The sequence below is a fragment of the uncultured Devosia sp. genome (genome assembly GCF_964244875.1).
GTDB lineage: Bacteria > Pseudomonadota > Alphaproteobacteria > Rhizobiales > Devosiaceae > Devosia.
This window is the reverse complement of sequence record NZ_CAXTKA010000009.1, coordinates 112,008-158,440: the sequence shown is the minus strand read 5'-3', so window position 1 is coordinate 158,440 and position 46,433 is coordinate 112,008. Positions and strand designations below refer to the sequence as shown.

Genomic DNA, 46,433 nt, shown 5'->3' with positions numbered 1-46,433 from the left:
CTGCTCGATGCGCACGTGTAAAATCCCGTCGCATGCGGCGAGCCGCTGTCTCGCATACTAAACCAAACCCATGAGGCACGTCTCGCCGCATGCCGTTTGACTGTCATCCAACCGCCCGGTGACCCCGCGCGGCGCATCTTCACGCCCCGATCGAGCAAACGATTTCCCCCCGTTCGCGATCTGCGCACAGTTACACCGCTGTGTCTTCTTGCAGGCGCCAATCGCCTGTCTTATCTTGCCCGTGCAGGATACATGCCTGCAACGTTCTCAGGGCGGGGTGCAATTCCCCACCGGCGGTAACGGGGCGACCCGAAGCCCGCGAGCGCCCCACGGGGAACGCTGTTTGAAATTCGCTGTGGCGAGTCAAATGGCGGTGGCTTTCGAGAACCGGAGCGGAGCGTACATTGGTACGTGAGCACCGGAAGCGCAGAAAAACGCCGTCAGTTGGCCGCCGCAGTAGAATTGCAAATGGGTTCCAGGTGGGGGTCAGCAGATCCGGTGTAACTCCGGGGCCGACGGTATAGTCCGGATGATAGAGAACGGGTCTGGATCTGGCCTTGGGCTGTGACGGATTGTCCGTCATCGCCGCACTGCTTTGTCTGTTCCCGTAACCCTGAGGAAGCTGGTTACGGAAAGGACTTCAGATGAACCAGGTTTCCTCCTCCAATGGCGCCGTGCTTGGCGCCGCCTTCGTCACCATTGCCGCCCTCGCCTTTGCCGGCACCAACGTTTTGCAATCGGTGCTGCCGTGGCAGTTCGGCATGAGCTCGACCGGCATGGCGTTCTGGCAATATCTGCTGGCGACGCTGTTCGCGCTGCCGCTGATCCTGCGCATCGGCCTTGGCAAGCTGCGCACCCGGCGCCCTCTCGTCCACGAAATCCGGGCTTTCGCCTCGGCCTTGGGCGTCCACGTCTTCGTCTATGGCTTCGCCTCGGGCGTACCGGTCTGGCAGATGGTGACCCTCCTGGCCACCGGCCCCCTGTTCATCATCCTCGGCTCGACGCTGTTCCTGGGCGAGCGCGCCTCCCCCGCCCGCCTGATCGCTGCCTTTGTCGGCTTTGCCGGCGCGCTCATCGTTTCGGGTATCGGCGTCGACGGCTTCAGCCTGACTACGCTGGTGCCGATCGCCGCGGCCGCCCTATGGGCGACGACGGACGTTCTGACCAAATATCTGTCGCGCGAAGAATCGCCCGAAACATTGACGCTGTCCTTGCTGGTGCTGGTCACGCCCAATCACCTGCTGATCCTGTTGATTGCCACTATCGCCGCCTGGTTGATCCCCGGCCTGGTTCCGGCGGGCCTTGCCACCGGCTTTCCGTTCCAGTTGCCGACCGGGGCGGGCCTGGGTCTGCTGGTGCTGCTAGGCCTGCTGACCGCAGCCGCGCAATATCTGTTGAGTCTCGCCTACAAGGTGGCCGACGCCACCTATTTGCAGCCATTCGGCGACCTCAAGGTGCCGCTGACGGCCTTGCTGGGCTGGGCATTGCTCGGCCAGATCCCGAGCCCGTGGTTCTGGCTCGGCGCTGCCATGATCATCGGCGCGTCGGCCTTCATCTTCCACCAGGAAGCGCAAAAGGACCAACCCGGCCCGGCAGCGCAGGCCGCCTAGAGACTGACCCAAGCCTGCTCGTGGTGCGATTGCGCCATGGCATGCACGGTGCGTTCGATCACGAGGCCCGCGTCGAAATCCACGATGCGGGCCGCCTTGCCCTCGATGGCATTGAGCAGTTCGTGGCATTCGATGATCTTGAGGTCGTTGAAGCCCAGCCCGTGCCCCGGCGCCGGAATGAACCGATCGTAAGGCGGGTGATGCGGCGCACTCAGGATGGTGCGAAATCCCTGCTCGGTCGGGCGGTCGCCGGCGCAATAGAGCCGGAGTTCGTTCATCCGCTCCTGATCGAAAACGATCGTGCCCTTGCTGCCGAAGATCTGCAGCGCGATCCGACCCTTGCGGCCCCAGGCGGAGCGATCCAGCGCCATCACGCCAGATATCCCCGTACCGATTTTAAAGAGTATGCTGGCGATATCGAAAGTCTCCACCGCCCTGCGGTTCCCGGATTGAGTCCGCCGATCGGCGTATGGCTTTGACAAGTTTGCCAAAACCCGGGACACCGGGCCAAACAGGTGGTGCAGCAGGCTCAGGGGGTGAACGCCGAAATCGTCCAGCGCGCCATAGCCGGAACTGGCCTCGCTTTTCCAATAGAACAGTGCCTCCGGATCGGCCATGAAGTCCTCGTCCATCTCGACACGGACATGGTTGACCGTCCCGATGGCACCTTCCGCCAGCAGCGTCTCGATGTGGCGCACCAGGGGATTCTGGATGTAGTTGTAGCCTAGCACCGCCACCTTGCCGGACTTTTGCGCCGCTGCCGCCATGCGCTCTGCGTCCGCCAAGGCGACCGCCATCGGCTTTTCGCACCAGACATGCTTGCCGGCCTCAAGCGCGGTGATCGCCATCTCGGCATGGAAAGCATTGGGCGTGGTGATGGAGACGACGTCGACCTCAGGATCGGCGATCAGGTCCCGCCAAATGCCGGTGGCCTTGGCGAAACCGAATTCGGCGGCTTTCTTGTCCGCCAAGGCTTGGTCGACCTCTGCCAGATGCACGAGACGTGGCGTGGGGCCGGTACCGAATACGGCATGCACCTCGGTCCAGGCCAGTGCGTGGCATTTGCCCATATAGCCGGTCCCGATCAGGCCGATGCCCAGACTTTGCGCCATATTGTTCTCCCCTTTGGGCAAACATTTATGCACAATCGGTGGGGAACGGAATATGGCTCGTGCTGGCTCTTGATCGGGGCGCGGAACCCATGTCTCATGGGCAAAAACCAGCATGCCAGATTTCTGGAAATGCCGGGCAGCGACCGGGAGAGACTTGAGTGCGCAGCGACCAAACCAAAGTGCTCGATGTCATTACCATCGGGCGGGCGTCGGTCGATCTCTACGGCCAGCAGATCGGTACCCGGCTGGAGGATGTGACGAGCTTTGCCAAGTCGGTCGGAGGCTGCGCCACCAATATCGCCGTGGGCACGGCGCGGCTGGGGCTCAAATCTGCGCAGATCACCCGGGTCGGCAAGGAGCAGATGGGGCGGTTCATCCTCGAACAGTTGCAGCGCGAAGGCGTTGAAACCCGCGGCATCGTCACCGATCCCGAGCGTCTGACCGCTCTGGCGATCCTGTCGGTGGAAAACGAACATTCGTTCCCTCTGCTGTTCTATCGCGACAATTGCGCCGACAACGCGCTGGATCCCGACGATATCGACCCCGTATTCATCGCCACTGCGGGCGCCGTGCTGGTGACCGGCACGCACTTTTCCAAGCCCCACACCGAGGCGGCGCAGCGCAAGGCGATGACGCTGGCGCGAGAAAACGGCGCCAAGGTCATCCTCGATATCGATTACCGCCCCAACCTGTGGGGCCTGGCGGGACATGACGCGGGCGACAATCGCTACATCGCCTCCGCCGCCGTGTCGGCCAAGATGCAGACCGTCCTGGCCGCGTGCGACCTGATCGTGGGCACCGAGGAAGAGGTGCTCATCGCCTCCGGCGCGTCCGATCTGCTGACCGCGCTCAAGACGATCCGCAGCCTTTCCACCGCTACCATCGTGCTGAAACGCGGCCCCATGGGCTGCATCGTCTATGACGGGGCCATTTCCGACGATCTGGAAGACGGCATCGTTGGCAGGGGATTTCCCATCGAGGTTTACAATGTCTTGGGCGCCGGCGACGCCTTCATGAGCGGGTTCCTGCGCGGCTGGTTGCGCGGCGAACCCCATGCGACCAGTGCCACTTGGGCCAACGCCTGCGGCGCCTTCGCGGTCTCGCGCCTGCTCTGCGCGCCGGAAATCCCGACCTGGGTCGAGCTGCAATATTTTCTCGAGCATGGCAGCCCGGAACGGGCCCTGCGCAAGGATGAGGCGGTCAATCACATCCATTGGGCAACGACCCGGCGGCGCGAAATTCCGAGCCTGATGGCGCTGGCCTGCGATCACCGCAGCCAATTGGAAGAGCTGGCCGGCGGAGATACGGCGATGCTGGCCAGAATTCCGGCATTCAAGACGCTGGCGATACGGGCTGCGACACAGGTAGCCGCAGGGCGGCCAGGCTTTGGCATGCTGCTGGATGACAAATATGGCCGCGATGCGCTTTTTGCGGCAGGAGCACACAAGGACTTCTGGATCGCCAAGCCGATCGAATTGCCCGGCTCACGGCCGCTCCAATTTGAATTTTCGCAAGACCTGGGCAGCCGGCTGATCGATTGGCCGGTTGAGCATTGTATTAAGGTGCTGTGTTTCTATCATCCGGACGACGCGCCGGAGCTGAAAGCGCAGCAGATCGAAAAGCTGCGCGCGGCCTATGATGCAGCGCGCAAGATCGGGCGGGAACTGCTGATCGAGATCATTGCGAGCAAGCACGGCGCGCTGGGCGATGATGTCGTGGCGCGGGCGTTGACGGAAATTTATGATGCCGGGCTGAAGCCCGATTGGTGGAAACTGGAGCCGCAACCCAGCGTCGCGGCGTGGGCGGCGATCGACACGGTCATCGAAACGCACGATCCATTCTGCCGCGGCGTGGTGCTGCTCGGGCTCGAAGCCTCCCAAGCGGCGCTGGAGGCGGGCTTTGTCACCGCGCAGCAATCGCGGACGGTCAAGGGCTTCGCCGTCGGCCGCACGATTTTTGCCGATGCGGCAAGGGGATGGCTGGACGGGACGGTGAGCGACGATGATGCAGTCGCCGACATGGCCGCCCGATTTGGCGCGCTGGTGCAAATCTGGGAGCGGCTGAGGGGGATCACCCCGCAAATTGGGATTGAGGGTAGATGACCCAAACGACAATTCGACTAACCATGGCGCAGGCCGTTGCGCGCTTTCTGACCATGCAGAAAACCATGATCGATGGTGAGACGGTGCCGATTTTCGGCGGCGTGTTTGCCATTTTCGGGCATGGCAATGTCGCCGGGGTCGGCGAAGCACTTTATGGCATCAAGGACACCCTGCCGACCTATCGCGCCCAAAACGAACAGGGCATGGCCCATGCGGCCATCGCGTTTGCCAAAGCCAGTTTCCGCCAGCGGTTCATGGCCTGCACCACCTCGATCGGACCGGGCGCACTCAATATGGTGACGGCCGCCGCGCTGGCCCATGTCAATCGGTTGCCGGTCTTGCTGCTGCCGGGCGACGTATTCGCCAACCGCCTGCCCGACCCCGTCTTGCAACAGATGGAGGATTTCGGCGACGGGACAGCCACGGTCAATGACTGCTTCAAACCGGTCAGCCGCTACTTCGACCGTATCACCCGGCCGGAGCAGATTATCCCGGCATTGCGGCGCGCCATGCAGGTGTTGACCGATCCGGCCGATTGCGGGCCGGTGACGCTGTCGCTGTGCCAGGACGTGCAGGCTGAGGCCTATGATTATCCCGAAAGCTTTTTTGCCGAGAAAGTGTGGGCCGTGCGGCGGATCATGCCGGATGCCGACGAATTCGCCGATGCGGCTGCCGCCTTGCTCCAGGCAGAAAAGCCGGTGATCATCGCCGGCGGCGGCGTGTTGTATTCGCAAGCCACTGGCGCGTTGGCCGCTTTTGCCGAGGCGCATGGTATTCCCGTGCTGGAGACGCAGGCGGGCAAGAGTGCCCTGCCCCACGACCATCGCCTCAACATGGGCTCGGTCGGGGTCACCGGAACGTCCGCCTCGAACACCTTGGCAGAGGAAGCCGATGTCATCCTTGCCATCGGCACGCGGCTGCAGGATTTTACCACCGGTTCCTGGGCCCTGTTCAAGAACGACAGGCTCAAGATCATCGGGCTGAACGTGCAGCCGTTCGATGCGCACAAACACCAGGCCTTGCCGCTGGTCGGGGATGCGCGGGTGGGCCTTGCGGCGCTGGATGCGGCGCTGACGGGCTGGGAAGCCGATGCGAGCTGGACCGCCAGGGCCATCGCCGGCAAGACCGAATGGCTCGAGGCGGCCGAGCGGGCGACCGCCACCACCAATGCCGAACTGCCCTCCGATGCGCAGGTGATCGGCGCGGTCCAGCGGGCACGGGGCAGCGACGGCATTTTGGTGTGCGCCGCCGGTGGCTTACCGGGGGAGTTGCACAAGCTTTGGCGGCAGGGTTCGCCGGGCAGCTACCATATGGAATATGGCTTTTCCACCATGGGCTACGAGATTGCCGGCGGGCTTGGGGTCAAGCTGGCGCGGCCGAACAAGGACGTGATCGTCATGGTCGGCGATGGCAGCTACATGATGCTGAATTCGGAAATCGCCTCCTCGATCATGCTGGGCGCCAAGCTGACCATCGTGGTGCTCGATAATGCGGGCTACGGCTGCATTAACCGGTTGCAGATGGCCACGGGCGGCGCCAACTTCAACAATCTGTTGAAGGACAGCCACCATGTGGTCCTCCCCGGAATCGATTTTGCCGCGCATGCGGCAGCCATGGGAGCCATGTCGCGAAAGGTCGCCTCGATTGCCGAGCTGGAAACGGCGCTGCGGGACACGGAGGAAACCGAAAGGACCACAGTTATCGTCATCGACACCGATCCGCTGATCACCACCGATGACGGAGGTCACTGGTGGGACGTCGCGGTGCCGGAAGTCAGTGATCGGCCGCAGGTGAATGCGGCGCGGGAGGCGTATGTGACTGCGCTGAAGGGGCGGCGGGCGGGGTAATAAGAAGACGCCTTACCTGCCCGTCAGGCACTTTCTCAAAGAGAAGGGTGGTACTGCGTTTGGCGAGGCCCTGGGCCAACCCTCGCCCCTTTAGGGAGATGGTGGATCGGCCAAAGGCCGAGACGGGTGAGGGGTCGCCTCCACAAGTCTGATACAAGAACGCGCAATAGCCAAACTGACCTGGAGCCTAAATGAAAGCCAAACTTGGCATGTCGCCCATCGCGTGGTGGAACGATGATCTGGTGGAATTGAGCGATGATGTGTCGCTGGAAGAATGCCTGCGGCAGTCGCGCTCGGCGGGGTTCACCGGCATGGAAAAGGGCCGGCGTTTTCCCGACGATCCGGCTGTCATGCTGCCAATTCTGCGAGCGGCCGATGTAACCCTTTGCGGTGGCTGGTTCTCGGGAACGCTGGTCGATGAGGACATTGCGATCAACAAGGCGCGGATTGCGCCGATGATCGAATTGTTCAAGGCCGTCGGCGCGCCGTGTATCGTCTATGGCGAAGTGGGCCGCTCCATACAGGGGGATCGCGCCAGGCCGCTCGCCACCAAGCCGAAGCTTTCCGAGGACGAGATGAAGGCATATGCCCGCACGGTCACGGATTTCGGCGAATGGTGCGCCGAGCAGGGCATGCCCCTGGCCTATCACCACCATATGGCCGCCGTGGTGGAGACCGAGCCGGAGCTCGACGCGTTCATGAACGCTTCCGGCGCGGGCATTCCACTGCTGCTCGATGCGGGCCATCTGGCCTTTGCCGGCGGCGACGTGCTGCGGGCCATCGACAATCACCATGGGCGCATTAGCCATGTTCACGTCAAGGATGTGCGCATGGCGGTAATCGATGCGCTCGATCGCACCAGACAGTCGTTTCTCGACGCCGTGGCGCTGGGCGCTTTCACTGTGCCAGGCGACGGTTCGCTGGATTTCCGTGCCATCGTGCAGAAATTTGCCGATCATGGCTATGAAGGCTGGTTCGTAGTGGAGGCCGAACAGGACCCGCGCAAGAACCCGCCACTCAGGATGGCACAGGTGGGGCATAAGGAGCTGATGGCTGTCATGACCGCTGCCGGCTACACCGTGGAAACGCAAGGCTATCCCCAATAGCGCGCATGCTGGTGGGGATGTGCTAAACTGGGCTGGCAGGTCGGAGAAGTGGTTTGAAGGCAAATGATGTAAACTGGTTTCGCCCGCTGTGGCGGCGTGTCACCGTTACAGGGTTCCTTATGGTGTGGTGCGCCTGGGAATGGTTGTGGAACAAAGACGAGCTCTGGGGCTCGCTGATCAGCGCGGCGCTGGCCTATTCGATATACAGTTTCTTTTATGCCTTTCCCAAGGATGAGCCTGATAATGGCAACGACACCCAACCTCCGAGTGCGCCCTAGCGGCACCAGCGGGCGCGTGCACAGCATCACGCCCAACAGCGCGCGCTGGAGCTATGTCGGTTTTGCCCTGCACCGCCTTGACGCGGGCGGCGCCGTCGGCGGAGAAGCCGGCAGCGACGAAGTTTGCCTGGTGCTGGTCAGCGGCAAGGCCAGGATTTCGGTTGATGGCAAGGATCTCGGCGAACTCGGGCAGCGGATGACGCCGTTTGAGGGCGAGCCCTATTCGGTTTACGTCCCGGCCGGCAGCAATTGGGCCGTGGCCGCCACCACCGCGCTGGAGCTTGCGGTCTGCTCGGCCCCGGGTGAGCGCGGGACGTATCAGCCCCGCATCATTGCGCCGGGTACTCATCCGCCGCTAGTGCGCGGCAAGGGCGCCAATGTGCGCCACGTCACCAACATCATGCCCGAGACCGATCCTGCTCATGCCCTGCTGGTGGTGGAAGTGATCACGCCGGGCGGCAATACCTCGTCCTATCCGCCGCACAAGCACGACACCGACAACCTGCCCGAGGAAAGCTTTCTCGAGGAGACCTATTATCACCGGCTCAACCCGCCACAGGGCTTTGCCGTGCAGCGCGTCTATACGGATGATCGGAGCCTTGATGAAGCGCTCGTGATCGAGGACGGTGACGTGACGCTGGTGCCGCGGGGCTATCATCCGGTGGCGACGACCGCCGGATATGACCTGTACTACCTCAATGTCATGGCCGGGCCGAAGCGCATCTGGAAGTTCCATAATGCCGAAGAGCACGCGTGGCTGCTGGCCTAGCCGGTTTATCCCCGGCCGGGCCGACAGGCATAATATCCCAATCAAAACGACGCGCCCTAGCGACCCTGGAAAATCGACTTGTCGGCCAGGATGCCTGTGACTTCGCTGACCTTGACGGCACGCTGTTCGGCCATGGACTTCAGCGCCGCATCCGCCAGCGCCAAGGCGATCAGGCCATCCAGGCCACTCGGGCTGGGAACCGATCGGGATTCAATGGCGTCGATGAAGGTGCTGATTTCATTGGCATAGGCCTGGGTGTAGCGGGTCATGAAGAAGTCATGAAGCGGCGGGCGGGTGTAACCGGACGCGGTGGCGACTTCGATGGCGACCGGTCGCTGGTTTTCGGCGGACACGGCGCCCTTGGACCCATGCACCTCGATGCGCTGGTCATAGCCATAAGTGGCCCGGCGGGAGTTGGAGATCGTGGCATGCTTGCCGGAAGCGGTGGTCAGGATAATGCTGACGCTGTCATAATCGCCGGCGGCGCCGATAGCTTCGTCGACGAGATTGGAGGCGTAGGCGGTGACGCTGTCCACCTCCTCGCCCAACAGGAACCGCGCCATGTCGAAGTCATGGATGGTCATGTCGCGGAAGATGCCGCCCGAGCGCTTGATGTAGTCCACCGGCGGGGCGCCCGGATCGCGTGACGTGATCTGCACCATCTCGACCGTGCCGATCTCGCCCTTGTCGATCACCGCCTTGACGGCCAGGAAGTGGGGATCGAAGCGACGATTGAAGCCGACCATCAGCGTGCCGCCAGTGGCATCCACAATTTTGAGGCACGCCTTGACGCGCTCGACGTCGAGGTCGATCGGCTTTTCGCAGAAGATGGCTTTACCGGCCTTGGCAAACTGCTCGATCAGGTCGGCATGGGTATCGGTCGGCGTGCAGATCACCACGGCGTCGATATCGGTCGCGGCCAGGATTTGCGCGATGCTGCGCACTTCGCAACCATACTGGGCCGCAATGTCCTTGGCGGCCTGTTCCATGGCATCGGCGACGGCGACGAGACGGGCATTGGGATTGGCCGAAACGGCCTTGGCATGGACTTTGCCGATGCGGCCGGCGCCGAGAAGGCCGAAACGAACGGTCATAGGGGGTCTCCAGTGGTCGTGGCGCGGATGCGCGGTAAGCGGTCTTGGGGCCAGCATATCTCCGATGATTTTGCGATCATATGGCGGCATGGGCCGGAACGAAGCTTGCTGCGATCTTGTGCCCAGAATAATGCCGTGGATTGGGGGTTTGCCGGCGCCCTGCCGGAGGTTAAGAGGACAAGGCCGCCGCCAAGTTCGGCAGATCGACATGGGAACGATGCGATGACGAATGTTGCCGAAGCACAGGCTGCCAATAGCGAGCACAGCCTGGAGCAGCCGGGCTATGTGCTGACGCTGAGTTGTGCCGATCGGCCGGGCATCGTTGCAGCCGTCACCACGGAGCTGGCGGCGCTAGGCGGCAATATCGCGGAAAGCAACCAGTTCTGGGACCGCCAGACCGGCATTTTCTTTATGCGCATTGCCTTCACCGCGCCGGCGGGAAGCGATCGCGACGAGATCGAGCGCGCCCTGCGCCCGGCATTCGAGCGCTTCGGCATGAAGACGGCGATCAGTCCGCTGTCACGCCGGCCCAAAGTGGTGATCATGGTGTCTAGGTTCGACCATGCGATGCTGCATCTACTCTATCAAATTCGTGTCGGCTGGCTGGATGCGGAAGTGGTGGGCATCGTGTCCAACCACCCCGATGCCGGCCGAATCGCCGAAAGCGAAGGCATCCCGTTTCATCTCTGGCCGGTCAGCCGGGACACCAAGGCGGAACAGGAAGCCAAGGTTATCGCGCTGGTGCAGGAGAGCGGGGCGGATCTGGTGGTTCTCGCACGCTATATGCAGGTGCTGAGCAACACCATGTCGACGCGGTTGTTCGGCAAGATCATCAATATCCATCACTCGTTCCTGCCCAGCTTCAAGGGCGCCAAGCCCTATCACCAGGCCCATGAGCGCGGCGTCAAGCTCATCGGGGCTACCGCGCATTACGTGACGCCGGATCTGGATGAGGGCCCAATCATCGAACAGGAAACTGCGCGCGTCACCCATTCCATGAGCGCCGAGGACCTGGTGGCAGCGGGTCGCGACGTGGAAAGTCGCGTCCTGGCCCGCGCCGTCAAGCTGCATCTGGAGAACCGGGTCATGCTCAATGGTCACAAGACCGTGGTGTTCGGCTAGGGGTGAGCTTTAAAGTGGCTCAGGTTTCCCGGGCCCGTTCCAGGAGGCGCTTGCATTCAAGCAGTTCGCGCAACACGTCGGACAGCTTATCGCGGCTGTCCTGATCCAGATTGGGGCTGGACAGCATTACGGCCTCCTCGATTTCGGCCTCGTCGCTGGCCGCCTCAGCGGCTTCCAGGATGGGCAGGATTTCCTCGATCGATTTGCCCTCGCCGACGGCGATGACATAGCGGCTGCCCTGGTCCTTGAGGATGCGCTGCACGCCCTTGATGGTGAACCCTTGATCGTAAAGCAGGTGACGGATGCCGCGCAGCAGCAACACATCTTCGGGACGATAATAGCGCCGGCCGCCGCCGCGCTTGAGGGGCTTGATGGTGGCAAACCGGGTTTCCCAGAAGCGCAGCACGTGCTGCGGCAATTCCAGTTCGTCGGCGGCTTCAGAGATGGTCCGGAAGGCGTCGGGTGATTTTTCCACCACGGTCCCCAGCTAGAGCCTCGTGCATTGGGGAAAGCAAAGCGCCGGAGCGGTCGGCGCAATCGTCATAAAAGCCCAGAACGCTTTATTTTCCAGCATGAACCATAGATTTGTTGATCTTGGATTTCAACACGTTGCTGGGTTTGAACACAAGAACCTGTCGGGGGAGGATCGGAACCTCCTCGCCGGTCTTGGGATTGCGGCCGATCCGCTCGTTTTTGGAGCGCACCTGGAAGGAGCCGAACGATGACAGCTTGACGTTGCTACCCTCGATCAGGGCATCGCCGATCAGCTCGAGCACCCGCTCGACCAGCTCGGCCGACTCGGTTCGCGACAGGCCGACAGACCCATAGACCGCCTCGGCCAGATCAGCCCGCGTCACCGTTTTCTGCGTCATCGACACCCCCAAATGTGCTAAGGGTTTGAAATCCCGTCACAGGGCGACCCTTCGCACCTCCGACACCCTGAATTCGGCAGCCAGTTCCCCCAGGAACCGTGCCGAGAGCAAAGGGAATTTTCCCTCGTTATCTGTGTCCGACCACAATGAAAACGCCGCGAGGCGAGCCACTGCGATCGGGTTCCTCCACTTGAAAACGACACTAACGCCTTGAAACACCACAGGTCAATTGGCCGTGGCGGACTTTACCAGCGGATCAGGGATGCGCCCCAGGTGAAGCCGCCGCCCATGGCCTCCAGCATCACCAGATCGCCGGGCTTGATGCGACCATCGCTGAACGCCTCGTTGAGCGCCAGCGGCACGGAAGCCGCCGAAGTGTTGGCATGACTATCCACCGTGATGACGATTTTCTCGGCCGGGATGCCCAGCTTGTTGCCGGCGCCGTCGATGATGCGCTTATTGGCCTGGTGCGGCACGAACCAATCCAGATCGTTGATGCCATAGCCGGTGGTTTCGAACACGGAACGCACCACGTCGGTAATCATGCCGACGGCGTGGCGGAAGACTTCTTTGCCTTCCATGTGGACGAACCCCATGCCCAGGGTCGTCGACGGGCCGCCCTTGGTATAGAGCTTGTCCCAATAATGGCCGTCGCTGCGCAGGCTGGAGGCCAGCACGCCGCGTTCGGGAGCATCGTCCAGCACGTGTTCGACCTCCATCACTACGGCGCCGGCACCATCGCCAAACAGCACGCAGGTGGTGCGGTCGTTCCAGTCGAGCAGGCGCGAGAAGGTTTCGGCGCCGATGACCAGTGCGCGCTTGGCGAGGCCATTCTTGAGATAGCTATCGGCCGTGGCAACCGCAAAGACGAAGCCGGAGCACACCGCCTGCAGGTCGAACGCCATGCCGTGATGCATGCCGAGCTTGCGCTGCACGATCGTAGCTGTGGAGGGAAAAGTGTAGTCGGGCGTGGTGGTGGCAACGATGATCAGATCGATATCGCCGGGAGTAAGCTTCGCACGATCGAGCGCCTGGAGTGCCGCATTGAGAGCAAGGTCCGACGTGAACTCGCCATCGGCGGCCAGATGACGCTGCTTGATCCCGGTCCGCTGCTGAATCCATTCGTCGGACGTGTCGACGCGCTTGGCCAGTTCGTCATTGGTGACGCGGTTGGCCGGCAGGTAACCGCCAACGCCGCGGATGATGGAACGCGTTTGAGTCACGCCGGTCTGGCCTCGGGTTCAGAAGCAGGCAAATCCGTTACGGCGCTCAGAGGGAAACGGAGCATGCCCTCGCCGATCTTGTCGATCAGCCGACTGCGGGCCATCTCATAGCCCAGGCCCAAAGCGCTTTTGAAGCCAATTTCGTCAGTGCCGCCATGGGATTTGATGACGATGCCGTTGAGCCCCATGAACACGCCGCCATTGACGGTACGGGGATCCATTTTGCGGCGCAGTGCCGTGAGCGCCGAACTGGCAAACAGAGCGCCGATCCGGCTCATCCAATTGGCGTTCAGTGCGCTGCGCAAATAGGAGCCGACCTGGCGCGCCGTGCCCTCGGCAGTCTTGAGCGCGATGTTGCCGACAAAACCTTCGGTGACGATGACATCGACCGTTCCCTTGCCCAGGTCGTCGCCTTCAACGAAGCCATGATAGGCGAACCCCGCGCCGCTGGCGGCAGCCAGGATGCGGCCAGCTTCCTTGATGGACTCGAGACCCTTGACCTCTTCGGTGCCGACATTGAGCAAGCCCACGCTAGGCTGTTCCTGATCGAACAGGGCCCGCGCCAGTGCCGAACCGAGAATGGCATAATCCACCAGTTGGCGCGCGTCGGCGCCGATGGTGGCGCCCATGTCGAGCACGACGATATCGCTGCGCAGCGTCGGCCAGATGGCGGCGATACCGGGGCGCGATATGCCTTCCATGGGCCGCAAGCAGAATGTGGCCATGGCCATCAACGCGCCGGTATTACCGCCTGAAACGGCGACATCGGCGTCGCCATCCTTGACGGCCTGGATCGACTGCCACATCGAGGAAACATTCTTGCCCTTGCGAAGCGCCTGGCTGGGTTTCTCATCGGAGGCAATGACCATATCGCAATGGCGCACGATGGAGCGCGCTTTGAGAGCAGGAAATTCCTCGAGCAGAGGTGCAATCTGCTCCTGTCGGCCGTGAAAGATAAACGCCGTGTTCTTGCGTTCCTTGAGCGCCAGGTGGGCACCGTGGATAACCGCTCGCGGGGCGTTGTCGCCGCCCATGGCATCCACTGAAATTCGAATTGTATCGGTCATTTCCGCCCGTAGTCCAGCCCGCTCGGAGCTTGTCGCAACATATCCCATCACCCTTGCGGCGCAACCCCCGCTCGGTAAGGAACGATCAAGTCTCGTCGGTGTCGGTCCGGGTTTTAAACGCTTTCAAACCCGAAAACGGGCCGTCGTCCTTGTCGGCCGATTCGATCCCGAGGGCTGCAAGACTTTCATCGGCCAGGCGCGGGTAAGGATCGATGGCCAAGGCCAGCGTCTCCATCAAGAGCGCGGACAGATCAACCTCGTTGCCTTCGACGTGATCGGGAAAATCTTCGTCCTCCAGATCAACGAAGATCTCGGCGCCAAGCGTCGGATTGTGAGGACGGTCAGAGCCTTGAACGAACAGGCGATCGACCGGCTCATCAATATCCTGGATCACCGGCTCGAAGGTAACAACGGACGGCTGAACGATCTGCGCGTTGAGGCGGCCCTGAACGCGAATGCCGCCGCGCAATTTGACCGCTGTCAATTTGGCCCTGAAGCTACTGACAGCCGTGACCTTGAGGATGTCAGCGATGGCGACAAGCGCCTCGGCGTCCGGCGCGACATCGAGTTCGCGCCCTGCGCTTGGCAGGCGGTCGAAGCGGATGGTGGCTTCAAAAATGGGAGGTTGCGAGGCGCTCAAGCGGCAACCTCGAAGGCAAGAGAGCCTGACATGATGGCACTGGTCGACTGCAGGGCGAGTTTGGCATCCTCGTCCATGAGATACCGCGCCAGCATGCCGGTGCGCGGGCTCTGGGTACCCTCAAAGACATTGCGCGACAGCACGGCTTCAATTGCCGAGGTGTCCTTGGCGTCCATGGCCTGGTTCATGGCTGCCAGTAGTCCAAAAAAGATGTTGCCCATCTTCTGGATTTTCTTGGGTACAGCGAGATCTCCCGCCCCCATTTCCCGCAGGGAGCGATCCATGTCCTGAAAGAACAGATCGAACACGGCCTGGCTGAATTGCTTTTGCGTTTCATCGCCGGAACGGAGCCGTCGAAACAGCAGCGCCAGATGCAGGCTGATCATGTCGAAGCGGCCGGTAACGGTGTCCGGAACACCCCAGTCGGCATAGAATATCGGTTGCCGGGATTGCGCCACAATGGCGCTATAGACGGCGTAAACCGGTTCAACGGCAGTGGTCTTGCGGAACAGGGACAGGATCATGAAGTGCGCTCGGCGTCTTGGTCGGTCACCACGGGGGCAAGCCCATTGCCAGCTTGCCAGAGCGGTGGATTGGCAGCTAAACATTTCAGCGGCTGCCGTTTGCCGCAACGCCTATAGTCGAGAGCCATCGGGAAAGTCAAATTCATGCCTTTGCGTATCCTTGCCGGTCGAATTGCTCCACTGGCCGCCGCCGCCCTGCTCGCAGCTGCCTTGGCTGGATGCACAAGCAATATGAGCCTGGTGACGCAGCGGACCCAGGGTTATGAGATCCCCGACACCGCTTTGCAGCAAATCCGGCCCGGCCAAAGCCAGGCACTAGTGACGACGGTCTTGGGATCGCCGCAAACCACCAATTCGTTCGGCGAGCAGACAGCATTCTATTATGTCGAGACCAAGGTACAAGAAACCTCCTTCGGTATTAATTCGATCAAGTCGCGGACAGTCCTGGCGGTTTACTTCGACAAGAACAAGAAGGTCATCGACACTGCGGTCTATTCGCTGGCCGACGGCAAGACGGTTACCATCGAAAGCCGCCGCACCCCGTCGTTTGGCGCAGACCGGACGTTCGTAGATCAGATTTTGCAGAGCTTCTGACGGTCAAGTACAAGGAGAGCTTCGGGAAACCGGGGTCGATTTGGACGGCACTACAGCGTTTCGCCGATGTCAGAACCTGCCTCGCGAGCGATGGCGTCAAGCGCCGCGTTGACGAGGCCGGAGGCGTCGTCCTCATAGAAGGCCTTGGCGACATCCACATATTCACTGATGACAACGCGGGGCGGAATGTCTTTGCGGCGCAGCAATTCGAACGCGGCAGCGCGCAGGATGGCGCGTAAAGTGGCATCGACGCGCTCAACGGGCCACCCCTCGGACAAGGCCCGGTCAACAGCCGGATCGATCAGCAATTGGTGCTTGGCGACGCCGGATACAATCTGGCGGAAGAAATCTGCATCGGCGGGGAGGTATTGCTCGCCCTCTACTTCGCGGCCCAGGTGAAAGGCACCAAATTGGGCGAGCGTATCCTCCAGCGTGGCGCGACCCACATCCATTTGATAGAGCGCCTGCACCGCGGCCAGACGGGCGGCGCCGCGCTGGTTGGCGGGCCGATCGGCCTGCGGATCACGTTTGGGGGCCTCGGCCATCAGTTTGGTCCTGACGCGAAAAGGCGCGAAGGTCGGTGGGCGTGGTTCATGCTCATGCGTTCAACTTGATCTTGAGAGCGGCCATAGCGAGAGCACAACGCGCCGCGGCGCCGCCGACATTGTTGCCGGTTAGCGCAGTCTGGCCGTGTGCTTCACCTTCGGTTTGGGTCGAAACCAGGGCAATGCCGAGGGGCAAGGCATCCACTACGGAGAGTTCAAGCAAGACGCGGGTGACTTCAGGCACGATATGGCTGACATGGACAGGCTGGTTGTCGACCATTGTGCCCAACGCGATAAAGCCATCATATTCGCCGGCTTCGATGGCCATGGCGATGGCGGCGGGAATGGCAAGGACGCTGGGCACGGAGATGAGGTCGAAACTGGCTTGAGCCGCTTCGAGCGCGTCCGTCACGCCTTGCAGGAGTTCATCGGCCCGGTCGGCGTCATAGCGCGACTCAACGACCAGAAAATGCAAATCCTCGCCGGACGCGATATCAATGGGAAATTTGGCGCCTGCCGAGGCCATATTGTCAATCCTTGCTGCAGAGATCGCTCAGGCGTGGGAGGTGGCGGTTCGGATCGGGGATTGCCCTGCACCCTGCCACCCCATAATCGCCCGCAGCGGTAACATCAACCGAATAGGCGAGTGAAAGGGTGAAGCGCTATTCATCGTCACTTGCGGCAGCGCCCGGGTCTTTCGCCAGTTCGGCGAGAAACGAGCGGAAATCATCGGCGGCAGAAAAATTCTTGTAAACCGAGGCAAAGCGAACAAAGGCGACGTCATCGAGACCCTTAAGGCCCTCCATGACGAATTCCCCGATCTGGTCGGAGCTGACTTCGACTTCCCCCTGGGACTCCAACTGGCGAACGATGCCCGAGATCATGCGCTCGCTGCGTTCAGGATCGACGGAGCGCTTGCGCAGGGCGGTGTTGACCGAGCGGGCAAGCTTTTCGCGATCAAACGGCACCTTACGGCCGGACTTCTTGACCACGGTCAAATCGCGCAACTGCACGCGCTCGAAGGTGGTAAAGCGGCCGCCGCAGCCCGAACAGATACGGCGGCGCCGAATCGCCCCGGAATCTTCGGTCGGGCGGCTGTCCTTGACCTGGGTGTCGTCGTTACCACAATAGGGACAGCGCATCCGGACCCCTTACTGGTAGATCGGGAAGCGTGCGGTGAGCGACTTCACCTTCTCGCGCACTGCCGCTTCGACCATGGTGTTGCCGTCGTCGGAATTGGCCTCGCGCAGGCCGTCAAGCACTTCGACAATCAGGTTGCCGATTTCCTGGAATTCGGCGATGCCAAAACCACGCGTCGTGCCGGCAGGAGTACCGAGGCGGATGCCGGAGGTGACAAACGGCTTCTCGGGATCGAAGGGGATGCCGTTCTTGTTGCAGGTGATGAAGGCGCGGCCAAGACCCTGCTCCGCGCGCTTGCCAGTAGCATTCTTGGGCCGCAGATCGACCAGCATCAAATGATTGTCCGTACCGCCGGAAACGACTTGCAGGCCGTGCGACTTCAACGTCTCGGCCAGCGCCTTGGCATTGGCGACAACCTGGTGCGCATAGGCCTTGAACTCAGGCTGCAACGCTTCCTTGAAAGCGACGGCCTTGGCCGCGATGACATGCATCAGGGGGCCGCCCTGCAGGCCCGGGAAAACTGCCGAGTTGATCTTTTTGGCAATGTCCTCGTCATTGGACAAGATCATGCCGCCACGCGGACCACGCAGGGATTTGTGGGTCGTAGTGGTGGTGACGTGGGCGTGCGGCACCGGCGAGGGATGCACGCCGCCGGCGACTAGGCCGGCGATGTGAGCCATGTCCACCATCAGGTAAGCGCCGATTTCATCGGCAATGGCGCGGAAGCGCGCCCAATCCCAGAACCGCGAATAAGCGGTGCCGCCGGCCAGAATCAGCTTCGGCTTGTGCTCACGGGCAAGGCGCTCGACCTCCTCCATGTCCAGCAGGTGATCGTCCTGGCGGACGCCGTAGGAGACGACGTTGAACCACTTGCCGCTCATGTTTACCGGCGAGCCATGGGTCAGATGGCCGCCCGAATTCAGGTCGAGCCCCATGAAGGTGTCGCCGGGCTGCAGGAGCGCCAGGAACACGGCTTGATTCATCTGCGAACCGGAATTGGGTTGCACATTGGCGAACCTGGCGCCGAACAATCGCTTGGCGCGCTCAATGGCCAAGGTTTCCGCCACGTCCACGAACTGACAGCCGCCATAGTAGCGCTTGCCCGGGTAACCTTCGGCATATTTGTTGGTCATGATCGAACCCTGCGCTTCCAGAACAGCGCGCGAGACGATGTTTTCCGATGCAATCAGCTCGATTTCATGCTGCTGGCGGCCGAGCTCATCCTGGATTGCACCGGCAATCTCGGGATCGGTATCAGCCAGCGAAGCGCTGAAGAACTGAGGGAACAATGGAAGTGAATTTGCAGCGCTCATGGGCGATCTCCTGGGATTTCCCGAGATGTTGTGCTGGGCTTGTGGTGTTGACGCAGCCTGTAGCACAAAGCGGAACGGCTATCCAAGCGTTGCGGTGAGGATTTGTCCGCTGGATACGCAACCGGAATGGAACCGGCGCATTGAATTGTCACAGACCGGAAACTCCGGCCGCGGGCGGGATAACCAAGAGATTTATAATGAACATATTGAGAAATGGACTGACGGCACTAGCACTGGTCGGCACGATGGCGATATCCGGCGCCGCACCGGCACAGGCTCAGGACCCCATTGCCTATGGCCAACGCGACCGCGTGATTACGAGCTACTGCAACAGCAATCGCGGCGACTCCGACTGTCGGCGTTATAATAGGGGCGGTTGGCGCGACCGGGATTACAATAATTTCTATAACAGCCGGCGCGGCAATCTGGATTCGATAGCCACTGGCCTGTTCGGTTTTGGTTTTGGCGCGATTGTCGGCGGCGCGATCGCCAATTCGAACAACAACAATTACAACGGCGACCGTCTGGTCGGGGGCGGCTCGAGCCATGTGCAGGCCTGCTTCAACCGCTATCGCTCGTATGACCAGGGAACAGATACGTTCCTGGGCTTTGATGGCGTTCGCCGTCGTTGCAACTTGTAGGCTGCCAGCCATCGCGGCATATTGGAAAAGCCCGGGTCAACCCGGGCTTTTTTTGCATAGATCTAAAAGCGTCGAGGTTCAGCGGGCAAGGGGGCTGCCGAGAGCCGCTTGCGCAGCTTGGCCAGGGCGACTTGCTGCATTTGAGTCTTGGAGGCCGCGACGGGTGTTATGACCACGACTTCGACGCCGGTGGAGACATGGATGGCAGCGACGCGCATTTGCGGGCCGACCTGCACGAACTCGAACAAGATCTCCGCATCGACCATTTTCCCTGCCCTCCGATCGGGGCAGAATAGCGGAAGTTCGGATGAAACGCGAACGCCCTCCAAAACAGAAGGCGTTCTGCCAATAGATCAGGCTTCTTCGAAGGTCACCTTGCCTTGGGCATCGAACTGGTACACGTCGTCGCGGAAGCTGACGGTGCCCTGCTTGTTGGCCCAGGCTGTGATGTAAGTGGTATGCAGCGGCACCCGAGCCTTGCACTCAACGTCCAGGCGTTCGTTGGATTCGAAGGTCGTATCGACGCGGGCTTGGTCCCAATCGCCATTGTCGCGCAATAGCCAGTTCACGAGTTGGTTGACGCCTTCGACGCGGACGCAGCCCGACGAGTGGAAACGCGCATTTTCGCCGAACAACGCCTTGGTCGGGGTATCGTGCAGATAGCAGTCGTAGGGATTGTAGAAGTTGATCTTGCAATGGCCCATGGAGTTTTCGGCACCGGGTTCCTGGCGGAACATGTAGTTCACGGCAGCGCCGATATTGGTCCAATCGATGGTGGTCGGCGAAATTTCAGCGCCGCTCCCGTCATAGATATGAATGTTCTGCTTGGTTAGATATTCGGGATCTTCCTGCATATACTTGGTCAGATCGCGCTCGATCAACGACTTGGGCACATGCCAATAGGGGTTGAAGTTGATCTGGCTGACCTTGCTGGCCATGATCGGGGTGGCGCGCTCGACGCGGCCGACGACGGCGGTGTGGCGCTGTTCGACCATGCCGCCGGCAACTGCCTCGATGGTTGCGGCCGGAATGTTGACCACGACATAGCGCTCGGACAGGTTTGCCGCCATGGTCTGGACGCGCTGGAAATTGAGATAGAGCTGGTTGAGGCGGGTCTGTGCCGGAACCGACATGGCGTACCAAGTCGGCTCGTCGACCTGGCCGTTGACGATCAAGCCGTGGCGGGCCTGGAAAGCACGGACGCCGGCGTCGGTTTGCTGGTCGAACATATCATCGACGTTTTCGACCACGGCCATGTCGCCCGACGAAATCAGGCGGCGCTTGACGGCAATATTGGCTTTGCCGCCCTTGCCGATGCTCAGATTATAGGCCTCCTGGGGAATTTCTTCCCAGCCGCCTGCCGCAACGAACGGCTCGTATTGCGAAATCGCCAGTTGCAGATTGTAGGCGGTATCAAATGAGAGAATCGGCTCGTTGGTCTCGATCAGGGCCTGGGCTGCGGCGGTGTTGCCGCCTTGATCGACTTCACGCAGCACCCGATTGCGGGCGAACATGTCAAAGACCGATTCTTCGGCGCGAACGCCTGCCGGCAAAGCAGCCGAAGCTCCGGCCAAAGCAAGTGAACGGAGCAGATTACGTCGATTAAGCCGCATCAAAAGTCACCTAATTGCAGTCAGCGCGAAACGCGTCGATTTTTACCATTGCCCCCGGTTGGTCACAATGTCGGTCAACCGACTGTGAAGCGCAGGAGTCTATAAACCAAGACTACGCGGGAAATGGTTTCGAACCACACAACGACCTCTGTTTATGCCGATTTGCGGCACAAATAAGAAGCGCCGGCACGAAGGCCGGCGTTTGCTTTTAGCTGTGGCGGAAGGGCAACAGGTGCCCTGCCCGCTGCTTTAGAGCTTGTACAGGATCTGATCGACCCAGAAGCGCTCGAGGCGAGCCAGCGCCTTGTTGAGGCCATCGAATTCGTCATCGCCAAGCCCGCCGACCTTGTCGATCGATTTGAGGTGGCGATCGTAAAGCTCGTCAATCACCTCGGCGACTTCCTCGCCCTTGGGGGTCAGCTTGATGCGAACCGAGCGGCGATCGGTGCGGGAGCGTTCCTGGAAGATATAGCCGGTCTCGACCAATTTCTTCAAATTATAGGAGACGTTGGAGCCGAGGTAATAACCGCGGGAGCGCAACTCGCCGGCGGTCAATTCGGCATCGCCAATATTGAACATCAACAGGGCCTGGACGGGATTGATGTCGTCCCAACCCATGCGGTCGAACTCGTCCTTGATCAGGTCGAGCAGGCGACGATGCAAACGCTCGACGCGGGAAACAGCCTCAAGGTAAAGGGGCTTCAGGCTTTGGGTGCGTTCTGGAACCATTGCCTCGGCGGCGTTGGATTTGATTGCCATTTGTGCCTCACTGTTATTCCGACTGTGCGACTTTTCGCATCTCATGAGGCCAAACTACGGCGGTCCAACTAAGATCAGCCTAAGCCACACGCTTAAAACTATCTTACTGGAAAGCAATGAGAATTTGCCTTTATGCTTCGTTACACCGGTGCATAAAGTTGTAACCTAAACGCGGCGTGAACAGGGGAAGCAGCGGGTCAATCCTGCGCCTGGGCGCGGCTGACGCGAATGCCGATGACAAAGATCACGAGGATGGCGACGAGCAGGAGCAGGCGCACGGCAAAACCGAACGCGCTCATGCGAATATCGGGATTGCCAATCAGGTAGAGCAGCAATTCGATGAAGGTTGCCCCCGCGAGCAGGACCGCGCCCCAACTGGCTTTGATCCACAATCCGACGGCGGCAAAGAGCCGGGTCAGCGAGAAAATTGCCAGATAAACGAAACCGGTCAGGCCCAGCGTCGTCACCGGGGAGACATTGCCCAAGCTGACGCCAAGCAGGCGGGCGGCATCGTTGAGCCCGAGCAGCAGGCTGATGATGGCCACGATGCGGATATAGATGGCGATGGTAGGAGCATTGAAATTCATTGCGGTTTTCTAGCCCCTGGGCGGTGCTGCGACAAGCTACGCCTTTATGGGGGCGGTTGGGGCTGGTAACAGGGTTGCGGCAATGGAGAGAACGACGATGGCCGAGCAGTGGAGCAAGCACGACATGGCGTTTCTCGGCGGACGCCGATTGCGCCGGACGCGGCGGACGGCGTGGAGCCGGGCCATGGTGCGCGAAACCGTGTTGACGCCGAGCGATCTGATCTGGCCGCTGTTCGTCATCGAGGGTCATAGCGAACGAACGGCAATCCGCACCATGCCGGGGGTGGAGCGGTTGAGCGTGGACCTGTGCGTGGCGGCGGCCCGGGAGGCGCGGGATGCCGGCATCCAAGCGCTGGCGCTGTTTCCCAATACGCCGGAGCACTTGCGCGGCGAAAACGGGGCCGAGGCCTATAATCCGGACAACCTGATGTGCAGGGCGCTGAGCGCGATCAAGAGCGCGGTGCCCGAAATCGGCCTGATTGCCGACGTGGCACTGGACGAATATTCCAGCGACGGCCAGGACGGGCTGGTGCGCGACGGCGAGGTGCTCAACGACGAGACCATCGCGGTGATGATTCGCTCGGCGCTGGTGCAAGCGCGGGCGGGCGCGGACATCATCGCGCCGTCGGACATGATGGACGGTCGTGTGGGCGCGATCCGAAGGGCGCTTGACGCCGAGGGGCATGAGCACACCCAGATCATGGCCTATGCGGCCAAGTATGCGTCGTTCTTTTACGGGCCGTTTCGCGAGGCCGTCGGCTCCGGCGCCCGGCTGAAGGGCGACAAGACGACCTATCAACTCGACTACGCCAATTCCGACGAAGCGCTGCGCGAGATCGCCCAGGATATCGAGGAAGGCGCCGACAGCGTGATCGTCAAGCCGGGAATGCCCTATCTGGATATCGTGCGCCAGGCGAAGGACGCGTTCAACATTCCGATCTACGCCTACCAGGTGAGCGGGGAATTCGCGATGATCGAGATGGCGGCGGCGGCGGGCGCAATCAATCGCAGGGGGGCGATGCTGGAGAGCCTTCACGCCTTCAAGCGGGCAGGCGCCAACGGGGTATTGACCTACTTTGCGCTGGAGGCGGCGCGGGAACTGGGCCGATAGGCGGCAATAATGTGCCCTGCCCTCTTGCGTGAGCGGATGGGCGTAACAATCTGATTGCGCATGGACCAGAGCTATATCGCCCAACCCGAATTGCCCGACCCCTCGAGTGCGCCCGCGCTGTTCGAAGGGCTGCTGACGCGACGCGTCGTGGCCCATGTCATCGACCTGTTCATCATGGGCGTGATGATCATGGCGTTCAGCATTATCGGGCTGATCGGGGGACTTGTGACGTTCGGGCTGGCCTGGCTGGCGCTGGTCGTGGTCGTGCCGGCCACGGTCGTGTTGTATTACGCGGCGACGCTGGGTTCGGCCAGGCGCGCGACGATCGGCATGCAGATGACGGATATCGTTTTGACGCCGACGCGCGGGCAGCCACTGGACGGTCCGATGGCGCTGGTTCATGCCGGCGTGTTCTGGATCACCATCTGGATTTCCTTGCCGATCTCGTTGGTGTTCGTGCTGTTCACGCCCCGTCGGCAGATGATCCACGACTTGATCGTGGGCACATTGATGGTGCGGCGCTCGCCGATGGAGCGCCATTGGCGGGGCAATTCCCAAGTGTATTGAACCGTTGCGGACCACGGGCAGTGGGTCTAGACTGTCGCAATGCCATGGCAATGCCAATAGATGACCGACCAGACCCCGGAAACCACGCAACTGTTTCTGACCGCGGCCATGCCATGCCCTTATCTTGCGGGCAAGCAGGAGCGGAAGCTGTTCACCCATCTGACCGGGCGACGCGCGTCGAACCTGCATCACCTGCTGAGTGAAAACGGGTTTCGGCGCAGCCAGAACCTGATCTATCGACCGGCTTGCGAAGGCTGCAATGCCTGCCAGTCGGTGCGGATCGTGGCGGATGCATTCGAGCCGTCGGGGCGGTTTCGGCGGGTGGCGGGGAAAAACGCCGACCTGCTGATCGATGTGCGGCCGCCGACGGCAACCAGCGAGCAATATGATCTGTTCAAGCGCTACCTGGAAACGCGCCATGCCGGGGGCGGCATGAACCAGATGAGCTTTGTCGACTACGAATACATGGTCGAGGATACGCCGGTGCAATCGGTGCTGGTGGAATACCGGTTGCGCGAACATCCGGATCAGCCCTTGGTCGCGGTGGCGCTGACCGACGTGATGCCCGACGGGCTGTCCATGGTCTACAGCTTTTACGATCCTGATCTCGCTCATCGCAGCCTGGGGACTTTCCTCATCCTCGACCACATCGCGCAAGTGCGATCGGCCGGGCTAGGATATGTCTATCTGGGGTACTGGGTAAAAGATTCCCCGAAAATGGCGTATAAGGCGGACTATCAGCCTTTGCAGGTGCAACGAGGTCCGCTGGGGTGGTGCGCTCTCTAGGGGCGAGGGCATTCCAACACCCTCGATGTCATTCCGGCGAAGACCGGCATCCAGCTCGATGTATGCAACGGCCGCAGGTCGCCGAGCAATTCTGCGGCGGCTACGCCATCTTGCGGCGTAGGGCGTGATCTCGGGATGGGCCCCGGCCTCCGCCGGGGTGACACCGAGTTTTTGGAGGCATCCTGCTCTAAAGCCTCACACCTCCAGATCAAAGACGATCAAACCGTCCCGGCCACCTTCGAGGGCGGCGACGAGGCGGGAGCCGGCGGCCTGGTGGGCGGGGTCGGTGAGGTAGGCATCGCGGGCGGTGGCATCGCGCAGGTCCATGATGAAGCCGTCGTGGTAGCCCTTGCCGAGGCCTTCGGGGGAGACGTTAGGGCCGAATTTGGCGGAGAGCAGGCCGGGGATAGCACCGACGAGGGCGTTGAGCTGGGCGTAGATGCCTTCGCGTTCGGATTGCGGGACATCGGGGCGGAATTTGAAGAAGACGCAGTGGCGGATCATATAACTTCCAGTTCTGGTCTTCCTTCTCCCCGCGTGGGAGAAGGTGCCCGAAGGGCGGATGAGGGGGATTTGAAGTTTCAGCAAGCCCCCCTCATCCGTCTGCTGCGCAGCCACCTTCTCCCACGAGGGGAGAAGGGGAGCCGGTGATTGGGGCAACGCTGGTGGCCGGTTTGTGCCTACCCCACGAATTTGTTGTTTCTCGGGAAGCCGTTGGGGGGCTGCCGGCCGGCCGTGGCGCGGTCGGCTAGCCAGTCGGTGAGTTCTTCCATGGGTTTGGTATAGGTGCGGCCGGAGCTGTCGGTCCAGGTCAGGCCATCGGCGGCGTAGAAGGTTTTGAGGTCGGAGACGCCGCCGTCCTTGTAGCGTTGCAGGCGGACGCCTTTTCCGCGAGTCATTTCAGCCAGTTGCACCAAAGGGAACACCAAAAGCTTGCGGTTTTGCCCGATAATGGCGACGCGGTCACCGTTAAGCGGGATCAGCAGTTTGGCTTCGTCGGGGGCGGTAACGTTGAGGATTTGCTTGCCCTTGCGGGTGTTGGCGATCATTTCGTCTTCGGCGACGATGAAGCCATAGCCGACCGATGAGGCAATGATGCGCTTGGCGCCGGGGCGATGGATGAACAGATCGAGGATGTCCTGGCCTTCCTCGATATCGACCATGATGCGCACCGGCTCGCCCTGGCCTCGACCGCCGGGCAGCTTGTCGCCGCCCAGTGTATAGACCTTGCCGCCGGTGGTCAGCAGCAGGAGCTTGTCGGTCGTCTGGGCATTGAAACGGTGCTTGAGACGATCGCCGGCCTTGAAGCCCTTGTCGTCGAGCTCGGCATTGTGGCCCTTGAGCGCGCGAATCCAGCCTTTTTCGGAAAGGACGATGGTAATCGGCTCGCGCTCGATAAAGGCCTCGGTGACCTCAGCGTGGTTGGCATCGGGCATGTCGCCGAACATGGAGCGGCGACCGCCAAGCGGGTGCAGCGCGCCATTGGCGTCGAACATCGGATAGGCTTTTTTCAGCGCCTCGACCTGCTTGGCGATTTCTCCCCATTGGCGCTTGTCGGAGGCGAGCAGAGCTTGCAGGCGACCGCGCTCGTCTTCGAGGTTATTGTGCTCCTGGCGCAGCTCGATCTCCTCCAGCTTGCGCAAGGAGCGCAGGCGCATGTTGAGGATCGCTTCGGCCTGGTTGTCGGTGAGCGAAAAGGTGCTCATCAGCATCGGCTTGACCTCATCCTCTTCGCGGATGATGCGGATCACCTCGTCGAGGTTGAGATAGGCGATGATGTAGCCTTCGAGCACTTCGAGACGGCTGGCGATCTGTTCGAGGCGATAGCTGGTGCGGCGCTGGAGCACGATCTTGCGGTGATCGAGCCAGGCGCGCAAGGCATCGCCCAGGTTCATGACGCGGGGCACGGTGCCTTTGTCGAGCACGTTGAGATTGAGCGGGAACCGGACTTCGAGATCGGTGGTGCGGAACAATTGCTCCATCAAGATGGTGGCGTCGACCGTGCCGGCGCGCGGTTCCAGCACGAGGCGGATGTCGTCGGCGCTTTCGTCGCGCACGTCCTTGAGCAGCGGCAATTTCTTGGCCAGCAGCAGCTCGGCGATCTTTTCGACCAGCCGCGATTTCTGGATGCCATAAGGGATCTGGGTGACGATAATCTGATAGACGCCGCGGGCTTTTTCTTCCTTTTCCCAGATGGCGCGCAGCCGAAACGAGCCACGTCCGGTCTGGTAGGCGTTGACGATGGCCGAGCGGGTCTCGACCAATTGCCCGCCGGTGGGGAAATCGGGGCCGCGCACCAGATCGTCGGCGCCGAGCGGAGTGGACAGGTCGTGATGGATCAGTTCATCGACGCTCGCCGCGGGATTGTGGATCAGCTTGAGCGCGGCATTGCACAGCTCGACGAGGTTGTGCGGCGGCACGGACGTGGCCATGCCGACGGCGATGCCGGTGGAGCCGTTGGCCAGGAGATTGGGGAAATTGGCGGGCAGGACGACGGGCTCTTCGTCTTCGCCGTCATAGGTGGGTTTGAAATCGATGGCGTTCTCGCCGATGCCCTCGAGCAGGCGGGTGGCCACATCGGTCATGCGCGACTCGGTGTAGCGCATGGCGGCGGCGCTATCGCCATCGATATTGCCGAAATTGCCCTGGCCATCGACCAGCGGGTAACGCAGGGCAAAATCCTGGGCGAGCCGGACCAGGGCGTCATAGATCGACTGGTCGCCATGGGGATGGAACTTGCCGATGACGTCGCCGACGATGCGGGCGGATTTCTTGTAGCCCTGGTTGGGATCGAGCTTGAGCAGGCGCATGGCGTGGATGATGCGGCGATGCACGGGCTTGAGGCCGTCACGGGCGTCGGGGAGCGCGCGCTGGGTGATCGTGGACAGGGCGTAGGACAGATACCGCTCCTCGAGCGCCGCGCGCAGATCGACGATGCGCTGATCATCGGCGGGAGGAAGGGTATCGGATGCGGCCATGGCGTCGGGTCTCGGGAGAACGAATCAGGAAGATAGTTTAACGGCTGGGACAAGCCCAACACGAATCGTGTTGCCCCCGGTTGGCGTTGTACACGGTTTATAGACGTGCCAAAGCGCCGCCTGCGCTGCGGTTATCGTGTGGGTAGACGGGCCCCGAGGCGGCTTTCGCCCCGAAGTTTTGAAAATAGTGAGACGCCAGTCGCCTCGGGGCGCCGGTTTTTGGAGCAGTTCCGGTTGCTCGCGCCCCGTGATCGCTCGCCACGGTGCGGCCGGTCCTCGAACCTGCGCGACAGGCAAAGACGCGCCCGGCTCACCCCGCCACTGTTCGCCTGCAGGCCGCCCATGCGGGGTGATGGGTGGAGTATAGGGCGGAATTTGGGTGGGGGGATAAGGGGGATAGATGGGGGCACGCCCTCGTGGTTCGAGCCCCGGGTTAAACCCGGGGTCGCACCTCACCATGAGGGCTACTCTACAATCCGTTCTCAGCCAGCGCCCCAGTAGTCCTCATGGTGAGGTGGGAGCGAAGCGACCCTCGAACCACGAGGACGTGGCAAGATGCAGCCGTCACAACCACCTTGCGGCCGTGGCGGCATCTCGGGATGGGTACCGGCCTGCGCCGGTATGACACCGAGTTTGTGGAAACTCCGAGCCACGGGGCGGGAGCACCGCGCTCAATCGTCGTGCTTCGTCAAACTCGCAATCAGCGCGTCGCGCACGGATGGTACGGGAATGCCGCGTGGCCCCCAGACGTGCAGTTCAAGGAAATGGCCGGTGAGCCGGAAGGCGTTGGCAATGTCGTCGGGGGCGGCGTTGCCGCGGTGGGTGAGGCAGGCGGCGAGGGGCAGGAGGCGATCGAGATAGGGCTGGGCGGCGGCAGCGGAGACGGCGCGGCCGGATTTGGGGGAGACGTGGGTGAGGTCGGTCGTGGCGCCGGTGGCAGCGCAGCTGGTGAGGTCGAGCCCAAAGCCGAGTTCGTCGAGGACGGCGAGTTCGAAGCGAGCGATGGCGGCGCCGTCGGGGGTGGTATCAAGCAGCGTCAGGGCCATGGCGAGGAGGCGGTCATGGGGATCGCGCTCGGGGAAGAGGTGGAGCAGTTCGCAGATCAACTGGCTGGCATAGAGGCGGGTACGGTCGGCGATGAGATCGGCGGCGCGGGCGGTGAGCAGTTCGACGGCGAAGGTGCCCAGATGCTCTTGCAGGCGGGCGCGCCAGACCAGTTGGACGGTATTGCCGGGCTGGAAGATGGCGGCGGTCCTGGGAGCACGGCCACCACGGACAAGGCCCAGCCAGCGGCCGCGGCCGGCGACCATGGCCTCGGCGATAAGGCTGGTTTCACCGTGGCGGCGGACACCGATCAGCAGGCCTTCACCGGTCCATTCCATGTCAAACTCTGTGGCACGCCCTCGTGGTTCGAGGCTCGCAAGGGCTCGCACCTCACCATGAGGGCTACTGGTTGTCTTGCCGAACGTTAGAAGACCTCATGGTGAGGTGCGCGGCGCAGCCGAGCCTCGAACCACGAGGTCTGGCGCGCCATGTTGTCACTTCTTCCCATGCGGGTATTCCAGGCCCATTTCGCGGTAGCGCTCGGGGTCGTCGCCCCATTTTTCGCGGACCTTGACGAAGAGGAAGAGGTGGATGGGCACGTCGTACATGTCCATCAGTTCCTTGCGCGATTCCTGGCCGATGGTCTTGATGGTCTGGCCGCCGGCGCCGAGGACGATCTTCTTGTGAGTGTCACGGGTGACGTAGATGACCTGGTCGATCTTGTAGGAGCCGTCTTTCTGGATCTTGAAACTCTCGGTTTCGACGGTGGAATTGTAGGGAATTTCGTCGTGGATGCGCAGGAACAGCTTCTCGCGGGTAATCTCGGCGGCGGTGATGGCCATGGTGAGATCGGTCAGGTGATCCTCGGGGAAATGCCAGGGGCCGGGCGGGATATGCTTGATGCACCAGTCCATGAAATCCGGCACGCCATCGCCCTTGAGGGCGGAAATCATGAACGTGGCTTCAAAGCGCAGCTTGGCATTGATGGTTTCGGAGAGCTTCAGCAGGTGCTCGCGCTTGACCGCATCGACCTTGTTGAGGATGAGAATCCTGGGATGGCGGACATTGTCGAGACCTTCCAGCAAAGATTCCAGGTCCGGCGTCAAACCCCTTTCCGCATCGACGATAAAGGCGACGATGTCGGCGTCCCCTGCCCCGCCCCAGGCGCTATCGACCATGGCGCGATCAAGGCGCCGCTTGGGGGAAAAAATGCCGGGCGTGTCGATGAACACCAGTTGGGCCTTGTCGAGCGTGACGACGCCACGAACCTGCGAGCGGGTGGTCTGAGCCTTGTGGGTGACGATGGAGACCTTGGTGCCGACCAGGGCGTTGAGCAGGGTGGACTTGCCGGCATTGGGCGCGCCGACGAGGGCGATGAAGCCGCAGGCGGTGTCGGAGGAAAGGTCGGTCATCGGGGGGCTTTCATGGCGGTTCCTGCCAGACCTGTTGGCGGATCAGGAACAGTTCGGCGGCCTTGTGCTCGGCGATCTTCTTGGACGGGCCGATGGCGCTGATGGTGTCATAATCTCCCAAGGCGACGGAAATGGTGAATTCGGGAGCATGATCGGGACCGGTGCGCTCGGTCTGGATATAGGCGGGCGGCTCGAGGCCGCGTGCCTGGGCCCATTCCTGCAGCGTGGTCTTGGCATCGGCCCGGTCGCCCTGCCCTTCCACAAGCTGGTCGCCGAACATGCGCTCGACGAACTCATAGGCCTTGCCAAGGCCGCCGTCGCAATAGATGGCGCCGATGACCGCTTCGGCGACGTCGCCCAGGATGGCTTCCTTGGCGGCGCCGCCGGTGCGGGCCTCGCTGGCGCCCAGGTTCATCTCAGTGCCAAGATCGAGCTGGCGGGCGATGATGGCGCAGGTTTCCTTGCGCACCAAAGTGTTGAGGGTGCGCGACAGTTCGCCCTCGTTCGCCTTGGGCAGGCGGCGATAGAGCATATCGGCGACGACCAGACCGAGGACGCGATCGCCGAGGAACTCCAGACGTTGATAGGAGCGCTCGATGCGCTTGGCGGGCGAGAGGGCGCTGGAATGGGTCAGGGCGCGGTCCAGAAGGTCGGGATCGGCGAAGCGGTAGCCCAGCCGATGCTCCAGACCTGCATGGGAGCGGGCGCGCTGTTTCACTGCGTGATTTTGGGCGTGTAATTGTAGATCGACTGGAACATGCGATCCCAACGGACATTGGCCGGCCACTGCCAGATCTGCCAGGGCGGAATATTGTCGTTGATGGAGAAGAAGCGCGCCTCGGCCTTGGCGATCAGGTTGGTGGCGGGAACATAGCCGACCGATTGCAGCACCCGGCTATCGGCGGAGCGATCGCGATTGTCGCCCATCATGAAATAATGGCCGGCGGGAACGACATATTCCTGGGTATTGTCGAGCTGGGCGTCGTCCGAAATTTCCTGAATGGTGTGGGTGGTGCCTTCGGGGAAGGTCTCGGTATAGACGGTGACTTCGCGATCATCGCCAGTGCTGTCGGTGTCGATGGTCTTGCCGACTTCCTGGCGTTCGACCATGACGTCGTTGATATAGAGGCGGCCGGCCTTCATCTGGATACGATCGCCGGGCAGGCCGACGACGCGCTTGATGTATTCGACATCCTGCGGCACCGGGCGGAACACGGCGACATCGCCGCGGTTGGGCTCGCGGCCCAGGATACGGCCCGAAATGGGCAGCTCGAAATCGAGCGCGGTGAAATTGCCGTAGCGGCCGAGCGAGAAGGAATGCTTGCCGTAGCCCCAGACCCATTTGTTGGCGACGAAGTAATCGCCAATCATCAGGGTCTGCTGCATGGAGCCGGTGGGAATGGAAAACGGCTGGTAGAGGAACGAGCGCAGCACGATGGCAATCAGCAGCGCCTCGACCACGACCACGATGGTATCCCACCATTCGTTGCTCGCGGAGGTCTTGGCTTTGTTGATGGGCTGGCTCATGAATATCCCCGGATCGGTGCAGGCAGACGGTTAGATCGCTCTGGCTTCGATTGCAATCGAAGCTGCGCGATCGGCTCTATTTTGTCGCAAGCCCTGGTTCGAAAATTGTCTTCTCGGGAGCCGGCTTATGGTTTGCTCGCCTGCGCAATGGGCAGGGCTTCAATGATGACGAAGGCCTGGGCGAGGCCAGCGTCATCGGTGATGGTCAGGTGGATGTGGGGAACGTGGCCGGCCGGCACAAGGCGCGCGAGGGCTTTGGCGGCCCCATTGGTCAGATGCATGGTCGGTTTGCCCGATGGCAGGTTTACCACGCCCATGTCGCGCCAATAAACGCCGAAACTAAGGCCGGTTCCCAAGGCTTTGGAGCAGGCCTCCTTGGCGGCAAAGCGCTTGGCATAGGAGGCGGCGCGCTGGGCGCGGCGATCGGACTTGCGGCGTTCGATCTCGGTGAAGCAGCGGTTGGTGAAGCGGGTGCCGTAACGCTCGATGGTGTTGGCGATGCGGTGGATCTGGATGAGGTCGGAGCCGAGACCGAGGATCATGGTATGGCTCCTGTGTGTGGGAGGGACCCCCACCTAGCCTCCCCCTGGGAGGGGGAGGGACAGATTTGGGCTTGTGGCTCGATGGTGCCCAGGCAGCCGGCCTGGCTCCTCCCCCTAGCAGGGGGAGGTTGGGTGGGGGTCTCTGTCACAGCGCTCACTTTACCCCCTGGATGCCGCGGCTGCCGGGCTTGACGGGGGGGATGGCGGCGAGGGCGGGGGGGAGGTCGTCGGGGGGATAGGCGGGGACTTGGTATTGGATGAGGCTGACCAGCGGGACGCCGACATCGGCCTCGCCGGCGGAGCGGTCGATCAGGCAGGCGGCGGCGGTCACGTTGGCGCCGATCGAGCGCAGTGCGGTGACGCATTCGCGGATGGAGAGGCCGGTGGACACGATGTCCTCGACGACGATGACCCTGTCATCGCGCGAGATCTCGAAGCCACGGCGCAGTTCGAACTTGCCGTCGACGCGCTCGGTATAGAGCGCAGGAACGTTCAAATGGCGCGCGGTTTCGTAGCCGGGGATGATGCCGCCAATGGCGGGGGAGACGACCTTGGTGACGTTGCCGAAGCCCTTGGCATGAATTTTGTCGGCCAGTGCCTTGCAGAGCTTTTCGGTCTGGTGGGGGTATTGAAAGACCTTGGCCTTTTGCAGGAAGACGGGTGAGCGCAGGCCCGAAGACAGGATGAAGTGGCCCTCCAGCATGGCACCGCAGTCGCGGAAGATTGCCAGCACCTCGTCCTTATTCATCAGTGTCTCTCCGTTCGATGCGGCCGTCCCATTCCAGCGTCGAAATCATGCCGGCTTCGCGCACGCCGGCGCGCTGGACGGAAGACAGGCCGGGACCGCGCTTGAGGGTTGCCAGAACATCGGTGAGTTGCGCAAGGTCGCGGACTTCGATTTCAAAGATCATCTGGTGGAAATCGGGCGAAATCATCCGCATGACGAGATTGTTGATGTTGGCCTCGCAGGCGGCGATGGCCGAGGAAATCTGCGCCAGCGAGCCGGGCTTGTTGACGCTCTCCATGGTGACGACGGTGGGATAAAGTTTGTCGTCGCCGGCGGCAAGGTTCCAACGCACATCGACCCAAGCCACGTCGTTGTCGTGCATTTCGACCAGGGCTTCGGAATGGATGGGATAGACCAGCATGGCCTTGTCGGGCTGCATGATGCCGACGAGGCGGTCGCCGGGCACCACGCCCTCGTTGGAAATCTGTACCTCGGTGTGAAAATCGAGCTGGCGCATGGCCAGCTTGGCGCGCGAGCCGGCCTTCTGGCCGCCGGGGACGCGGAAGCGGAACATGTTGTTGGAGCGCAACGCGAACCAGCCGTCGGCGGTATCGGCTACCGGCAGGTCGAGCTTGCGGCGGCGCTTGCGCAGCCCCTTGATGCGGGCCAGTTCATTGCCCAAAGGCTCGCTGCCGATCTTGCCCTCGCCGACGCCGATCAGCAGTTCGCGGCGGCTGGAGGCGCCCAGGGATTCGGCGAGCGCCTTGGCTTCGCTATCGTCCAGCGACACGCCTTCGCGCTCCAGCAGCATGGAAAGGACGTGTTCGCCCATGGCAAACGTGCGCTGGGCGGCAGCATTGCGCACGGCGCGGCGAATGGCGGCGCGAGCCTTGCCGGTGGCCGCGATGCCGATCCAGTTGGAGGGCGGCATGTGGTTCTGGTCGCGGATGATCTCGACTTCGTCGCCGCTGCGCAATTGGGTGACGAGCGGCAGGATGGCGCCGTTGATCTTGGCGCCGACGCAGGTATCGCCAATTTCAGTATGCAGGGCATAGGCGAAATCGATAGGCGTGGCGCCGCGTGGCAGGGCAATCAGCCGGCCTCTAGGAGTAAAGCAGAACACCTGGTCCTGGAACAGTTCCAGCTTGGTATATTCGAGAAAGTCCTCGCTGGAGGAGCCAGCGGTGAGGTGGCCGATGGTGGTGCGCAGCGAGCCATAGGCCTGGGACTCGTTTTCCAGGCGATTGAGATCGGCGGAGGCGCCATCCTTGTAGAGCGCGTGGGCGGCGATGCCGTATTCGGCGATCCGGTCCATTTCCTCGGTGCGCACCTGCAATTCGGCGCGTTGGCGGCCGGGGCCGACAATGGTGGTGTGGATAGAGCGGTAGTCATTGTGCTTGGGGACGGAGATGTAGTCCTTGAAGCGGTTGGGCACGACCTTCCACTTGGTGTGAACGACCCCGATGGTGCGGTAGCACTCCTCGACCGAGCCGACGATGACGCGGAAGCCGATCATATCCGAGAGCTGTTCGAGAGCGATGGATTTGCGCTCGATCTTGTTGAAGATCGAATAGGGCGATTTGACGCGCGCCTTGACCCGGGCGGAAATGCCCTCGGTGGCGAGGCGTTCGCTGAGCTCCGTGGAGATGGTGGAAATGGTCTCGCGGTATTCGGCCTGCATCTCGTCGAGGCGCGAAATGATGGCGGTGTAGTGATCGGGCTGCAGGATCTTGAAGGAAATATCCTCAAGCTCGTTGCGCATGTCCTGCATGCCCATGCGCCCGGCCAGCGGGGCATAGATATCCATGGTTTCCTGGGCAATACGGGTGCGCTTTTCGGGCGGCATGTATTGCAGGGTGCGCATGTTGTGCAGGCGATCGGCGAGCTTGACGAGCAAGACGCGAACGTCCTGGGAAATGGCGAGCAGCAGCTTGCGCAGGTTTTCGGCCTGGGCCTCCTCGCGCGACACCAGGTTGAGGCGATCGATCTTGGTCAGGCCATCGACAATGGCGCCGATTTCAGGGCCGAACAGTTGGTCGATCTCGGCGCGAGTGGCGTCGGTGTCCTCGATGGTGTCGTGCAAGAGGCCCACGACGATGGAGGCATCATCGAGCTTGAGCTCGGTCAGGATGGCGGCGACTTCGAGGGGATGGTTGAAATAGGGATCGCCTGAAGCGCGCTTTTGCGAGCCATGCTTTTGCATGGCGTACACATAGGCCTTGTTCAAAAGCTGCTCGTCGACGTCCGGGTTATAGGCCTGGACGCGCTCGACGAGTTCGTACTGTCGCATCATGGATTGGGTGCCGCTCGCTCTGCAGGCAAGCTTAGCGTTTTGAGGGGAAATGGGAAGGGCGGGATGACGATTGGTTGACGGCAAGTGGAAGGTAGATTTTACGGCTCTATCGTCTCCTCGCCCCTCAGGGGAGAGGGTAGCGGCGCCGGGAGCGAAGCGACCTGGCAGAGCTAGGGTGAGGGGTGCGGTGCTGGGCCATTTTCGATGTGGCGGCATCGCGCCCCTCACCCGGCGCTGCGCGCCGACCTCTCCCCGCAGGGGCGAGGTGAGCAAGGGCAACGACCTAGTCTGATAAAAACACCCCCGGCCGACGCCGAGGGTGAAGAATGTATCGTGCCTGCGGACCACCTGGGCCATTCGAGCGTAGCTCTCATGGCCTATCCGCCTAAAATCGCTCCACCGGAGCGATTTTGCGCAAGCGCCGGCGTCTAGTCATCGCGGCGTTCGGGGGGCGCGAGACTTTCGATGCCGCGGAGGAGTTCGTCTTCGCTCATGGTGTCGAAGCTGAGGGCATCGTCGTCATTGCCGTTTTCGATCATGGGCGCGGCATGCTGTTCGGGTTCGTCGACCTCGACATATTTCTGCAGCGAGTGGATCAGGTCCTCGTGCAGGTCATCGGGGGAAATGGCGCCGTCGCCGATTTCACGCAGGGCCACGACGGGGTTCTTGTCGTTGTCGCGCGATACGGTGATCTGGGCGCCGGACGAAATCATGCGCGCACGGTGAGCGGCCATGAGTACGAGATCGAAGCGGTTCTCGATCTTTTCAATGCAGTCTTCAACGGTGACGCGGGCCACGGACGTCTCCACACTTGGGGGAATGAACGGGTTCCTTACACGAGCAAGGCGGCGGACACAAGGTTGCGCGTCCAGCGAAGTGCGCCCTACCCTGCGGCACTGTCGACACAAAGGCCACACGAGTTAACTTGCGCAGAGCGGGGCAAATGTGCCAATACCAAGGGCAAGTTAAAGTCTTCTGCGGAATTTATTAGGCGCTGATCGGTTGCGTCGCGGTTTCAGGGCTCGCAGGCCCGCATTGGAGTTTGCATGGCGATAGATGCTCGAGAAAAAATCGTGCTGTTCATCGACGGGGCGAATCTTTACGCGACATCGAAGGCGATCGGCGTCGACATCGATTACCGGCGGCTGCTGGCCGAATTCAGTGCCAAGGCGTATCTGCTGCGCGCCAATTATTATACGGCACTGGTCGAGGACCAGGAATATTCCTCGATCCGTCCGCTGATCGACTGGCTGGATTACAACGGCTTCACGGTGGTGACCAAGCCGGCCAAGGAATTCACCGACGCCAGCGGGCGCCGCAAGATCAAGGGCAATATGGACATCGAGCTGTGCGTCGATGCGCTCGAACTGGCCCCATATTACGATCACATGGTGCTGTTTTCCGGCGACGGGGATTTTACGGCGCTGGTGGCGGCGTTGCAGCGCAAGGGCAAGCGGGTGACGGTGGTGTCGACGCTGGCGAGCTCGACGCCGATGATTTCGGACGACCTGCGGCGGCAGGCCGATTTTTTCATGGATGTGGCGGACCTGGCCAAAAGCGTCGGGCGGCCGCCCAGTACGCGGCCGGTGGCGCCGGTTATGGCGTCGGTGGTGGTTAGCGAAGAGCAGTAGGCACTATCGGGGCACGCCCTCGTGGTTCGAGGCTCGCAAGGGCTCGCACCTCACCATGAGGGATACTGGCAATTGGGCCCAGAACGTCCAGCAAATCGCGATAAAGCAGTAGCCCTCATGGTGAGACGGGAGCGTAGCGAGCCTCGAACCACGAGGGCGTGGCACGCTATCCCCGCCCGCCGTCTTTCATGATGCGGGCCTTGTCGCGGTTCCAGTCGCGGTCGCGTTCGGTTTCGCGTTTGTCGTAGTTCTTCTTGCCCTTGCCCAGGCCGATCAGGACCTTGGCGCGGCCCTGGTCGTTGAAGAACAGCTTGAGCGGCACGATGGTGTTGCCGGCGCGCGAAACTTCGCTGTCGAGATGGGCCAACTGCTTTTTGGAAACGAGCAGTTTGCGGGGGCGCTTTTCCTCGTGGTTGAAGCGGTTGGCCTGCAGGTATTCAGGGATGTGGGCGTTGATCAACCAGAGTTCGCCCTTTTCGGGAGAGGCATAGGACTCGGTGATCTGGGCCTTGCCCAGGCGCAGGGATTTGACTTCGGTACCGGTCAGGACCAGCCCGGCCTCGAAGGTTTCGCCGATGGCATAGTCATAGCGCGCGCGACGGTTTTCGGCCACGAGGCCGTGGCTGATGACGCCGTTTTTGGCTTTGTCGTTTTTGGGGCCAGCCATAAAATCCTCAGATCAGCCCGGCATGGGCCAGGGCGGTATCGATGGCCTCCTGCGTGGCGCGGGTGACCGGCACCAAAGGCAGGCGCAATTCATTGGCACACAGGTTCAACCGATTGGCGGCGTATTTGAGGCCGGTCGGATTGGGCTCGAGGAACAGGGTGCGATGGAGCGGGGCGAGTTTGTCCTGCACGGCCAAGGCCGATGCGTAATCGCCGGCGAGGCAGAAGGCCTGCATCTGGGCGCAAAGGCGCGGGGCGATGTTGGCGGTAACCGAAATACAGCCCGTGCCGCCATGGGCATTGAAGCCCAGCGCGGTAATGTCCTCGCCCGACAGCAGAATGAAATCGGCCCCCAGGGCAGCGCGTTGCAGGCTGGCGCGGCCAAGATCGGCAGTCGCGTCCTTGACGCCCACGATGTTGGCATGGGCATCGCGCAGGCGCGCAATGGTATCCACGCTCAGATCCACCACCGTGCGACCGGGAACGCTATAGAGAATGACCGGCAGGCCGATGGCGCCAGCAACGGCGGAAAAATGCTGGAACAGGCCCTCCTGGTTGGGGCGATTGTAATAGGGCACGACCGAGAGCACGGCGTCGGCGCCGGTCTGTTCGGCAAAGCGGGCCAGCGACACCGCCTCGGCGGTCGAATTGGAGCCGGCGCCGGCGATGACCGGCACGCGGCCCTTGGCGACTTCGACGCAGAGCTGGACGACTCGGCGATGTTCTTCATGCGAAACGGTAGGGTTTTCGCCCGTCGTGCCCATGGGAACGAGGCCGTCCGAGCCTTCGGTGATCTGCCAGTCGACAAAGGCCGAGAAGGCTTTCTCATCGACGGCCCCGTTGATGAAGGGGGTCATGAGCGCCGTGATGGAGCCTCTCAGCATGGTCGAAAAATCCTCGTTGGATGCCACAGTTCAGCCGTGGGGAAATGTCATGACGCGCCTTGGCCCTGCCCAGGGTGGCTGGCCGATTGACGCGGCGCACCATACTTTTTGTTCGCCGCCATCACAAGACGAGCCGGGACACAAACCGGCGCGGATCACTGGGGGAAACCAGTTGTTCACCCAGATGGGGTAACTTCGGGTTAACCGCAAGGATGGGACCGCCCTTGCTCGAAAGGTCAGCACGCAGATGAGCATGGGCGTTCGGGCAGGTCTATTCGTTCTGGTTTTGGGCGTGGCGGGCCTTGTGTCCCTGGCGCCCGCAGTGACCAACGACGCCATCGACCAGACGACGACCGGCTCCATCCATGCGGAGGGTGCCGTCAGCAATCCATTGCAGGGATCGGCGGACTTTCGCGCTGTCTTGGCTGTGTTGGATGGTGGCGACGGCGCCGAAGCCTACGGGCTGGCGCGGGCGTTGCACAGCGCCACCGAGCGCCGGGCCGTACAGTGGGCGGCGATCAATTTTCATGGCGAGGCAATCGATTACCCGAGCGTAGCGCGGTTTGCCGCCGATGCGCCGGGGTTTGCAGCGCCGGCATTTTACCAGACGCGGCTGGAGCAGTCGCTGGCCGAGGCCAAGCCGGCAGGCGCGGAGGTGATCGCACGGTTGGGCGGGACGGTGCCCAATACGGCGGATGCACGGATCATGCTGGCGCAGGCTTACCTGGCAGACGGGCAAAGCGAGCGCGCGACCGGATTGGCGCGGACCCTGTGGACCGAGGAATTCCTGAGCGTCGAGCAGGAAAAGCAGGTGCTGGACACGCTGGGGGGCCTGCTGAACCGGGAGGCGCATTGGGCGCGGGCCGTGCATCTGATGATGCATGACCGGGCGGCGGGCAGCGAGCGGTTGCTGGCGTTTCTGAATGCGGGACAACAGTCGCTGGTGGTGGCGCGCGCGGCGGTGTCGCGCAACGATGCGGACGCCAAGACCAGGCTGGATGCGGTCGATCCGGCCTATCAAAACCATCCGGTGTTCGTGTTTTCGCGGGCGCAACGGGCGCGGCAGTTCGAACTGTGGGACAGCGCCATCGACTGGCTGGCCAAGGCGCAGGGCGAGCTGCCCGATGCGGCCGAGTGGTGGTATGAGCGGCGCACGTTGATGCGGGCACTGCTCAATATCGGCAAGCCGGAGCTGGCATACAAGGCGGCAGCGGGATTTACCCAGGGGCCGGACGGCCGATTGGTCGAGGCGCAGTTCCAGGCGGGGTTCATCGCGCTGTCGTTTCTCAAGGATGCAGCGGCGGCCAAGGGGCATTTTGTCGAAATGCGCAGGCATTCGACCCTGCCCGACAGCATAACGCAGGCCAATTACTGGCTGGCGCGGGCGGAAGTGGCGCTGGGCGACAGCGCCGGGGCGAAGGCGGCTTACGCGGTGGCGGCCGAGCATGGCACGGTTTATTATGGGCTGTTGGCCCGAGCGGCGTTGGGGAAAAGCGGGGTCGACCTGCGCCCCCTGCCCGCCTGGCAAGCCAGCGAGACGCTGTTCGAGGCCAACGAGGTTATTCGGGCGGTGCGGCTGCTGGCCGCGAACGGGCATAGCGCCTGGGCGGTACCACTGTTGCGCTATCATGCGCAGGGGCTGAAAACCGGTGGCGAGTTGCTGCTGGCAGCGCGGCTGGCGCAAGCGATCGGGGCGCATCATCTGGCGATCGCCATTGCCGGGGACGCGGACAAGCTGGGGTTTGCGCTGGATGTGTTCAGTTTTCCCCAGGACGGGCTGCCTGCCGACACGCCGCTCCATGCGGATCGCGCGGCGGTCTATGCGATCACGCGGCAGGAATCGATGTTCCAGGTCGATGCGATCTCGCCGGTGGGCGCGCGCGGGCTGATGCAGCTGATGCCAGGCACCGCCGAGGACACGGCGCGCAAGATTGGCGTGGATTACTCGGCGGCGCGGCTGACCAGCGATCCGGCTTATAACGCATTGCTGGGTTCGAGCTATCTGGGCACGCAACTGGCGCGTTATGAAGGATCGCTGCTGCTGGCAGCGGCGGCCTATAATGCGGGGCCCGGCAATGCCAGCAAGTGGCTGGGTGCCTATGGCGATCCGCGCGCGGAGACAGTGGATCCGGTGGTGTGGGTGGAGCTGATCCCGTTTCAGGAGACGCGAAAATATGTGCAGCGGGTCCTGGGCAATTACCTGGTCTATCGGCAACGGCTCGGCGACGGCGACATGACCATCACCCAGGCGTTGCGCACGATCCGCTAGGGGCGCAATTTTGGGCTTGAGCGGGTCGGCCCGCTGCCCGTAAATGGGCGCGTAACCGAGTATGTCCCCATGCCGCCCAAGCGCAAGATTCCCGCCGAGCATGTTGCGTTCGCAGCCTTGCCGGTGCAGATGGTGACGCTGGGCGGTGGAGCGCTACGGGCGGCGGTTCACCTCAGCGGTACGCTGTCGAGCCGGCGCATTCCCGTGGTGTGCCTGCCCGGCTATCAGCGCAACATGGCCGATTTCACTGAGTTTGCCAGCTATTTCGGGCGCGTGGGCGGCGGCGCATGGCCGGTGGTGCTGATCGACCTGCCGGGACGAGGGCGCAGCGACAGCCGCGCGAATGCAGACGATTACGGCTCGCCCCGCGATGCGCGCGATGTGGCGGCCATATTGAGCGCGTTGGGCATCGGGCGCGCGATCCTGGTGGGCCAGGGATATGGCGGGCAGGTCAGCATGGCCCTGGCTGCGGCCCATCCGCTGCTGATCGCCGGGGCGGTGCTGCTGGATGCGGGACCGGTAACGGATTCGCGCGGCGTGGTGCGGCTGCGCAATAATTTGCGGCATGTGGAGAGCCTGCGTGGCACCAAGGCGGTCGTGGCGGGTTTTCGCAAGATGCTGCTGGGCGCTTATCCCGGCAGCAGCGAAAGCCAGCTCGACAGGCTGATGGGCCGGAGCCATGGTTTCGACAAGCGCGGGCGCGCTTGGCCGCTGCACGACCAGCGGCTGATTGCGGCGCTCGAAGCGTTCAGTTTCGACGATGTGCTGGCGGCGCAATGGCCGCTGTTCGACGCGCTGCGAGGGATACCGCTGATGCTGTTGCGCACGCAGTTGACCGACCAGGTGCGGCGCGAAACCTTTGAGGAGATGGTGCGGCGGCGGCCCGACGCGGTGGCCTTGACCATAGCGGGCCAGGGATCGCCGGCGCTGTTCGACCAGCACCAGGATATCGAGGCCGTAGCACAGTTCGTACTGGGCGTGAGCCGGCGGGCGCTCGGCAAGGCGGCCTGAGGCCGATGGCGCATCAGGCGACCTTTGAGGGCACCGTGGCATGATGGCTGGCCAGCGTGGCGGCCTGGCGCATCCATTGTTCGCGGCTGACGCGGCCTTTGAAGCCGAGCTTATTGTCCATCCAGTCCGCATCGGCCTGGGTCCAGGCGGCGATCTGGTCGTAATGGTAGATGCCGATGTCGTTGAGGATGGCCTCGATCTTGGGACCGACGCCCTTGATGGCCTGCAGATCGTCCTTGGTGCCGTCGCAGGGACTTGGCAGGGATTGGGGCCGGGGATCGGCCGCGAGCGGTTTCACCGCACGGGTGGTGGTGGCCATGGCGAGGCGGGCGGCATGTGTCGGACCGGGGCGCATGACAGGGGGCAACGTGGTCAGGGACTGATGGACGCGCAGGCTTGACCAGGCGCGGTGCAACCGATGACCCAGAACGCAACCGGCGACATAGGCCAGCAGCAGCAATGTCGCAAGCTCGGCAATGTTGGCGACATTGAACATGCCGGGCAATCCCTAGCGTTCCGGGGCCACGAAATTCAGCCAGCCGGTGACCAGGCCGATGGCGCCGGCACCAGCCAGATAGGGCCAATACATTTCCAGCAGATAGGTGAGGCTGTCCCAGCTCACGGCGGTGTTGGCTCCTCCGAATGGTGTTCGATCACCTTGACAACGATGCGCCGATTGAGGCGCTTGCCGGCGCTGGTGTCGTTATCGGCAATGGGCTGGGAGGCGCCGTAGCCGATGGCATAGAGCCGCTCGGGCGCGACATCGCGGGTGATCAGCGCATCGACCACGGCTTCGGCACGCGCGACCGACAGGGCCAGGTTCAAGGCGTCATCGCCGTCGGCGTCGGTGTGACCTTCGATATCGACATCGGCCTGGGGACAGAGGGCGAGATAGCGGGCCAGTTCATCGAGCGCCGGCTCGGATTCCGCGGCAATGATCGCGGCGCCCGATTGGAACAGGATGGCATTGCGCGCCGAAAAAGCCGCGATGTCGGCGCGACAGGCGTCAAGCGGCGGCGGAGCCGGTGGTTCTGCGGCAGCTGGCGGCTCTGGTGTGGATGGCGGATCGGTGGCGGGCGGCGGTTCGGGTGCAGGTGGGGGCTCGGGTGCGGGCAGCGGTTCGATGGGCGGTGGCGACGCAACGGGCGGTACGGCAGGTTGGGCGGCGGCGATGTCGAGGGTCCATTGGGCGAGATTGACGGCGGCGCCGAGCGTCGCGAGGACGGCGTCGCGGGTGGCAGGTGATGAGGCCTGGCCGGTCAGGGTCCAGGTCTTGCCATCGAAGCCGGCTTCGGCGGTGTCGAGCGCCAGGACGGCATCGAGGGCGGCGCGGGCCTGCCCGACAAAGCCCTTGGGGGCGCCGGGTGCGACAACAGTGGTATCGGTGACGGTGCCGCCGGCACGGATGGCGAGGAATTTCTGCATGCCTTGCGTGGGGACGTGGCCCGAAAGCGTGACGGCGCCATTGGCATCGCGCGCGGCCGACCAAGTGTAGGGCGAGACCGTTGCGACGACTGGCGGCGTGGCGGTGACATTGAGGGACCAGCCGGATGCCGCCAGTTGGCGGGTGACGAATTCGGCGTCGACGGCGTCCTTGTCGGTGGCGGTGGCGGCATTGCCGGCGATGGACCAGGCGGTGCCGTCAAAGGTCGCGGTGCCGGTTTGGAGCCATTGCAGCAGTTCGACCGCCTTGGTGGCGGAGCCGAGAAAATCGGGCGGGGCGCCCGAGGCATAGGTTATGGCGCCGGTGGCGGGGCTGCCTTTGGCGGTTGCCAGCGTGGCCTTGGCGGCAGGATCGGGCACGAAGCCTGCAATGGTGATGGCGCCATCATCTGTTTTTGTGGCCGACCAGGTGTAGGGGCTTGCGGAAGCGGCGACGATTTCGCTGCGCGCGAGCACCAGGCCTTGGGGAGCGCCGGACGTGAGCAAGGCTGCGATGGCGTCAAAATCGGCAGTGGAGCGGACGATGCCGGTCAGGGTGACGACGTTGTCGCGCAGGGCGAAGCGGCCTTCGCTCAGATGGTCCAGTATGGAGAGGCCGAAATCCACGGCGGCCTGGTAGCGCTGGGGGGTACCACGGCCGAGCTTGAGGAAATTGATATCGGCATTGTCGCGCTGCCCAAGGGCCTGGCGGGTCGCCTCGTCGGGGGCGTAGCCGTCAAAAACGATGACACCGCCGGGCTGGCGGGTAGCGCTCATCCAATAATCGTCGATACGCGGCGGTTCCAGGGTGACGATGGACCCGGCCTGGGCAAGATCCCGGGTGATGGCCTGGGCGATTTCGGGCGTTGCCGGAGCGCCGGTCAGGGTGTTCCGGTCGCCGATAATGGTAGCAGTGCCGCGCTCCAGGCGGGACAGATTTTCCAGCAGCCGCTTGGCGTTATCGGCAAAAGCTTGTGGTTCACCTGAAGCAAAGGCGAGGCCGGTGGCGATGGGCAGGCCGGAGACATCGGCGGTGCGCAGGCGCTCGACTACTTCGGCATTGGGAACAAAGCCCGACACCGCGATCAGCTTGCCATCGAAGGTCGCCGACCATTGGTAAGGAGAGACAAGTGGTGGAGCGATCGCGGCACTATCGAGACTGATGGCAGGGGGCGTGTCGTTGCGGACAGCCAGGAGCAGGTCGCGAAAATCTTCCTGCGAGCGGGCACGGCCGGACAGGGTGAACCGTAAATCGGCCGCGGCGACCTGGCCATGATCGAAATGGCGCAATTGATCGATGGAGAATAGGACGCCGGCGAGCCAATCGGCTCGGGGCGGCATGCCGGACAGCACTTGCAGACCGTGATCCTGGCCACCGGATTGGGCCAGCAGTTGGTCACGCGTGGCACTATCGGGGACCCCTCCCCGCAGAAAAATCTTGTCGTTATCGATAGTGGCGGTGAACGGATAAGGCGTGGCGAGCGGTGCCAACTGTACGTTGGCGGTGACCGAACGCACACCATGAAGGGCGCGCAGACGGGAGATGGTCGCATCGAGCCGGGGTTGATCGGTGGTGGTGCCGCGCAAAACAAGATCGCGCGCATCGACGGTGAGTTCAGCCCAGTTGTCCCCGGCGCGGGAGAGATCACCGGTGGCGCGCAGCTGGATATCGGACGCCACGTTGGCGCCGGTCATCATTATGGCGAGCGTCGTTCCACCCAGGACCGCAACAAGGCCGGGCGCAACCCACTTCGCAAAGAGCTTGATCATTCCAATTCCAGGCTTTTACCGCAATGGCGGAAAGCTAGAGCATTTCTGGAGCAAACGGGACTGAAAATGGAATGGGTAACCCGCTGTAAGTAAACAGCATTCGGGAACGGCAGGGTCACCAATCAAGGTTTTATCGCCGCGTTGCGCGAATCACGACCATAGTCACGTGCACGAGCTGCACCATGATGACTATCGGCAAAAGAAAAGGCCCGGCGCGAGCCGGGCCTTTCCATGTCAGTAGACTTGACTGGCTTATTCGAAGGACTTCGAAGCCTTGTAGGTTGCGCGATAAGCGCCCTGCGAGGTGAGTTCGCCCTTGATGGAGGTGGAGAAACCACCGCCAGGAGCCCAAGCCAGCTCGGCTGCACCGTAGTAGGTGCCGTCCGTCAGATCGTCATCACCCGTGGCATCGCCACGCGAGTCGTTCCAGAAGGCACCGACTTCGCCGGTGATCTTGATCGTCTCGGTCACGCTGGCAACCAACTGGGCCGCGATCTGGAGCGCGTCTTCTTCGTTGTCGAACCCGCCTGGAACCAGAGGAACGCCGGTCAGATCGTTGTCGCCGTTGAAGTAACGAGCACCAAGATTGATCGCCACACCTTCGGTCACGGTAGCGCCGATGGAGCCACCGATACCATAGCCCTCGTCACGGAGACCGCCGTCGACTTCATCGGTGGCATATTCACCAGTCAGCGCGACGGTGAAGATGTCAAAGGTCGCTGAACCGCTCACCAGTGCATGGAAAGCGTCGCGATCGATATCGACACCCAGCAGATTGTCGGTGTGCGCATAGGCCAGAGCAGCACGGATCTTGAAGGCGTCGAAAGTGCCGGTTGCGCCAGCATGGACGCCCCAGGTTTCAACATTGCCGTCCAGGACGCCACCGGCAAAACCGGTTACGTGGGCGGTTACGCCTTCACCAGCATACTGCAAAACACCAACGAGGGTGCCTGCATATGGGGCCGGGGTACCCTGGGTCGCCGAGCTGGTCTTCTCAGGATTGAGGTTTTCCAGGCCAACACCGGCGCTGACGCCATTGCCAAGATCGGTTACGACCTGAATGACGGTACCGCCGAAGCGCTTGTCGTCGCCGTCAACGAGCACGCCGCCGCCGTCAACGCCGCCTTCGATGAACGAACCAAGGAAGTTGTAGGAGTTGTCGTCGCCCAGATTGGCAACCGAACCGGAAGCGCCAAACTTACGCTTACCAGCCATGATCACGGTGGTATCGCCGA

Annotated in this window: 46 protein-coding genes and 1 riboswitch (1 of these 47 only partly in view); of the genes, 15 read left to right on the top strand and 31 right to left on the bottom strand. The window is 62.3% G+C overall.

Annotation, left to right across the window (positions count from 1 at the left end):
* Positions 1-259 precede the first annotated feature (259 nt).
* Positions 260-545, top strand: a riboswitch (FMN riboswitch).
* Positions 546-644: 99 nt separating this feature from the next.
* The gene (locus tag ACFE8X_RS12295) at positions 645-1,610 is read left to right on the top strand and encodes a DMT family transporter (RefSeq protein WP_375451768.1); all 966 of its coding nucleotides are present in this window, start codon (positions 645-647) and stop codon (positions 1,608-1,610) included.
* Here ACFE8X_RS12295 and ACFE8X_RS12290 read toward each other — a convergent pair.
* Positions 1,607-2,722, bottom strand: coding sequence for a Gfo/Idh/MocA family protein (locus ACFE8X_RS12290; protein WP_375451767.1), 1,116 nt, complete (start codon positions 2,720-2,722; stop codon positions 1,607-1,609). The genes ACFE8X_RS12295 and ACFE8X_RS12290 overlap by 4 nt on opposite strands.
* 158 nt (positions 2,723-2,880) lie before the next feature.
* On the opposite strand from ACFE8X_RS12290, the gene iolC reads away from it, so the two are divergent.
* From iolC to iolB, 5 genes are all read left to right on the top strand, one after another.
* The gene (gene iolC, locus ACFE8X_RS12285) at positions 2,881-4,824 is read left to right on the top strand and encodes a 5-dehydro-2-deoxygluconokinase (protein ID WP_375451766.1); all 1,944 of its coding nucleotides are present in this window, start codon (positions 2,881-2,883) and stop codon (positions 4,822-4,824) included.
* On the top strand, positions 4,821-6,671 hold the full coding sequence (gene iolD / locus ACFE8X_RS12280; protein WP_375451765.1) for a 3D-(3,5/4)-trihydroxycyclohexane-1,2-dione acylhydrolase (decyclizing): 1,851 nt from the start codon (positions 4,821-4,823) through the stop codon (positions 6,669-6,671). The genes iolC and iolD overlap by 4 nt, the downstream gene beginning before the upstream one ends.
* A 191-nt stretch (positions 6,672-6,862) precedes the next feature.
* On the top strand, positions 6,863-7,777 hold the full coding sequence (iolE, locus tag ACFE8X_RS12275; RefSeq protein ID WP_375451764.1) for a myo-inosose-2 dehydratase: 915 nt from the start codon (positions 6,863-6,865) through the stop codon (positions 7,775-7,777).
* 53 nt (positions 7,778-7,830) lie between these two features.
* Positions 7,831-8,055 carry a hypothetical protein gene (locus tag ACFE8X_RS12270; protein WP_375451763.1) on the top strand — a complete coding sequence of 75 codons (225 nt, stop codon included), beginning with the start codon at positions 7,831-7,833 and terminating at the stop codon, positions 8,053-8,055.
* Positions 8,021-8,824 (top strand): 5-deoxy-glucuronate isomerase, encoded by an 804-nt coding sequence (gene iolB, locus ACFE8X_RS12265; protein ID WP_375451762.1) that lies wholly within the window; start codon positions 8,021-8,023, stop codon positions 8,822-8,824. The genes ACFE8X_RS12270 and iolB overlap by 35 nt, the downstream gene beginning before the upstream one ends.
* 56 nt (positions 8,825-8,880) lie before the next feature.
* Here iolB and iolG read toward each other — a convergent pair whose 3' ends face one another.
* On the bottom strand, positions 8,881-9,918 hold the full coding sequence (gene iolG, locus ACFE8X_RS12260) for an inositol 2-dehydrogenase (protein WP_375451761.1): 1,038 nt from the start codon (positions 9,916-9,918) through the stop codon (positions 8,881-8,883).
* Between the two features lie 222 nt (positions 9,919-10,140).
* Between iolG and purU the strand changes: the two genes are divergently transcribed.
* Entirely contained in the window at positions 10,141-11,040 is a 900-nt protein-coding gene (gene purU, locus ACFE8X_RS12255; RefSeq protein WP_375451760.1) for a formyltetrahydrofolate deformylase, read from the top strand.
* A 19-nt stretch (positions 11,041-11,059) separates the two neighbouring features.
* On the opposite strand, the gene ACFE8X_RS12250 is transcribed toward purU, so the two are convergent.
* From ACFE8X_RS12250 to ACFE8X_RS12225, 6 genes are all read right to left on the bottom strand, one after another.
* Entirely contained in the window at positions 11,060-11,515 is a 456-nt protein-coding gene (locus ACFE8X_RS12250; protein WP_375451759.1) for a MerR family transcriptional regulator, read from the bottom strand.
* Positions 11,516-11,600: 85 nt separating this feature from the next.
* The gene (locus tag ACFE8X_RS12245) at positions 11,601-11,912 is read right to left on the bottom strand and encodes an integration host factor subunit alpha (protein WP_375451758.1); all 312 of its coding nucleotides are present in this window, start codon (positions 11,910-11,912) and stop codon (positions 11,601-11,603) included.
* A gap of 245 nt (positions 11,913-12,157) precedes the next feature.
* Positions 12,158-13,135, bottom strand: a complete 978-nt coding sequence (locus tag ACFE8X_RS12240; protein WP_375451757.1) for a beta-ketoacyl-ACP synthase III — start codon at positions 13,133-13,135, stop codon at positions 12,158-12,160.
* Positions 13,132-14,202: a phosphate acyltransferase PlsX gene (gene plsX / locus ACFE8X_RS12235; protein ID WP_375451756.1), complete on the bottom strand. Its 1,071-nt coding sequence runs from the start codon at positions 14,200-14,202 to the stop codon at positions 13,132-13,134. Before plsX ends, ACFE8X_RS12240 begins: the two co-directional genes overlap by 4 nt.
* A gap of 85 nt (positions 14,203-14,287) precedes the next feature.
* Complete coding sequence (locus tag ACFE8X_RS12230; RefSeq protein ID WP_375451755.1) at positions 14,288-14,842, bottom strand: DUF177 domain-containing protein; 555 nt, start codon at positions 14,840-14,842, stop codon at positions 14,288-14,290.
* The gene (locus ACFE8X_RS12225) at positions 14,839-15,366 is read right to left on the bottom strand and encodes a ubiquinol-cytochrome C chaperone family protein (protein WP_375451754.1); all 528 of its coding nucleotides are present in this window, start codon (positions 15,364-15,366) and stop codon (positions 14,839-14,841) included. Before ACFE8X_RS12225 ends, ACFE8X_RS12230 begins: the two co-directional genes overlap by 4 nt.
* A gap of 144 nt (positions 15,367-15,510) precedes the next feature.
* Here ACFE8X_RS12225 and ACFE8X_RS12220 point away from each other — a divergent pair, with 144 nt between their 5' ends.
* Positions 15,511-15,960: an outer membrane protein assembly factor BamE gene (locus ACFE8X_RS12220; protein ID WP_375451753.1), complete on the top strand. Its 450-nt coding sequence runs from the start codon at positions 15,511-15,513 to the stop codon at positions 15,958-15,960.
* Between the two features lie 50 nt (positions 15,961-16,010).
* On the opposite strand, the gene nusB is transcribed toward ACFE8X_RS12220, so the two are convergent.
* The 4 genes from nusB to glyA form a co-directional block, all read right to left on the bottom strand.
* Positions 16,011-16,505, bottom strand: coding sequence for a transcription antitermination factor NusB (gene nusB, locus ACFE8X_RS12215; RefSeq protein ID WP_375451752.1), 495 nt, complete (start codon positions 16,503-16,505; stop codon positions 16,011-16,013).
* A 52-nt stretch (positions 16,506-16,557) separates the two neighbouring features.
* On the bottom strand, positions 16,558-17,031 hold the full coding sequence (locus tag ACFE8X_RS12210) for a 6,7-dimethyl-8-ribityllumazine synthase (protein WP_375451751.1): 474 nt from the start codon (positions 17,029-17,031) through the stop codon (positions 16,558-16,560).
* A gap of 136 nt (positions 17,032-17,167) precedes the next feature.
* Positions 17,168-17,647 (bottom strand): transcriptional regulator NrdR, encoded by a 480-nt coding sequence (nrdR, locus tag ACFE8X_RS12205; RefSeq protein WP_375451750.1) that lies wholly within the window; start codon positions 17,645-17,647, stop codon positions 17,168-17,170.
* 9 nt (positions 17,648-17,656) lie between these two features.
* Positions 17,657-18,958, bottom strand: a complete 1,302-nt coding sequence (glyA, locus tag ACFE8X_RS12200) for a serine hydroxymethyltransferase (protein ID WP_375451749.1) — start codon at positions 18,956-18,958, stop codon at positions 17,657-17,659.
* A gap of 197 nt (positions 18,959-19,155) precedes the next feature.
* Here glyA and ACFE8X_RS12195 point away from each other — a divergent pair, with 197 nt between their 5' ends.
* A complete protein-coding gene (locus ACFE8X_RS12195) occupies positions 19,156-19,599 on the top strand; it encodes a BA14K family protein (RefSeq protein ID WP_375451748.1) in 444 nt (147 codons plus the stop codon).
* A gap of 62 nt (positions 19,600-19,661) precedes the next feature.
* Here ACFE8X_RS12195 and ACFE8X_RS12190 read toward each other — a convergent pair whose 3' ends face one another.
* The 4 genes from ACFE8X_RS12190 to ACFE8X_RS12175 all read right to left on the bottom strand — a co-directional run bounded on the left by ACFE8X_RS12190 (position 19,662) and on the right by ACFE8X_RS12175 (position 22,558).
* Positions 19,662-19,865, bottom strand: coding sequence for a DUF6898 family protein (locus ACFE8X_RS12190; RefSeq protein WP_375451747.1), 204 nt, complete (start codon positions 19,863-19,865; stop codon positions 19,662-19,664).
* Between the two features lie 87 nt (positions 19,866-19,952).
* Entirely contained in the window at positions 19,953-21,113 is a 1,161-nt protein-coding gene (locus ACFE8X_RS12185; RefSeq protein WP_375451746.1) for a murein L,D-transpeptidase, read from the bottom strand.
* Between the two features lie 348 nt (positions 21,114-21,461).
* Positions 21,462-21,971, bottom strand: coding sequence for a transcriptional regulator LdtR (gene ldtR, locus ACFE8X_RS12180; RefSeq protein ID WP_299752654.1), 510 nt, complete (start codon positions 21,969-21,971; stop codon positions 21,462-21,464).
* Between the two features lie 197 nt (positions 21,972-22,168).
* Positions 22,169-22,558 carry a hypothetical protein gene (locus ACFE8X_RS12175; protein ID WP_375451745.1) on the bottom strand — a complete coding sequence of 130 codons (390 nt, stop codon included), beginning with the start codon at positions 22,556-22,558 and terminating at the stop codon, positions 22,169-22,171.
* Between the two features lie 97 nt (positions 22,559-22,655).
* Between ACFE8X_RS12175 and hemB the strand changes: the two genes are divergently transcribed.
* Genes hemB through ACFE8X_RS12160 form a run of 3 tightly spaced genes read left to right on the top strand, consistent with a single transcriptional unit; the run spans position 22,656 to position 25,022 of the window.
* Complete coding sequence (gene hemB, locus ACFE8X_RS12170; RefSeq protein WP_375451744.1) at positions 22,656-23,669, top strand: porphobilinogen synthase; 1,014 nt, start codon at positions 22,656-22,658, stop codon at positions 23,667-23,669.
* Between the two features lie 60 nt (positions 23,670-23,729).
* Positions 23,730-24,236: an RDD family protein gene (locus ACFE8X_RS12165; RefSeq protein ID WP_375451743.1), complete on the top strand. Its 507-nt coding sequence runs from the start codon at positions 23,730-23,732 to the stop codon at positions 24,234-24,236.
* A 60-nt stretch (positions 24,237-24,296) separates the two neighbouring features.
* Positions 24,297-25,022 carry an arginyltransferase gene (locus tag ACFE8X_RS12160; protein WP_375451742.1) on the top strand — a complete coding sequence of 242 codons (726 nt, stop codon included), beginning with the start codon at positions 24,297-24,299 and terminating at the stop codon, positions 25,020-25,022.
* Between the two features lie 195 nt (positions 25,023-25,217).
* Here the strand turns inward: ACFE8X_RS12160 and ACFE8X_RS12155 are convergent, their stop codons facing one another.
* The 10 genes from ACFE8X_RS12155 to rpoZ form a co-directional block, all read right to left on the bottom strand.
* The gene (locus ACFE8X_RS12155; RefSeq protein WP_375451741.1) at positions 25,218-25,526 is read right to left on the bottom strand and encodes a Dabb family protein; all 309 of its coding nucleotides are present in this window, start codon (positions 25,524-25,526) and stop codon (positions 25,218-25,220) included.
* Between the two features lie 176 nt (positions 25,527-25,702).
* A complete protein-coding gene (gene parC / locus ACFE8X_RS12150; RefSeq protein WP_375451740.1) occupies positions 25,703-28,000 on the bottom strand; it encodes a DNA topoisomerase IV subunit A in 2,298 nt (765 codons plus the stop codon).
* A gap of 671 nt (positions 28,001-28,671) precedes the next feature.
* Entirely contained in the window at positions 28,672-29,382 is a 711-nt protein-coding gene (gene recO / locus ACFE8X_RS12145) for a DNA repair protein RecO (RefSeq protein WP_375451739.1), read from the bottom strand.
* A gap of 156 nt (positions 29,383-29,538) precedes the next feature.
* Positions 29,539-30,456, bottom strand: a complete 918-nt coding sequence (era, locus tag ACFE8X_RS12140) for a GTPase Era (protein ID WP_375451738.1) — start codon at positions 30,454-30,456, stop codon at positions 29,539-29,541.
* 10 nt (positions 30,457-30,466) lie between these two features.
* Positions 30,467-31,174: a ribonuclease III gene (gene rnc / locus ACFE8X_RS12135; RefSeq protein ID WP_375451737.1), complete on the bottom strand. Its 708-nt coding sequence runs from the start codon at positions 31,172-31,174 to the stop codon at positions 30,467-30,469.
* On the bottom strand, positions 31,171-31,983 hold the full coding sequence (gene lepB, locus ACFE8X_RS12130) for a signal peptidase I (RefSeq protein ID WP_375451736.1): 813 nt from the start codon (positions 31,981-31,983) through the stop codon (positions 31,171-31,173). The genes rnc and lepB overlap by 4 nt, the downstream gene beginning before the upstream one ends.
* Positions 31,984-32,108: 125 nt before the next feature.
* Positions 32,109-32,525 (bottom strand): holo-ACP synthase, encoded by a 417-nt coding sequence (acpS, locus tag ACFE8X_RS12125; protein WP_375451735.1) that lies wholly within the window; start codon positions 32,523-32,525, stop codon positions 32,109-32,111.
* A 154-nt stretch (positions 32,526-32,679) separates the two neighbouring features.
* Entirely contained in the window at positions 32,680-33,273 is a 594-nt protein-coding gene (gene pyrE / locus ACFE8X_RS12120) for an orotate phosphoribosyltransferase (protein WP_375451734.1), read from the bottom strand.
* Positions 33,266-35,545, bottom strand: a complete 2,280-nt coding sequence (locus ACFE8X_RS12115) for a RelA/SpoT family protein (RefSeq protein WP_375451733.1) — start codon at positions 35,543-35,545, stop codon at positions 33,266-33,268. Before ACFE8X_RS12115 ends, pyrE begins: the two co-directional genes overlap by 8 nt.
* 428 nt (positions 35,546-35,973) lie before the next feature.
* A complete protein-coding gene (gene rpoZ, locus ACFE8X_RS12110; protein WP_375451732.1) occupies positions 35,974-36,342 on the bottom strand; it encodes a DNA-directed RNA polymerase subunit omega in 369 nt (122 codons plus the stop codon).
* Between the two features lie 249 nt (positions 36,343-36,591).
* On the opposite strand from rpoZ, the gene ACFE8X_RS12105 reads away from it, so the two are divergent.
* Positions 36,592-37,176, top strand: coding sequence for an NYN domain-containing protein (locus ACFE8X_RS12105; RefSeq protein ID WP_375451731.1), 585 nt, complete (start codon positions 36,592-36,594; stop codon positions 37,174-37,176).
* A gap of 166 nt (positions 37,177-37,342) precedes the next feature.
* Here the strand turns inward: ACFE8X_RS12105 and smpB are convergent, their stop codons facing one another.
* Positions 37,343-37,843 carry an SsrA-binding protein SmpB gene (gene smpB / locus ACFE8X_RS12100; protein ID WP_375451730.1) on the bottom strand — a complete coding sequence of 167 codons (501 nt, stop codon included), beginning with the start codon at positions 37,841-37,843 and terminating at the stop codon, positions 37,343-37,345.
* Between the two features lie 7 nt (positions 37,844-37,850).
* A complete protein-coding gene (gene dapA / locus ACFE8X_RS12095; protein ID WP_375451729.1) occupies positions 37,851-38,726 on the bottom strand; it encodes a 4-hydroxy-tetrahydrodipicolinate synthase in 876 nt (291 codons plus the stop codon).
* A gap of 247 nt (positions 38,727-38,973) precedes the next feature.
* Here dapA and ACFE8X_RS12090 point away from each other — a divergent pair, with 247 nt between their 5' ends.
* Both ACFE8X_RS12090 and ACFE8X_RS12085 read left to right on the top strand, forming a co-directional pair.
* Positions 38,974-40,995 (top strand): transglycosylase SLT domain-containing protein, encoded by a 2,022-nt coding sequence (locus ACFE8X_RS12090; RefSeq protein ID WP_375451728.1) that lies wholly within the window; start codon positions 38,974-38,976, stop codon positions 40,993-40,995.
* Between the two features lie 69 nt (positions 40,996-41,064).
* The gene (locus tag ACFE8X_RS12085; RefSeq protein ID WP_375451727.1) at positions 41,065-42,006 is read left to right on the top strand and encodes an alpha/beta fold hydrolase; all 942 of its coding nucleotides are present in this window, start codon (positions 41,065-41,067) and stop codon (positions 42,004-42,006) included.
* A gap of 13 nt (positions 42,007-42,019) precedes the next feature.
* Here ACFE8X_RS12085 and ACFE8X_RS12080 read toward each other — a convergent pair whose 3' ends face one another.
* The 3 genes from ACFE8X_RS12080 to ACFE8X_RS12070 all read right to left on the bottom strand — a co-directional run.
* Positions 42,020-42,502 (bottom strand): hypothetical protein, encoded by a 483-nt coding sequence (locus tag ACFE8X_RS12080; RefSeq protein ID WP_375451726.1) that lies wholly within the window; start codon positions 42,500-42,502, stop codon positions 42,020-42,022.
* Between the two features lie 122 nt (positions 42,503-42,624).
* Positions 42,625-45,198: an OmpA family protein gene (locus tag ACFE8X_RS12075; RefSeq protein ID WP_375451725.1), complete on the bottom strand. Its 2,574-nt coding sequence runs from the start codon at positions 45,196-45,198 to the stop codon at positions 42,625-42,627.
* Between the two features lie 252 nt (positions 45,199-45,450).
* On the bottom strand, positions 45,451-46,433 hold the 3' portion of the coding sequence (locus tag ACFE8X_RS12070; RefSeq protein WP_375451724.1) for a hypothetical protein. It continues 517 nt past the right edge of the window; 983 of the gene's 1,500 nt are visible here — the last part of the coding sequence; the start codon falls outside the window, past its right edge; it ends in the stop codon at positions 45,451-45,453.

Bases quoted from the DNA above. Each gene is read 5' to 3' on its own strand.
- ACFE8X_RS12295 (WP_375451768.1), top strand. From the start codon at position 645: ATGAACCAGGTTTCCTCCTCCAATGGCGCCGTGCTTGGCGCCGCCTTC.
- ACFE8X_RS12290 (WP_375451767.1), bottom strand. From the start codon at position 2,722: ATGGCGCAAAGTCTGGGCATCGGCCTGATCGGGACCGGCTATATGGGC.
- iolD (WP_375451765.1), top strand. From the start codon at position 4,821: ATGACCCAAACGACAATTCGACTAACCATGGCGCAGGCCGTTGCGCGC.
- iolE (WP_375451764.1), top strand. From the start codon at position 6,863: ATGAAAGCCAAACTTGGCATGTCGCCCATCGCGTGGTGGAACGATGAT.
- iolB (WP_375451762.1), top strand. From the start codon at position 8,021: ATGGCAACGACACCCAACCTCCGAGTGCGCCCTAGCGGCACCAGCGGG.
- iolG (WP_375451761.1), bottom strand. From the start codon at position 9,918: ATGACCGTTCGTTTCGGCCTTCTCGGCGCCGGCCGCATCGGCAAAGTC.
- purU (WP_375451760.1), top strand. From the start codon at position 10,141: ATGACGAATGTTGCCGAAGCACAGGCTGCCAATAGCGAGCACAGCCTG.
- ACFE8X_RS12245 (WP_375451758.1), bottom strand. From the start codon at position 11,912: ATGACGCAGAAAACGGTGACGCGGGCTGATCTGGCCGAGGCGGTCTAT.
- plsX (WP_375451756.1), bottom strand. From the start codon at position 14,202: ATGACCGATACAATTCGAATTTCAGTGGATGCCATGGGCGGCGACAAC.
- ACFE8X_RS12225 (WP_375451754.1), bottom strand. From the start codon at position 15,366: ATGATCCTGTCCCTGTTCCGCAAGACCACTGCCGTTGAACCGGTTTAC.
- ACFE8X_RS12220 (WP_375451753.1), top strand. From the start codon at position 15,511: ATGCCTTTGCGTATCCTTGCCGGTCGAATTGCTCCACTGGCCGCCGCC.
- nusB (WP_375451752.1), bottom strand. From the start codon at position 16,505: ATGGCCGAGGCCCCCAAACGTGATCCGCAGGCCGATCGGCCCGCCAAC.
- ACFE8X_RS12210 (WP_375451751.1), bottom strand. From the start codon at position 17,031: ATGGCCTCGGCAGGCGCCAAATTTCCCATTGATATCGCGTCCGGCGAG.
- nrdR (WP_375451750.1), bottom strand. From the start codon at position 17,647: ATGCGCTGTCCCTATTGTGGTAACGACGACACCCAGGTCAAGGACAGC.
- glyA (WP_375451749.1), bottom strand. From the start codon at position 18,958: ATGAGCGCTGCAAATTCACTTCCATTGTTCCCTCAGTTCTTCAGCGCT.
- ACFE8X_RS12195 (WP_375451748.1), top strand. From the start codon at position 19,156: ATGAACATATTGAGAAATGGACTGACGGCACTAGCACTGGTCGGCACG.
- ACFE8X_RS12190 (WP_375451747.1), bottom strand. From the start codon at position 19,865: ATGGTCGATGCGGAGATCTTGTTCGAGTTCGTGCAGGTCGGCCCGCAA.
- ACFE8X_RS12185 (WP_375451746.1), bottom strand. From the start codon at position 21,113: ATGTTCGCCCGCAATCGGGTGCTGCGTGAAGTCGATCAAGGCGGCAAC.
- ldtR (WP_299752654.1), bottom strand. From the start codon at position 21,971: ATGGCAATCAAATCCAACGCCGCCGAGGCAATGGTTCCAGAACGCACC.
- ACFE8X_RS12175 (WP_375451745.1), bottom strand. From the start codon at position 22,558: ATGAATTTCAATGCTCCTACCATCGCCATCTATATCCGCATCGTGGCC.
- hemB (WP_375451744.1), top strand. From the start codon at position 22,656: ATGGCCGAGCAGTGGAGCAAGCACGACATGGCGTTTCTCGGCGGACGC.
- ACFE8X_RS12165 (WP_375451743.1), top strand. From the start codon at position 23,730: ATGGACCAGAGCTATATCGCCCAACCCGAATTGCCCGACCCCTCGAGT.
- ACFE8X_RS12160 (WP_375451742.1), top strand. From the start codon at position 24,297: ATGACCGACCAGACCCCGGAAACCACGCAACTGTTTCTGACCGCGGCC.
- ACFE8X_RS12155 (WP_375451741.1), bottom strand. From the start codon at position 25,526: ATGATCCGCCACTGCGTCTTCTTCAAATTCCGCCCCGATGTCCCGCAA.
- parC (WP_375451740.1), bottom strand. From the start codon at position 28,000: ATGGCCGCATCCGATACCCTTCCTCCCGCCGATGATCAGCGCATCGTC.
- recO (WP_375451739.1), bottom strand. From the start codon at position 29,382: ATGGAATGGACCGGTGAAGGCCTGCTGATCGGTGTCCGCCGCCACGGT.
- era (WP_375451738.1), bottom strand. From the start codon at position 30,456: ATGACCGACCTTTCCTCCGACACCGCCTGCGGCTTCATCGCCCTCGTC.
- lepB (WP_375451736.1), bottom strand. From the start codon at position 31,983: ATGAGCCAGCCCATCAACAAAGCCAAGACCTCCGCGAGCAACGAATGG.
- acpS (WP_375451735.1), bottom strand. From the start codon at position 32,525: ATGATCCTCGGTCTCGGCTCCGACCTCATCCAGATCCACCGCATCGCC.
- pyrE (WP_375451734.1), bottom strand. From the start codon at position 33,273: ATGAATAAGGACGAGGTGCTGGCAATCTTCCGCGACTGCGGTGCCATG.
- ACFE8X_RS12115 (WP_375451733.1), bottom strand. From the start codon at position 35,545: ATGATGCGACAGTACGAACTCGTCGAGCGCGTCCAGGCCTATAACCCG.
- ACFE8X_RS12105 (WP_375451731.1), top strand. From the start codon at position 36,592: ATGGCGATAGATGCTCGAGAAAAAATCGTGCTGTTCATCGACGGGGCG.
- smpB (WP_375451730.1), bottom strand. From the start codon at position 37,843: ATGGCTGGCCCCAAAAACGACAAAGCCAAAAACGGCGTCATCAGCCAC.
- dapA (WP_375451729.1), bottom strand. From the start codon at position 38,726: ATGCTGAGAGGCTCCATCACGGCGCTCATGACCCCCTTCATCAACGGG.
- ACFE8X_RS12090 (WP_375451728.1), top strand. From the start codon at position 38,974: ATGAGCATGGGCGTTCGGGCAGGTCTATTCGTTCTGGTTTTGGGCGTG.
- ACFE8X_RS12085 (WP_375451727.1), top strand. From the start codon at position 41,065: ATGCCGCCCAAGCGCAAGATTCCCGCCGAGCATGTTGCGTTCGCAGCC.
- ACFE8X_RS12080 (WP_375451726.1), bottom strand. From the start codon at position 42,502: ATGTTCAATGTCGCCAACATTGCCGAGCTTGCGACATTGCTGCTGCTG.
- ACFE8X_RS12075 (WP_375451725.1), bottom strand. From the start codon at position 45,198: ATGATCAAGCTCTTTGCGAAGTGGGTTGCGCCCGGCCTTGTTGCGGTC.